The following is a 49,961-nucleotide window of genomic DNA, read 5'->3' as shown; positions in this document are numbered from 1 at the left end:
TTCTCGCGGACGCGGTGGTGGAGAAGTTCGGCGGGGACAGTGTTCCGGAGACCCGCCGCAATGTGCGCTCGTACCTCGACCACCTCCAGATCCGGTGACCGCACCCCTGATCGTCCTGGTCGGACCCATGGGGGTGGGCAAGTCGACCGTCGGCGCGCTGCTCGCGAAGAGGCTGGGCTGCGCCTACCGGGACACGGACGACGCCGTCGTCGCCGCCCAGGGGCGGTCCGTCGCCGACATCTTCGTCGACGAGGGCGAGACGTACTTCCGGGCGCTGGAGAAGGCCGCCGTCGCCACCGCGCTCGTGGAGCACGACGGGGTGCTGGCCCTGGGAGGCGGCGCGGTCCTGGACGCCGGGACCCGTGAACTGCTCTCCGCCCACGCCGCGGTCGTCCACCTGACGATGGGCGTCGAGGAGGCGGTCGGCCGCGCCGGCCTCGACACCGCGCGGCCGCTGCTCGCGGGCGATCCCCGCGGGCGCTGGCAGGAGCTGACGGAGTCACGGCGGCACCTGTACGCCGAGGTCGCCCGGGCGGTCGTGGCCACCGACGGTCGCACGCCCGAAGAGGTCGCGGACGCGGTCCTGGCCGCGCTGGAGTCGAGCCGTTGATGGCTGAGATCGCTCGTGTCCAGGTCGGCGGTTCGGCGCGTACGGATTCCCCACGGGCGGCTACGACGAGGCCGGCCGGGCCGCGACCGGTGGGTGGCCCCGCACCCGTACCGCCCGCGTGGTGGTCCGGCCACACCCCGCCGGAACCAGCTCGCCCCTAGCCATCTGGCATATCCGGAATGGCCGAATCAGCAGTGGTCCGGCACGCACGAGCGGCGGGAGGTGGGTGCCGTGGACACCTCGTCCGCGGCACCCCCGCGAAGCGATCGTTGGAGGGCAACAGAGCAGGCCATCCCCCATGGTTGGAGTGTCGTGAACACAGCTGTCATCAGGCGACGAGACCCGGTCCGACCGCTGACCGTGCCGTGCCGGAGCGGGCGTCCCGCCGACCCGTCCGTGTCCGACGACGCCGTCTCCGAGCTCTGCGCCACGCTGTTCTCGTCGTTCCCCAGGAAGGACCAGCGGCAGCGGGGAGCGCAGTACCTGCGCGGGCTGCTCACCACCGAGGGGCGTAAGACGGCCCGTAACATCGCGGCCCATCTCGGCGCTCCGGCCACGGAACAGACGCTGCACCACTTCATCGCCGACTCCACCTGGAGCTGGCGCCCGCTGCGCGCCGCGCTCGCCGCCCATCTGGAGCGGAAGACGGCCGCCCAGGCCTGGGTGGTGCGCCAGATGTCGATACCGAAGACCGGCGAGCACTCGGTCGGTGTCGACCGGGGGTTCGCCCCGCATCTGCGCCAGTCGTTCCGGGGCCAGCAGGCCTACGGCGTGTGGCTCGCCTCCCAGGAGCTGAGCGCGCCCGTCGACTGGCGTCTGGTCCTGCCCGAGCAGTGGATCCACGACCCCGCGCTGCGCACCCGGGCGGGCGTACCGGAGGAGGCGGGGGCCGAGAGCCAGGAGGAGTGCGCCGTGGCGGTCGCCCTGGAGGCCGCGCGCCGCTGGGGTCCGCGCCGGCCGGTCCTGATCGACCTGCGGGACGGCGACGCGCCCGCGGCGGTCGCCCCGCTCGCCGCGGCGGGCGTCCCCTTCCTCCTCCGGATCGCCGGCTCCCAGCGGCTGTCCGTCGCGGACCGTGCCATGCCGGGCTTCCGGGGCGGTCCGCTGCCCGCCCAGCAGATCCTCCAGCTGGTCAAGGGGGTCCGCCGGCCGGTGCCGTGGCAGGACACGGTCGCCGGGCACGTCCCTCGGACGTCGCTCGCCGCGATGGTGCCGGTGGCCCTGTCGGACCGCTCCGCCGCGCCGCGCGGGCTGTTCCTGCTGGGCGAGTGGACCGACCCGACCCGGCCGCCGTCCGCGCTCTGGCTGACGAGCATGGCGCAGCCGGGCGCCGGCCCCCTGCTGCGGCTGACGAAGCTCACCGACCGCGTGGACGCGGACTTCGCGCGCGTCGGCGAGGAGACCGGGCTGCGGGACTACGTGGGCCGTTCCTTCCGCGGCTGGCACCGGCACATGACGCTCGCCTCCGCCGCCCACGCGGCGGTCGTGCTGTCCGGCGCCGGCTACGCCCCGGGCCGTCCGGCGGAGCTCGCCTCCGCCTGAGGGGCCGTGCCCGGCCGGCGCTGGCGGCGCAGGACCTCGCGGGAGCGGTGCAGCCGGAGCGCGAGCTGCACCTCCAGCGTTCTGCCGGGCTGCTGCCAGGCGTCGCCGAGCAGGTCGGTGACCCGGTCGAGACGGCGTGACACCGTGTTGGGGTGGACGTTCAGCACGTCGGCCGCGCCGGCCTGGCTGCCGCCCGAGGCGAAGTACGACTCCAGGGTGCCGGTCAGGTCGGTGAGGCGGTCGCGGTCGTAGTCGAGGACCGGGCCGATCGCCGACTGGATGTAGCCGTCCACGTCGTGGTCGTCGGAGAGCAGCAGACCGAGGAAGCCGAGGTCCTTCGCCGATGCCGTGCTGCCCGCGCCGTCGAGCGCGGTCAGCGCGTCCAGGCAGCGCATCGCCTCCTTGTGCATCCGGCCGATGGCGGCGGCGCCCCGGCCGGGCCCCGACGCGCCCACCGACACCGGGTGGCCGAGGAGCGGTGACAGCTGGTCGGCCACGGCGCGGGCGGCGGCCGAGGCGTCCGTCCCCGGCAGGAGCAGCACGATGTGGCCGCTGTGGACCGTCTTGAGCCCGGTCATCCGGTGCGCGTAGGAGGAGGCCCACACCACGGCACGACCCTGCTCGCCGCCCTCGGGGTGGGCGACGAGCAGGACGTGGGGCGCTTCCAGGTCGATCCCGAGGCCGCGCGCACGCTGGAGGAGGTAGTGCGTCTGGTGCCCGCTGCGGTCACCGGCCGCGAGGAGTTCGTCGAACAGGTCGTCCCTTACGGGCCCTTCGGCGACGGCCGTGCTGCGTCTGAGGAGGAGCTGGATCGCGAAGGTCTGCGCGGTCAGTTGCAGCAGGCTCTCGTCCTCCCCCACCAGGGCGGTGGTCGGTCGCAGCACCAGGACGCCCAGGTCCTCCGCCCCCGCGGTGACCGGGGCGACCCATGTGCCCCCGGCGGTGACGACGGGCCGCAGATGGGCGTGCGCGTCCAGGGCCGCCTCGGCCACGGCGGATTCGTCCAGGTCACCGAGGTCGCCGCTGGAGGCGAGCGGCCGGCCGGCCGGGTCGCGCAGCTGGAGCGCCGAGTCGAGCGCGTCGCCGGCCGCCTTGGCGACGGTGGTCAGGTCGGCGCCGGCCAGCAGCAGGCCGAGGGTGTGGCTGTGCGCCTCGTTGAGCTGCTGGAGTCTGACCAGGCTCGTACGCGTGCGGAAGCCGTCCAGTTCCAGCCGGCCCACCTCGCCCCGGGCCTGTTCGAACCGGCCCGCCCGCTCGATCGCGACGGCGGCGAGGGCCGCCAGGGAGCAGACGAGGCCTATCTCGTCCGGGCTGAAGTGGCGCACCGAGCGTGCGGCGCCGTAGAGCACGCCGAGGGTCTGGTCGCCGTTGCACATCGGCACGGCCATCATGGCGTGCAGGCCTTCGGCCCGTACGACCTCGTCGGCGCTCTCGTCGTGCGCGATCGTGGCGTCGTCGAGGTAGTCGGCCGTCCACAGCGGCGCCCTGGCCGCCAGGGTCCGGTGGCCCAGGCCGTAGGCGGCCGGAACCGAGTGACCGGTGACGAGCGCGGTGGTCGAGCCGTCGGAGACGTACACCCGCAGGTCGCCCTCCGGTTCGAGGAGGGCGATGGACGTCATGTCGAAGCTGAGGAGCCGCTTGACCCTCCGGGTGACCACCTGGAGCAGGGACTCGACGTCGTGCGGGGAGGTCAGGTCCCTCGCCGTGTCCACCAGGTCGGCCAGGCCGTCCTCGCGCTGCCGGCGCTGCCCCTGCCAGGCCTGTACGCCACGGGCCAGATGCACGGCCCGCTCCAGGCGGGCCAGCTCCCGGTCCGTGGCGCCGTCGCGACGGGCTCGCTGCAGCACCTCGTCGAACCGGCCCGACGGCGCCTGGTCGGCGAGGAGTTCGAGGACGGCCATCAGGCCGGTGTCGTTGGTCTGTGGAACCGTCATGGTGTGCGAGCCCCCAGCCCGTCGAACGCGTTTCGTCCGTTATCGGTCAGAAACTAGTTCGACGGGGATCTTCCGGTCAACCGGCGACAGACATGCGCTGACGTGCCGGGAGCGCGTGCCGCGCGGAGTGCAGAACGGTCCCGATGCGCACCGCCGCGGCCTCCCGGTACGGCCGCACCGCACCCCCGTGGTCCGCGCCGCGTTCCAGCTCGGCGACCATCGCCTCGTACCGCGGCGGCGAGCTGCGGAACCGGGAGAGGAAGACGGACAGGCCGGTGTAGAGCTCGTGCCGTCGGCCGAGTCTGCGCTGCGCCTCGACCCACTGCTCGAGGGCCCGCAGCCGGGACTGTTCGAGGCGGGCGATGTGCGTCCGCAGGTGGGGTCCGGTCACGACGCCGGTGTAGGCGTCGGCGGTCCACAACTCAAGGGCCTCGCCGAGGCGTTCGGCCGCGGTCGCGTAGTCCTCCAGCTCCATGGCCCGGTAGCCGGCGCCGGCCGCGCGCTGGAACACCCGGAGGTCGGAGGTGCCGCCTCCGGTGGCGAGGCGGTAGCCGGAGGTCAGCGAGACGAGGACGTCGCGCGCCGTGCGCGGGCCGTTGGCGGGGGACGAGCCCGCCGCCTCCTCGCGGCCGACGCCCAGCGCCGCGTCGATCAGCTCCCGCAACTGCCGGACGTGCGTCGCGACCATGTCCTGTGCGTACTGCGGCGGCCCTTCGGGCCAGAGCTCCTGGGTCAGGACGGCCGTCGGCACGATGTGGTCGGCATGGGCCGTGAGCAGTGCGAGCAGTTGGCGGGCCGGTGCGGCGGTGGGGACGATCGGCGTCCCGCCCTCCTGCACGTTGAGCAAGCCCAGCACCTTCAGATCCATAGCGCCCCCTCCATGGTTCACGTCCTGCCACCATAAGATAATAATGACCACTTCGTTTTTTGAGGAGGGGATATCTTGACGTCAAGGAAACAATCGGCGGACGGAAGTGGGCCCGGGCGGGCGGACGTTCCCTCCCGGGCCTAGACCCTGTCGGCCTGGCGCGGTACGGATCAGGCCGTGCCGGTCTCCGAAAGATCCTTCCTCGTCAGGGACTTCGGGCTCGCGTGCCCGGACAGCGCCAGGGTGAGGTCGAGTTCGGCGAGCAGGCAGCGGATCACATGGTCCACGCCCGGCCCGCCGTCGAGGGCGAGACCGTAGGCGTACGGGCGCCCGACGAGCACGCCGGACGCGCCGAGCGCCAGGGCCTTGGCGATGTCGGCGCCGGTGCGGACACCGCTGTCGAAGAGGACCGTCAGCCGGTCGGCGACCGCGTCCGCCACGGCCGGCAGGGCGTCGGCGGCGGCGATCGCACCCGCGACCTGACGCCCTCCGTGGTTGGAGACGACGACGCCGTCCATGCCCGCGTCGGCCGCCGCGCGGGCGTCGTCGGGGTGCAGGACCCCCTTCAGGACGACCGGCCCGTCCCAGTTCTCGCGCAGGAACGCCAGGTCCGGCCAGGTCTTCCCGGGGTCGGCGAACATCGACACGAAGTGCATCACGGCCGCGTTCGGATCCTCCTCGACCGGCTTGGCCAGGCCCGCCCGGAACGCCGGGTCGGTGAAGTAGTTGGCGGTCCCGACCCCGTGCAGGAACGGCAGGTACGCCTGGTCGAGGTCGCGGGGCCGCCAGGAGAGCAGCGGGGTGTCGAGGGTGACGACGAGGGCCGTGAAACCGGCCGCCTTCGCCCGGCGCAGGAAGGAGCGGGCGACCTCCTCGTCCTTCGGCCAGTACAGCTGGAACCACCGCTCCCCCTCCCCCATCGCCTCCGCGACCTGCTCCATCGGCGTACTGGAGGCGGAGGAGAGGATGAACGGGATGCCGCGCGCCGCGGCCGCCCGGGCGGCCGCGGGTTCGGCGTCGGGGTGCAGGATCGACAGCACGCCGACGGGCGCCAGCGCGACGGGGGCGGGCAGCGTACGGCCGAACAGCTCCACGGACAGGTCCCGTTCGCGTACGTCGCGGAGCATCCGCGGGACGATCCGCCGGCGTTCGAGAGCCGCCCTGTTGGCGCTCGCGGTGGACCCGTCGCCCGCGCTTCCGGCGACGTAGCCGACCGGGCCCGGGCCCAGCCGGGCGGCGGCCAGCTCCTCCAGGCGGGTCAGGTCCGTGGGGAGCCGCGGGACGGCTCCGGTCAGTCCGTTCAGATAGATCTCGTACTGGAAGTCCGCCCAGCTCATGTACGGGTACCGCCCCTCGGAGGATCGTCGTGGGAGCACCTTGCCACCGGGGCCCGGCGCCTCACCAGGCCCCTGCGGCCACCACTCCCAGCCATACGGCTCCGAGCCCGGCGGCCAGGCTCCCCGCCACGTTCGCCGCCGCGTACCCCTTCGCTCCGCCCTCGTACAGCCTCAACGTCTCGTGGGAGAAGGTGGAGTACGTCGTCAGCGCACCGCACAGCCCCGTGCCGAGCAGCAGATGGAGCCGGCCGGAGGCGACCCCGGTGAGCAGGCCGAGGACGAAGGAGCCGACGACGTTGACCGTGAACGTGCCCCAGGGGAAGCCGGGGCGGCGGCGCGAGCGCATCGCCCGGTCGGTGAGGTACCGCAGGGGCGCGCCGACGGCGGCGCCCGCGACGACGAGCAGCCAGTTCACCGCGCCCCCCTCGCCAGGGCGCCGCGGGTCGCGAGGGTCGCGGCCCCGACCGCCCCCAGCGCGGCGACCACCGTGCCTGCCAGGTACGCCACGCCACGGCCCGCGTCCCCCGCGCCCAACAGCCGCTGCGCTTCGAGGGCGTAGGCGGAGAAGGTGGTGAAGCCGCCGAGGATTCCCGTGCCGAGGAAGGGCCGCAGGAGCGGGTGGGGCGCGGTGGCGGCCTCGGTGAGCAGGACCGTCAGGACGCCGATCGCGGCGCAGCCGGCCGTGTTCACGGCGAGGGTGGTCCAGGGGAACGCGCCCGCGGGCGTGGGCCAGGCGAGCGACGCGCCGTAGCGGGCCGCCGCGCCGAGCGCCCCGCCGGCGGCCACGACGCCGACGACCGGCAGCTCTCCACGGAAGTCCATGACGTCAGGCTATGCGGCCCCCGGGACGGACCGAGCGAGGCGGACAGGCGCGGCCCCTGGCCTGGGGCATTAACCAGGGGCCGGCCCGGCCGCCTCGTCCTTGGATGGTCGGGCCGGGCCCCCCTCCGGACAAAGCCGGGCCCCGGAGTCCGTCAGATCAGTTCAGGGCGGCCGCGATCAGCAGCCCGAACGAGGCGGTGATCAGCACCGTACGGATCAGGTGGAAGCTGTTCCAGCGCTTCTCGAAGGCGCCACGCACGGCGGAGGGGAGCTCGTCCGTCCGCTCCGAGGCGGCCAGCGCGTTGTTGAGGGGGATGTTCCCGCCGAGGGTCACCAGGTGGTTCAGGACCGCGCAGACGAGACCGGCGAGGACCAGCCACTTCTGCGTGTCGGAGCGACCGTCGACGGGCACGAAGAACGCGGCGACCGGGAAGGCCACGACGCCCAGGAACACGAGCACGAACAGCGGCTTGGGAACGTACTCGTTGATCCGCCGCATGGCGTCGACGAACGCGCCGTCGTCGAGCCGCCCCAGGGCAGGCATGATCCCGGTCTGGAAGATCAGCATGAACCCGGCGTAGAGACCGGTGGAAGCGACGGCGAGGGCGAGCAGCAGGGTGGCCATGGGCCCATCATGGCCGGATCCCCCGCCCCCGCGCAGCGCTTGTGGATCAGCCGCTGTACGGATCACCTGATTCCGCGCCGCCGCCCGGTCCGAACAGCCTGTCCGCCTGCCGGATCGCCTCGGTCAGCTCCCGGACCACCTGGGAACCCGACCGCTCGGCGATCGCCCCCGAGCGCTCCGCCAGCTCCGGGAGCCGGGGCGCGCCCGGCAGATCCCCGCCCCGCAGCCGGTCGGCGAAGTAGGCGGTGACGGCCGTCAGTTGCAGACTGTCGTGGCCCGGCGCCCAGAGCGAGGCGGCGAGGGCGCCGGTGGTGACGCTGCCGGATTTCTCGTGCGGTGCGCGGCTCTTCGGGTCGAGCCAGCGGACCGTGGCCGTGGCCAGCTGCCCCGTGGCGCCGGGCCGGGTCTTCACGGCGTACAGCGCGGTGACGGTGTGGCCCGCGCCGACCTCGCCGCCGTCGACCCGGTCGTTGCGGAAGTCCTCGTCGGCGACGTCCCGGTTCTCGTAGCCGATCAGCCGGAACCGCTCGACGGTCTTCGGGTCGAAGGCGACCTGCGCCTTGGCATCGCGGGCGCGCAGCTCGATGTGGGTGGGGAGCTGCTCCACGAACACCTTGCGGGCCTGCTCGGTGGTGGAGACGTACGTGGTGTGTCCGTCGCCCTTGTCGGCGAGCTGCTCCATGAACGCGTCGCCGTACTCGCTGCCGACACCGACTCCGAAGAGGGTGATGCCGTACTCCCGGCGCTCCTCGTCGATCCGGTTCAGGATCGACTGCGCCTGCGTCTCGCCGGTGTTGGCGAGGGCGTCGGAGAGCAGTACGACCCGGTTGGTCGCGCCCTTGCGGTGGCCCTCGACCGCGACGTCGTAGCCGGTGCGCACCCCGGCCTCCACATTGGTCGAGGAGGTGGTCCTCAGCTCGTCGACGATGCCGTGGATGCGCTCGCGCTGCCCCTTGACCCGCGTCATGGGGAGCCGGGTCTCGGCCTCGTCGCTGAAGGTGACCAGGGCGACGGAGTCGTCGTCGCGGAGCTCGTCGGTGAGGATGCCGAGGGACTCCTTGACCAGGTCGAGGCGGCCGGTCTCGGCCATCGAACCGGAGATGTCGACGACGAAGGTGAGCGCGGCGGGCGGGCGTTCGCCCTCCCGGTCCGCCGCCGCGGTGGCGAGCCCGACCCTGACGAGGGACCAGCCCTCGTCGCCGGTCCGGGCGCCGTCGACGGTCACGCTGAACCCCTCGCCCTCCGGCCTCGGATAGTCCGGGCGGAAGCTGTTGACGAACTCCTCGGGCCGTACGGACGCCGGTTCGGGCAGCCGGCCCTCGGCGAGGGTGCGGCGGGCATAGCCGTACGAGGCGGTGTCCACGTCCAGGGCGAAGGTCGAGAGGTAGTCGGCGGGCGGGCGCCTGTACCGCTGCTCGCCCTCGGCCGCGTCCTCCCCGCCCGACTCCGGGCGGGGCGCCTCCGGCCGGGGCGCGTCCGGCGCGTGGTTGCCGCCGCCCCGGCTGTCCGTGGCCCGCTCGGTGTCTCCGCCGCTCCCACACCCCGTCAGGACCAGTCCGGCGGCCAGGATCCCGGCCGCGAGCCGTGCCCGGTTTCGTCGCTCCACGTCATCTCCCCCTTGAGGTCCGTCACTTGTGAATGTGACGTCCGGGGAGGGCGAAAGGAGCAGACGAAGGAGTTGCGGATGGATCTCAATGCGGCAACGGCGGCCGGTGTACGCCGCGCGTGGCATGGACTCGCCACCTTCCTCAACAGGGGTTGTCACCGTGTGCAGTCACATGCGTACATGGAGTGGCACACCGATGGGGGCGGGGGTGGTCAGCGGTGGCAGAGACTGCGGGCTCCGTGATGCTCGCGCGATCGGCGATGAACCGGGCGGCGCCCGAGGCCCAGCGGCCTCCGGGCCGCCCCGTCCGCGGCACGAGGAGGATCAGCGCGGCGCTGGCCGGGCTCGCCGCCTCGACCCGGCACGAGCTGCTGACCTTCGACGACCCGGCCGCCTCCGTGGGCCGTGCGATCCCCGAGCCGTTCCTGGAGTTGGCGGGAGCGTGCATGCGGGCCGCGGTGGAGCGGGCGCCGGAGGTCAGACGGATCGTGCCGCGCCACGCCCTCCCCCATGTGGCGGGCGCGGTCCGGCTGCCCGGCCGCGCCCGGCTCACGGACGCGATCCCGTTCAAGATGATCCTCGTCGACCGCACGGTCGCGGCGGTCCCGCTCGATCTGGAGCTGCTGTACAACGGGCTGCTGCTGATCCGGGACCCGGTCGTCGTACAGGCCCTGGTCCGCGCGCACCAGGCCAGTTGGGACACGGGCGAGGAGCTGACCGCAGCCACGGCCGGGCCGCGCGGGCAGCTGCCTCCCCAGCTCCGCCCCATCCTCGAAGCGCTCCTCGCCGGACTCACCGACGAGACGGCCGCCGCCCGCCTCGGCATGTCGGGCCGCACCTACAGCCGCCGGGTCGGCGAGCTGCTGCACGCCCTGGGCACGACGAGCCGCTTCCGCGCGGGTGCGGAAGCGGCCCGAAGGGGGTGGCTGTGACAGGACGGTGGTGGAGGCCTCCGCGCTGCCGTTCGGTGGCTCCCGGGCCTACGAGACGATGTCCTTGCGGGCGAAGCCCCGGAAGGCGAGGGCGAAGAGGATCACCGCGTACGTCACCGAGATCGCCGTGCCCTTCAGCATCCCGCCCCACTCCAGCTGGGGCTGGAGCGCGTCCACCCAGGCGTACTGCCAGTGCGCGGGCACGAAGTCGCGCCAGGAGCCGAGCGCCGTGACCGCGTCGAGGACGTTGCCGATGATCGTCAGACCGACGGCGCCTCCGACCGCGCCCAGCGGTGCGTCGGTCTTGGTGGAGAGCCAGAAGGCGAGCCCGGCCGTCACCAGTTGGGAGACGAGGATGAAGGCGACGGCGAGGCCCAGACGGGGCAGGGTCTCGGCGGCGGGCAGAGCGCCGCCGGTCGGGAGCTTCAGCGGCCCCCAGCCGTAGGCGACCGTGCCCGCGGCGAGCGCGACCAGCGGCAGCAGCACCATCGCCGCCGCGCTGAAGCCGAGCGCCACGGCCAGCTTCGACCACAGCAGCCGGCCCCGGGGCACGGGCGCGGCCAGCAGATAGCGCAGCGAGGACCAGCTCGCCTCGGAGGCGACGGTGTCCCCACAGAACAGGGCCACCGCCACCACGAGGAGGAAGCCGGCCGAGACGAAGAGACAGGTCGCGGCGAAGTTCGCCGCCGACGCCGTCGCCGTGTCCATCAGCGTGATCCGGCCGTTGCCGCCGCCGTCCTGGTCCCCGCCGATGGCGAAGGCGATGATCAGGACGAACGGCAGGGCGGCGAGGACGGCGCCCATGACCAGGGTGCGGCGCCGCTTCAGCTGCCGTACGGCCTCGACGCGCAGCGGCAGGGTGCGCCGCGCCCGGTAGCCGGGGGCGGTCTCCACGAGCTCCGCCGGTTCCGCGGTGGTCGTGCTCATGCGGATCCTCCTCCGATCAGGGTCAGGAACGCGTCCTCGAGGCGCCGGTGCGGTCCCACACCGGTCACGGGCACGTCCAGGCGGACGAGTTCGCCGATCAGGGCGGTGGCGTCGGCCCCGTCGAGACGGACCAGGAGTCCGCCCTCGGTCCGTGCCGCCGAGCCGATCCCGGGCAGCGCGCCGATCTTGTCGACGAGCGGGTCGGGGACGGTGTCCCCCAGTGTCACGAGCAGGGTGTCGCCCGCGCCGGTGATCTCGCCGACCGGTCCGGCCTGGACGAGCTGCCCGCGGTCCATCACCACGAGATGGGTGCAGGACTGTTCGACCTCGGAGAGGAGGTGGCTGGAGACGATGACGGTCCGGCCGCCGGCCGCGTAACGGATCATCACGTCCCGCATCTCGCGGATCTGTGGCGGGTCGAGGCCGTTGGTCGGTTCGTCGAGGATCAGCAGGTCCGGCAGGCCGAGCATGGCCTGGGCGATCGCGAGCCGCTGCCGCATGCCCTGCGAGTACGTCCGTACGGCGCGGGCGAGCGCGTCGCCGAGGCCCGCGATCTCCAGGGCCTCCCCCAGGTGCGCGTCCTCCGCGGGACGGCCGGTGGCCTTCCAGTACAGCTCCAGGTTGTCCCGCCCGGAGAGGTGCGGCAGGAAGCCCGCGCCCTCAACGAAGGCACCGACCCGGGAGAGGACGGGCGCGCCCGGGCGGATGGCCTGGCCGAAGACCCGGATCTCCCCGTCGTCGGGGGTGATCAGGCCCATGAGCATGCGCAGGGTGGTGGTCTTTCCGGCGCCGTTGGGCCCGAGCAGTCCGAGGACCTGCCCCTGCTCCACACGGAAGGAGAGGTCCCGTACGGCATACCGGTCGGAGGACTTGGCGTACTTCTTCGACAGGCCCGTGATCTGCAGCGGTACGACGGCGAGTTCGGGATCGGGGGCGGGGGCCGCGGTCCGGCGCCGGGAGGTCAGCAGCAGCGCGGCGGCGATCAGCGCACCGGCGAGCGGCAGGCCCCACACCCACCAGGGCATCGCGGCCGCCTGGGTGTTCACCGCGGGCGCCGTGGGCACGGTCAGCGGGGACTCGACGGCCACGGTGTACGTGGCCGGCGCGGCCGGCGAGGCGTAGCCGAGGTCGGTGGCCGCGAGCACCAGCCGCAGCCGGTGGCCTGCCTCCACCTCGTGGTCGATCGCGGGCAGCGTCAGCTCGACGCTCCGGCCCTTGGCGGCGCTCTCGACGCGGACGGGGGCGACGAGCTGGGCGGGCAGCACCTGCTGGCGTCCGTCCGGCCCGACGTCGTAGACCTTGCCGAAGAGGACGGCCGAGCCGTCCGGGCTGTCCGAGGTGACCTTGACGCGGACGGTCGGCGAGCCGGTGATCCGTACCGGTTCGGCCTGTGGCCTCGCGTCGAACCGGGCGTACTGGCCGGGGAAGTCGAGGGAGAGGCCGACGCCCAGGGAGGAGAACCGGGAGAGTCCGCCGCCGATGCCGGGGACGGCCGAGATGGCGGGCGGACTGGCCCCCGCGGGGTTGGCGAAGGACTGCGGCCGGCCGGCGTCGAGCGGGACGGAGAGCGGGGTGCCCGAGAGGCCCGGGTAACGGTCGGAGGTCGCGCCGCGCAGCTGTGCCTGGCCGTCGGTGGAGTCGACTCCACCGGTGCGGCTGACACGGAACGCGGGGCCGGTGTCGGCGCCCTTGTCCTGCTTGAGGTGACGGTCGAACCAGGCGCCGATCCGGGCCTCGACCCGTTCGGTCTCGCGGTCGCCGCCGTCGTGGCCGCCCGCGACCCAGTCGACGGAGACGGGCGCGCCGTTGGCGGCGATCGTCTTCGCCATGGCATCGGCGTGCGTGAGCGGGAAGAGGGAGTCGCTCTGCCCCTGGACGATCAGGGCGGGGACCTTGATGCGGTCGCCGACGGCGGAGGGGCTGCGGGCTTCGAGGAGCGCACGGGCGGCGGCGTCGGGCTTCCCGGCGACGGCGACGCTCTCGTACATCGCGCACAGCTCGGCGGTGAAACGCCCGCAGCCGGCGGAGCCCGGAGCGGGGGCTGGGGCGGTGCCGCTCTCGGCACCGGACTGGGCACCGGACTCGGCACCAGCACCGGCACCCGACCTGGCCCCGGCACCGGCACCGGCACCGGGGCCCGTCTCGGAGCCCGTACCGCCATCCGTCTCGGAGCCCGTACCGTCACGCGGCTCGGTGCCGCGGTCGGCTCCGGCCGGTGCGCCCGCCTCGGCGCCGGTCGAGAAGAAGATCCCGGCCCAGAGCTTCTTGAAGACGCCGTCCGGGAAGAGGGCGTCGGCGAGGTTCCAGTACGTGATCTGCGGGGCGATCGCGTCGACGCGGGTGTCGTGGCCGGCGGCGAGGAGCGAGACCGTCCCGCCGTAGGAGGCGCCGGTGACACCGACGCGCGGGTCGCCGGCCTTGTCGAGCTGGACCTCGGACCGCTGGGCGAGCCAGTCGACGAGCCGCTGGACGTCCTTGACCTCGTGCGCGGGGTCGTTGAGTCCGATCTGCCCCGTGGACGCGCCGAAGCCGCGCGCCGACCAGGTCAGGACGGCGTAACCGTCACGGGCGAGCTTCTCGGCCTGGGCGCGGACGTCGTCCTTGGAGCCGCCGAAGCCGTGGCCGAGCAGCACGGCGGGCCTGCGGTCGGCGGCGGGCCCCGAGGTGAAGTACGAGGTGTCGATCCGCGCCCCGGGCATGTCGAGCACCTGGTCCGCGCGGTGCACGGGCGGCGGTTCGTCGGAGGCGACGGCGGTCCAGGTGCCGGCGCCCGCGAGCACGGCGAGGGCGGCGGTGACCGCGGCCCACCGGGGAAGTCGGAATGGCATGGTGCCGAGCCTAGGCGTGCCGCCTGTGCGACTCGGCTGTCCCCGGGCGGAAATCGGCGGCCTCCTGGAGTCGTACGCCGTACCGTCCCGTACACCAGGCGCGGTATGCGCGGTGCGGGGCGAAGGGGTGGCGGATGGAGATCAGGCGGGCGACGACGGTGGCCGAGCTGCTCGCGGCGGGGCACCTCTACGACGGCCCGCCGCGGAAGCGGTGGGCGGAGGCGTTCCTGGCCGCACCGGGCCATCTGATGCTGATCGCGTACGCGGAGGACGGGTTCCCGGCCGGGCTGGTGTCCGGGATCGAGATGCTCCACCCGGACAAGGGCGTGGAGATGTGCCTGTACGAGCTGTCGGTGGACGAGGCGTACCGGCGGCGGGGCGTGGGCCGGGCGCTGACGGAGGCGCTGGCGGCCGAGGCGCGGGAGCGGGGCTGTTACGACATGTGGGTGGGCGTGGAGCCGGACAACGAGGCCGCGCTGCGGACGTACCGGTCGGCGGGGGCAGGGGACGACGGCGGCTTCGCGATGCTGACCTGGGAGTTCGAGGTGAAGGACCGGTGAGGGGACCAGCCGCACCCTTGTACGACGCATGACAACAGGAGACTCTGTGGCGCACCACACAAGCCCGTACTTGCCGGTAACCCGGTCAACGAAAGGTTCAGGTGCCCCACCACATGACCCGTATACCCCGCCGCGCCGTGGCGATCGTCCCCGTCCTCGCGCTCGCCGCCGGCCTGCAGTTCGCCGTCTCCCCGACCGCCCAGAGCGCCACCCTCGGAGACCTCCGCCTCGCCCCGGCCTCGCTCGCCGTCGAGAACAGCTGGATCGTCGTCCTCAAGGACGGCTCGACCCGGGCCGCCGATCTGGGCGTGACGCCCCAGCACGAGTACCGCTCGGTCCTGAAGGGCTTCTCGACCACGATGTCCCGGGCCAGGGCCGCGTCCCTGGCCTCCGACCCGCGCGTGGCGTACGTCGAGCAGAACGCCACCGTGCGGATGGCCGACACCCAGCCCGGCGCGACCTGGGGCCTCGACCGGATCGACCAGCGTGATCTGCCGCTGTCGACCACGTACACGTACAACCGGACCGCGTCGAACGTCACCGCCTACATCATCGACACCGGGATCCGTACCTCGCACAGCGAGTTCGGCGGCCGGGCGACCGTGGGCACGGACACCGTCGGCGGCGGCCAGAACGGCCAGGACTGCCAGGGCCACGGCACGCATGTCGCGGGCACGGTCGGCGGCGCGAAGTACGGCGTCGCCAAGGGCGCGAAGCTGGTGGCGGTACGCGTCCTGGACTGCAACGGCTCCGGTACGACGGCCGGGGTGATCGCCGGCGTCGACTGGGTCACGGCCAACGCGGTCAAGCCCGCGGTCGCCAACATGAGCCTGGGCGGGGGCGCGAACACCTCGCTGGACGACGCGGTGAAGCGCTCGATCGCCTCGGGCGTCACGTACGCGGTCGCCGCCGGCAACGGCAACTTCCTCGGCCTGCCGGCCCGGGCCTGCAACTACTCCCCGGCGCGCGTCCCCGAGGCGATCACGGTCGGCGCGACGGACTCCGCCGACAAGCGGGCGTCTTTCTCCAACTACGGCACGTGCGTGGACCTCTTCGCCCCGGGCGTCTCCATCACCTCGGCGTGGAAGGACGGCGACACCGCGACGAACACCATCTCGGGCACGTCGATGGCGGCCCCGCACACCGCGGGCGTGGCCGCCCTCTACCTGTCGGCGAACCCGACGGCGAGCCCGGCGCAGGTGAGCACCGCACTGGTGAACAACGCCACCAGCGGCAAGGTCCAGAACCCGCTGTCGGGCTCCCCGAACAGGCTGCTGCACTCGGTCTTCTAGAGCCGCTCACCCGACCAGATGCCCGAGGAGCCCGGCCCCCACCGAATACACCCGCTCCTCGGGCATCCGCATGCGCGCCGACTTGCTCTCGTCGGAAAGCGTAGAAGACTTGTGTGTGACAACCAGGACCACCAGAGGTCGACATGTCCTCTCGTTCTGAGCGGCACTCCCCGATCGATTCGTCATCGTTGCCCATGCCTCACGTGGTGCGGGCAGGGGCGTTGGCGATACTTTCCGGCACTCTCTTCATCGCGGCTGTCTGCGGTGTGGGCTGGGTATCACCGGCATGGCAGGCCTCGGGGAACTGGCCCGTCTGGTTCCAGGCCGTCTCCGAGTGGTTCATGCGGTTCTTCGAAGGCGCCGCACGGGTCGTCACGGGCGGCAAGGACGGAGCCGGTCTGAGCCTCCGTCTGTTGTGCCTGATCCTCCTGATTCTCTCCTTCATGGCGTTGCGCCGTTGGATGCTCCAGCGAAACGCTTACCGGCCCGGGCCGGTGGACGTGCAGCAACTTGTCTCCTCGACCGCGGACGGCGAAGCATGCCTCGACGGTCTCACCGCCCAGTTGCGTAAGCAGCTGTCAGAAACGAACCTCTATCCCCCGTCTGCGCTCCCCGCCGAATCTCCGGCGGAGAACTTCCTTGATCTGCTGGGCGACATAGACCTCGAGCCGAAGAAGCTGGGGACGAGCATCCTGCGCTTGTTCAGTCGCCTTCGGCCAAAGGTCGCCTACACGGTGCGCGGAGTGCTGCGCATGCGGGAGGAGGAGCCCATGTTCGGCGTCACCGTCACCGTCACCTCCTATGCGATGAGGGGCAGCCGCACGGAGACCCGGTGGCAACCCACGTGGGAGGAAGCGGTGCGGGCCGGCGGGTACTGGGTGATGGCAGCGCTGGTGCCGGTCACGCAGGCGAGCCGAAGGGCGCCCTGGCAGGAATGGCGCGGACGGAACCTACCCCCTGAGCTGTTCGCCGCCTATCAGGAGGCGAGGGAACTCAGTCAGGAACGGAAATTCGACGATGCCCTCGACCGCTATTACGCGGCGCTACGGCTCGATCCCACCAACATTCACCTGCGCACCCAGATCGCGGGGACACAGGAGAAGCTGTGGTTGCATCTCGACGCGCTGGAGACCTATCACGGAGCCATCCTCCTGGACGGGCAGAGCAGGGAAGAGCGGAACGCCCGGCTGAGAAGAGGAGCCTGGAACCCACGTCGATCGTTCTGCAAGCGCTACCGATGGTGGCGCAACGGCCTGCTCGAAGCGCGTTTCCGCTATGCCGTCGTCCTCGGTATCGCCGAACGCACCGCCCATCAGTGGTGCAAGCCGACGGTGGATCCCGCCGATTACCGCACGTGCCCGCGCCGCGCGCATACCCGACGGGAGATTCGCAGGTCACTGACCCCGGCACTTGTCGAAAGATACTGGCGGACGGTCACCCATCTCACACCGCCTGGGGAGGAGATGCCCATTTGCGACGAGAAGAGAGCAAGAACATGGCTCGAGCGCGAGCTCGGAGAAGAGGGTCTCGACCACAAGAACGTCAGCCTGATATTCCAGCTTGCTTGCGCCGAGGAGATGTATCAGCTTGCCAGCGACTACCCCGTCCTCCGTTTCTTCAGGCATCCCAGCAGTCGGCGGAGCCGAGGGCTCACATGGACGTCGCTCCGACTCAACCGCGACGTGTGGGCGCCTCTGCGTCTGGCATGGGCCGTGAGCCGGACCGAATCAGGGAAGGTCAAGGGGTTGCGAAATGACCTCTCGTGGCCCATGAGGGCGGAGGACCTCAGGAAGCGAGTGGAGCAGGCGAGAGGCTGGTGGATCTGGCGGCGGATGACGGAGCGGCTCAGGAGCGGACAGCTGTGGCCGCCTCGGCCTTGGCAGGACAGGTACAACACGGCATGCATATACGCGGTGGCGATGAGCGGCCACAAGGACGAACAGGAACTGGGCAGCCTCGCCGCGAGGGCCGTGGAGGAACTCGAGGCTGCTGCGAGATCGGACCTGACCAGTTTTCACCCCCTCATGCGCTCCTGGCTGCTCACCGAAGACCCGGATCTCGAATCGCTGCGCCAGAACGACCAGTTCATACGCTTCGAACGCGAGGTCTATCCCCATGACGCCCCCGACCGCGACCGGCCCAAGCGTCCGGTGCGGGCCGAAATGAAGGCGTACGACCAGCAACTGCTGGGAGGCACCGCACAGGTCATGGAGCACACGTGGCGACTCCGCGGGAAACTCCTCCCCGCCGAGGCGCACCTGATGGCTCAGTGGTTCATCACCGAGAAACTGGTCTGGCAGGGCGTTCATCGTGTGGCCGCGAATCAAGGCCGGGACTGGCGTGACCGGCAGAAGCTCCTGCAGACCGTCCGGGCGATCGCCGACTCGACGCTGCTGTCGAAGTACGGCCTTCCCTCCAAGCTGCCCGAACTGGACGACCTCTTGGACGAGGCGACATGGATCGAGATCGGGGCGGCGAAGGAGAGCCTGACAGGGTTCGAGCAGTCCATCGAGGAGCGGCTGAGAATCCTGAGCCGAGCGATCGGCGCAACGTCCACGGTGTCACCCATCCACCGAAGTGGTCAGTGGATCGAAGCAGTCAAGCACAGCGGACCACTGCCCAACGTCGTGATGCAGGCCGCTGTCCAGCAAGCGTGTGCGGACTATGAGACCGCCTGGCGGTCGCTGCGTGACCAGCTCGATCCCGAGGACGATGAATGGGTCTTCCCCAACGCCCTGCACGAGCTCCATGAACCCGATGGGGTGTGGCGGCTCCTCGCCGCGCTCAGGACGAGGGTGCCGGCCGGCTTCCGTCACACCGGTTGACAGCCCTCGGGGGGCGGAGACCCCCGTCGGCCGGAGCCGACAGGGGTCGACAGCGCGCGGGACGCGTCAGTGGTTGCGCGGGAAGCCCAGGTCCACGCCGGCGGGGGCCTCGGAGGGGTCCGGCCAGCGGGTGGTGACGACCTTGCCGCGGGTGTAGAAGTGGACGCCGTCGTTGCCGTAGATGTGGTGGTCGCCGAAGAGCGAATCCTTCCAGCCACCGAAGGAGTGGTAGCCCACCGGCACCGGGATCGGCACGTTCACGCCGACCATGCCGGCCTGGATCTCCAGCTGGAAGCGGCGGGCCGCGCCGCCGTCGCGGGTGAAGATCGCGGTGCCGTTGCCGAACGGCGACGCGTTGATGAGGGCGACGCCCTCCTCGTATGTCTCGGCGCGCAGCACGCACAGCACCGGGCCGAAGATCTCGTCCTGGTACGCCTTCGCGGTCGTCGGCACGTGGTCCAGGAGCGACAGGCCGATCCAGTGGCCGTTCTCGAACCCGTCCACCGTGTAGCCGGTGCCGTCGAGGACGACCTCGCAGCCCTCGTCCGCCGCGCCCTTCACGTACGAGGCGACCTTGTCGCGGTGGACCGCCGTGATCAGCGGGCCCATCTCGGAGGTGGGGTCGTTGCCGGGGCCGATCTTGATCTTCTCGGCGCGCTCGCGGATCTTCTCCACCAGCTCGTCGCCGATCGCGCCGACCGCGACGACCGCCGAAATCGCCATGCAGCGCTCACCGGCCGATCCGTACGCCGCCGAGACAGCGGCGTCGGCCGCCGCGTCCAGGTCCGCGTCCGGCAGCACCAGCATGTGGTTCTTCGCGCCGCCGAGCGCCTGGACGCGCTTGCCCGAGGCGGAGGCGGTCGTGTGGATGTGACGCGCGATCGGGGTCGAGCCGACGAAGGAGACCGCCGTGACGTCCGGGTGCTCCAGGAGCCGGTCCACGGCCACCTTGTCACCGTGCAGGACGTTGAAGACGCCGTCCGGCAGGCCCGCCTCGGCGAGCAGCTCGGCGATCTTCAGCGAGGGCGAGGGGTCCTTCTCGCTCGGCTTGAGGATGAAGGTGTTGCCGCACGCGATGGCGATCGGGAACATCCACATCGGGACCATCGCCGGGAAGTTGAACGGCGTGATGCCGGCCACCACACCCACCGGCTGGCGGATCGACGCCACGTCCACCCGGTTCGACACCTGGGTGGAGAGCTCGCCCTTGAGCTGCGTGGTGATCCCGCAGGCCAGGTCGACGATCTCCAGACCTCGGGCGACCTCGCCCAGCGCGTCCGAGTGCACCTTGCCGTGCTCGGCGGTGATCAGCTCGGCGATCGCGTCCCGGTTGGCGTCGAGCAGCGCGCGGAACTTGAAGAGGATCGTGGTGCGCTGCGCCAGCGACGCCGTGCCCCAGGTCTCGAACGCGGTCTTCGCGGCGGCCACGGCCGCGTCGACCTCGTCGACCGAGGCGAGCGCCACCCGCGTGGTCACGGCGCCGGTGGCCGGGTCGGTGACCGGCCCCCAGTTGCCCGACGTGCCCTCGACGCTCTTGCCACCGATCCAGTGGTTGACAGTCTTCTCGGTGTTCGTCATGCCGGAATGCTCCTTCAGAGATGGCGGCGTCGGGCGGTGACGTGCCGGTCGTACTCCTCCCGGGCCTTGACCGCCGACGCGCGGGTCGAGGTCTCGGCCACGGGCACATCCCACCACGCCTGGGCGGGGGGCGCGCCCGACACTGTGTCTGCCGTTTCGGTCTCGGCATAGACACATGTGGGAACGGTCGACGTCCGCGCTTCGGCGAGGGCTTCTCGCAGGTCACGTACGGTACGGGCGGTCAGCACCCGCATTCCGAGGGAGGCCGCGTTGGCGGCCAGGTCGACGGGGAGCGGGTCCCCGGTGAAGGTGCCGTCGGGGGCCCGGAAGCGGTACGCGGTGCCGTACCGCTCACCGCCCACGGACTCGGACAGCCCTCCGATGGAGGCGTACCCGTGGTTCTGCAGGATGACCACCTTGATGGGCAGTCCTTCCTGCACGGCGGTGACGATTTCGGTGGGATTCATCAGATACGTACCGTCGCCGACGAGCGCCCAGACCGGCCTCCCGGGCGCGGCGAGGGCGACCCCGATCGCCGCCGGGATCTCGTAACCCATGCACGAGTAGCCGTATTCGACGTGGTACTGGTCGGAGGAGCGCGCCCGCCAGAGCTTGTGGAGATCGCCGGGGAGCGAGCCGGCGGCGTTGATCAGGATGTCGTCCTCGGTGACCAGAGTGTCGAGGAGGCCGAGGAGCTGCGGCTGGGTCGGGCGGGCGTCCTCGTCGGGGACGGCGTAGGCGGCGTCGACCCGCCCCTGCCAGTCGCGTTTCGAGGAGCTCCATCGAACCGTGTCCTGCCGGTGGTCGCCGAGCGCCTCGGTGAGGGCGGTCAGGCCTTCGCGGGCGTCGGCGACGAGCGGCAGCGCCGCCTGTTTGTGGGCGTCGAAGGCCGCGACGTTGAGGTTGAGGAAGCGGACACCGTCGGGGAAGAGGGTGGCGGAGGCGGTGGTGAAGTCGGTGTAGCGGGTGCCCACGCCGATGACGAGGTCGCTGGTCCTGGCGAGCTCGTTCGCGGTGGCGCTGCCCGTGTGGCCGATGCCGCCGGTCTCGCAGGCGTGGTCGTACGGCAGGACGCCCTTGCCGGCCTGGGTGGTGGCGACGGGGATGCGGGTCCGCTCGGCGAGGGTGCGCAGGGCGCCCTCGGCCCCGCTGTACCGGACTCCGCCGCCGGCGATGATCAGGGGACGCCGCGCGACTCTGATCGCTTCGACGGCGGCTTCGAGTTCGGCCGTGTCGGGGCGGGGCCTGCGGACCGTCCACGTCCGCTCGGCGAAGAACTCCTCCGGCCAGTCGTACGCCTCGGCCTGGACGTCCTGCGGCAGGGCGAGCGTCACCGCCCCGGTCTGGACGGGGTCGGTGAGGACCCGCACCGCGGCGAGCGCGGCGGGGATCAGCGCCTCGGGGCGGGTGACCCGGTCGAAGTACGCGGAGACCGGCCGCAGGCAGTCGTTGACCGACACGTCGCCCGCGTAAGGCACTTCGAGCTGCTGGAGGACGGGGTCGGCGGGGCGGGTGGCGAACGTGTCGCCGGGCAGGAGCAGCACCGGCAGGTGGTTGATCGTGGCGAGCGCGGCGCCGGTGACGAGGTTGGTGGCGCCGGGTCCGATGGAGGTGGTGACGGCGTGCGCGGAGAGCCGGTTCGACTGGCGCGCGTAGCCGACGGCCGCGTGCACCATGGCCTGTTCGTTACGCCCCTGGTGGTACGGCATCTCCTCGGCGTACTCGACCAGTGCCTGGCCGATCCCGGCGACGTTCCCGTGGCCGAAGATGCCCCAGGTCGCGGCGATCAACCGCTGGCGTACACCGTCGCGTTCGGTGTACTGCGCGGCCAGGAACCGCACCAGCGCCTGGGCGACGGTCAGAGCAGCCACTATCTGTACCCCTCCGTGTGGTCGGGGTGGAAGCAGATCTTCCACTCCCGGTCCGGTCCTGGTCCCGCCATCACGTTCAGGTAGTACATGTCGTGCTCCGGCTGGGCGATCGACGGGCCGTGCCAGCCGTCGGGCACGAGGACGGCGTCGCCGGTCGCGACCTCGGCGAGGAGGTCGGAGCCTCCGGGCCGGGAGGGGGAGATCCGCTGGTAGCCGACTCCGCCGCCGTCGATCTCGAAGTAGTAGATCTCCTCCAGCTCGGACTCGGTGCCCGGGCGGTGCTCGTCGTGTTTGTGGGGCGGGTAGGAGGACCAGTTCCCGCCGGGGGTGACGACCTCGACGGCGATCAGGCGGTCCGCCTCGAAGACGTCCGCGGCGGCGAAGTTCCGTACCTGCCGGGCCTGGTTGCCGCTGCCGCGGGCCTCGACGGGTACCTCCGGCGCGGGGCCGTAGCGAGCGGGGAGTCGTCGCTCGCACTTCGCTCCTGCCAAAGCGAAGCGGCCTCCCGCACCGGAGGCGATCTGGACTCGGGCGTCGCGGGGCACGTACGCGAAGTCGGACACTCCGCCGAACACGCTCTCGCGGCCCAGGAGTTGAAGCGTCTGGCCGTCGATGTGCACCGTACAGCCGCCACTGAGCGGAAGCACGATCCACTCGCTGTCCCCGGTGTCCAGGAGATGGGTGTCTCCGGGGCCGAGTTCGAGGACGCGCAGTGCGCAATGGCTCCAGCCGGCCCGGTCGGGGTCGACGTGGAGCGCGTACGACCCGTGGGAGGCGGTCCCGGCGGGCAGATGGAGATCGTTCGGGGGCGGGGCGTTCGGGGGCGGCGGGTTCGGGGGCGGCGCGTTCATGGGCGGTGCGTACTCCTTCCTACCGTCTCCGCGAGCAGTCGCGCAGCGGTATCGACGGCTCCGGCCACATCGCCGTCCGTGGGGTAGGGCAGGGCGGGATGGTCGGCGGCGACGATCAGCAGCCGCTCGCGCTCCCCGGACAACGGCCGCCTCCGCCGCCGCGCGGCGGCCTCGGCGACGGCCCCGGGCCGCCGGGCACGCCGCCCGACGAGCCGCGCTACTTCGACAGGTTCGCCCCCACCCACCACCGCCACGGCCGGCCCGCCCCGCCTGGACGGCGCGGGGTGAGCCCCCTGACGGAGGGGGTCGGCGGCTCCCTCGACGGGAGACTCGGCGTCGGCCACGAGGGCCGGGGGGTCGATGTGGGCCCGTCCGGCGGGGGGCTCGGTTGAGGCCCGCGCGGCCGACGGCTCGGTGGAGGCCCGCCCGGCCGCAGGCCCCGTGTCGGCCCGCCCGGCCGCAGGCCCCGTGTCGGCCCGCCCGGCCGAGGGCCCCGTGGAGGCCCGTCCGGCCACGGGCTCCGTCAGGGCTGCCCCCGCCGCGGGTCCCAACGTGGACGCGCCGCCCTTGGGGCCGCTCGCGCTGCGGTGGGCTGTGCGAGTGCGCCAGGTGTCGGTGGGGCGGGCCGTCATGGCGTGCGCTCCGGGAGCGTGCCGCTGCCGGCGGCCAGCGCGAGGTCGATCTCGTCGGCGTAGGGCATCGCCGGGGAACAGGCGAGGCGGCCGGCCACGATGGCGCCGGCCGCGTTGGCCCGGCGGAGGGTGCGGTCCAGGTCCCAGCCGGCGAGCAGCCCGTCGCACAGCGCCCCGCCGAACGCGTCGCCCGCGCCCAGCCCGTTGACCACGTCGACCGGCAGCGGCGGGACCTCCGCGCTCTCCCCGTCGGCGGTCATCGCGAGGACCCCCTTGGGGCCCTGCTTGACGACCGCGAGCCGGACCCCGGCGGCGAGCAGCGCGCGGGCCGCGGCGTACGGTTCGCGCTCACCGGTCGCGACCTCGCACTCGTCGAGGTTGCCGACGGCGACGGTGGCCGAGCCCAGGGCCTCCCGGTAGAGGGGGCCCGCCTCTGCGGGGTCGGGCCAGAGCGTCGGACGCCAGTCCAGGTCGAGGACGGTCAGCTCCGCGCCGTCCCGCTCCCGCAGCGCGCCCAGCGTCGCCGCCCTGCTGGGCTCGACGCTCAGCCCCGTCCCCGTCACCCAGAACGCCCGCGCCGCGCGGACCGCCGCGAGGTCCAGCTCCGCCGGGTGGATCTCCAGGTCCGGCGCCCGGGGCTGCCGGTAGAAGTGGATCGGGAAGTCGTCGGGCGGGAAGATCTCGCAGAACGTGACCGGCGTCGGATACTCCCCGACGGCCGTCACCCACCGGTCGTCGACCCCGAAGGCGGCCAGCTCCTCGTGCAGATACGCCCCGAAGGGGTCGGCTCCCGTCCGGCTCACCAGCGCCGTCCGCCGGCCGAGCCGGGCCGCCGCGACGGCCACGTTGGCGGGCGAGCCGCCCAGGAACTTCCCGAAGGTCTCCACCCGGGCGAGCGGCACGCCGACCTGGAGGGGGTAGAGGTCCACGCCGAGACGCCCCATCGTGATCAGCTCGTACGGCTCCGCATCCACGCGCGCCACCTCTCGCCTCGGCCCCGCACCCAGGTCTAGCCGTCCGCCCCGAACCCTGTCAACGCTATGTCCTTACATTCGGACGAGCGTCTTGACGCGTCGTTCCGGGCGCGGTCAAGGTGGCTGTCATGACGAAGCCGTCGCCGCTGTCCCGTATCCGTATCGGCTCCGCCCCCGACTCCTGGGGCGTCTGGTTCCCCGACGATCCACGGCAGGTCCCCTGGCAGCGCTTCCTCGACGAGGTCGTCGACGCCGGCTACGCGTGGATCGAGCTCGGCCCGTACGGCTATCTGCCCACCGATCCCGCGGTCCTGGCCGAGGAGACGGGCCGCAGAGGCCTGCGGGTCTCCGCCGGGACCGTCTTCACCGGGCTGCACCACGGGCCCGCCGTCTGGGAGAAGACCTGGGCCCATGTCGCCGACAACGCGGCGCTGGCCCAGGCGATGGGGGCGGAGCACCTGGTCGTCATCCCGTCCTTCTGGCGCGACGACAAGACGGGCGAGGTGCTGGAGGACCGCACCCTCTCCGCCGAACAGTGGCGCGATCTCACCGGTCTGACCGAGCGGCTGGGCCGCGAGGTCCGGGAGCGCTACGGGCTGCGGATCGTCGTCCATCCCCACGCGGACACCCATGTCGACAGCGAGGAGAACGTGGCACGGTTCCTGGACGCGACCGATCCGGAGCTGGTCTCCCTCTGCCTGGACACCGGGCACTACGCGTACTGCGGCGGCGACAGCGTCAAGCTGATCGAGACGTACGGCGAGCGCATCGGCTACCTCCATCTCAAGCAGGTCGACCCGGAGATCCTGGCCGGGGTCGTCGCCGACGGGGTGCCGTTCGGTCCGGCCGTGGCGCGCGGCGTGATGTGCGAGCCGCCCGCCGGGGTGCCGGCTCTGGAGCCGGTCCTCGCGGCGGCGCAGGCGCTGGACGTGGAGCTCTTCGCCATCGTCGAGCAGGACATGTACCCGTGCGAGCCCGACAGGCCGTATCCGATCGCGGTCCGCACCCGCCGCTTCCTGCGCTCCTGCGGAGCATAGGAACGTCCGGAACTCCTTCCGACACGCCGATGTGACCATGCTCCACTTACGTCACGTCCGTCCCCTTGTCGTCACACATGTCTCCATGACGCGGGCTTTCCGTCACAGCCGCTCGACAGCCGACCCCTTCCCGTTGGAAGGGGTCGTTGCACCGGGCACAGGCTCAGTGATCGCCAGCGTTCGCCCCGCAGCTCCCCCGAACGGCACCCCCGCCGCCGCTGCGAGGCGCGCAGGGAGGTGCCACACGCATGACGGACAGAAGGCTCTGGTCGTACAGGGACATCGCCGCGCACATCAACGTGCAGCCGGACACCGTCCGGTCCTACCGGAAGCACGGCCTCCTGCCCACGCCCGACCATGTCGAGTCGGGCAAGCCCTACTGGTACGCGGACACGATCCACGCCTGGGTCGCCAATCGTCCGGGGAACCGGAGCCGCCGGGACTGACCTCCCTTCCCGCACGGGCTCGTGGCACTCCGCGTGGCACGGGCTCCGGCCCCCGGGGCCGCAGCACGAGGGCCCCGGCCCCGGGGGCCGTACGAGGCCCCGCACCCCGCACCGGGTGCGGGGCCTCGGTACGTCAGGGCACCATGGCCGGGGCCTGCGTCGTGTCCGGTGCCGGGGCCGGCGCCTTCGCCGAGCCGCCCTCGCTGACGCCGAACCGGTCGTGGAAGCGGCGCAGCGGGCCCGGCGCCCACCAGGTCAGGCGGCCGGTCAGCTTCATCACCGCGGGCACGAGCAGGCTGCGGACCACCATCGCGTCCATCAGCACGGCGAGCGCGACGCCGAGGCCCAGCATCTTGGTGTTGGTCACCCGGGAGGTGCCGATGGCCACCATGACGACGGCGAGGATCACGGCGGCGGCGGTGATCAGGCCGCCCGTACGGCGCAGGCCGAACCGGACCGCGTGGTCGTGGTCACCCGTCGCGTCGTACTCCTCCTTGATCCGGGATATCAGGAACACCCCGTAGTCCATGGAGAGTCCGAAGGCGACGCAGAACATCAGCACCGGCAGCGTCGTCTCGATGTCGCCGGTCGGGGTGAAGCCGAGCAGCCCGGAGAGATGGCCCTCCTGGAAGACCCACACGACGGCGCCGAACATCGCGGTCAGGCTGAGCCCGTTGAGGACGACGGCCTGGACCGGGATCAGGACACTGCCGGTCAGCAGGAAGACCAGGAGCAGGGTGACGACGACGATGATCGCCCCCGCCCAGGGCAGCCGCTCGCCGATGGCGGCCTTGGAGTCGACCAGGACGGCGGCGGCTCCGGTGACCGAGGTGTCGAACGGGGCGTTCGTGGCGCGCAGTTCGTCCACCACCTGCTGGGCGGTGGCGCCGACCCCCTCGCCCTCCGGGACCACGGTGAAGTACGCCTGGGCAGCGGCGCCGGTGCCCGAGGTCACCGGTCCGTCCACCCGCTCGACCCCGTCGAGAGCGCCGATCCGCTCGCGGTACCCGGCGTACTCGGCCGGGGTGGCGCCGCCCTCGGCGAGGACGGTGAGCCCGCCGCCCGGGCTGCCGGGGAATCCGTCGCGCAGTGCGTCCTGGACGACCCGGGACTCGGCGGTGGCCGGAAGCTGCCGGTCGTCGACGGTGCCGAACTGCGCCCCGAGGAAGGGCAGTCCGAGCAGGACGAGCCCCGCCGTGGTGACGACGGCGAAGACCGGCGCGCGCCGCATCACCAGAGCCGCCGTGCGCGCCCAGCCGGCCCCCGGCTCCTTGGCCCCCTGCTCCCGGGCCTTCGGCCCCGCACCCGCCGTGGAGCGGCGGCGCCTGAAGAGGAGCCGCAGGTCGAGCGCGTTGACGCGCTCCCCGAGCAGCATCAGCGCGGCGGGCAGCAGGATCAGCGCTGCCGCCGCGGCGAGCAGCACCACCGCTATGCCCGCGTAGGCGAAGGAGCGCAGGAAGTACTGCGGGAAGACCAGCATGGCGGAGAGCGAGGCCGCGACGGTCAGGGCGGAGAAGAGCACCGTCCGTCCGGCCGTGCGCAGGGTGGTCCCGACGGCGGTCCGGGTGTCGGCCCCGCCGGCGAGCTCCTCGCGGAACCTGCGGACGACGAACAGGGCGTAGTCGATGGCGAGTCCGAGCCCGAGGGCCGTGGTCAGGTTCTGTGCGAAGACGGAGACGTCGGTGAGTTCGGTGAGGCCGCGCAGCACCACGTTCGTCCCCAGGATGGCCACGATGCCGATCCCCAGGGGCAGCAGCGCGGCGACCGCGCTGCCGAAGACCATGACGAGCAGGACGAGCGTCAACGGCAGGGCGATCAGCTCGGCGCGGAGCAGGTCCTCCTCGACGACCGTCTGCATCTCGTGCTGCACGGCCAGCCGGCCGCCGACGGAGACCTCGACCGGCCCGTGCGTGCCCCGGTAGTGGGGGGCGATCCGCTCCAGGATCTCGCCGGCCTCCTTCTCCTCGCCGCCGACGCGGGCGACGATCACCGCCTGCCGACCGTCCTCGGAGCGCAGGGCAGGGGAGCCGGTCCCCCAGTAGGAGCCGATGCCGCCGACTCCCCGCTCGGCGTCGAGCCGCTCGGCGAGCCGCCGGGCCTCGGCGGCCACGGCGGGATCGTCGACCCCGCCCTCCCGCGCGCTCACGAGCAGGAGCAGATTGGGCTGGGAGGCGGGGAACTCCCGCTCCAGGACCTGTGTCGCGTACGTGGATTCGGCGTCCGGGTCCTCGAAGCCGCCGCTTCCCATCCGCTCGGCGACACCGCCGCCCGCGAGGACGGAGAGCGCGGCGATCACGAGCGCGACCAGCAGGGACAGGCGCGGCCTGGCCGTCACGAACCGAGTCCACCCCCCGCCTCGGGCGGTCCCTGAATTCTTGACTTCGGCCATGCCGCGGTGTCCCCTTCACCATGACCCATGCGCTCGCTTCCCGGCAGGTCGCGTGGGTCGCCCGTTGCCATAGACTGACAAACACGAGTCATCGCTCGCGTTTCACAAGAATGCGAGCGACCTCTCGTGTTTGTCAAACGTGTTGAGGAAAGCTGGGGACAGTCATGTCCGAGGAGACGCCGGAGAGTTCGGCGGAACAGAAGCCCCGCCGTCGCCAGGCCCGCGGCGAGCGCCGCATCGCGCAGCTGCTCCAGGCGGCCGCGAACGTCTTCTGCACCAACGGCTACACGGCCGCCAGCACCAACGCGATCGCCCGCGAGGCCAGCGTCTCCCCCGGCACGCTCTACCAGTACTTCCCCAACAAGGAGGCGATCGCCGTCGAGCTCGGCGGCCGCCTGCTGCACCAGATGCGCCAGATGCACGGACAGGCGTTCACCCCCGCCAACCTCGCGCTGCCGCTGCCCGAGCTGGTGGACGCGGTGCTCGACCCGATGATCGAGTTCAACTGCCGGAACCCGGTCTTCCTCGCCCTGATGCACGGCTCCGAGATCCCCGGCCGGATCGCCGAGGAGCACGACGCCCTGCACGCCTCGCTGCTGACGTCGGTCCAGAGCCTGTTCGACCATCATCTGCCGGACCACACCCCCGAGGACCGCACCCTCAAGGCCGAGATGACCTTCGCCGTCGTCAAGGGCGGCCTCACCCTGATCCTCGCCGCCCCCGAAGGACCCGAGCGGGACGCGGCGGTCACGGAGCTGAAGACGCTCGTCCTGCGCTACCTCGGCCCGCTCATCGGGAACGCCCCGACCGCCGTCGCAGGCACCCTCACCACGACTCCGACTCCGTGACCGACTCCCGCCGCCGCGCCGCCTCTCCCGCACCCGCGCGGATCCGCAGCGCGAGGAGGGGGAAGACGAGGACGGAGAGCATTCCGGCCCCCACGAGCGCCGCCGCCTCCCCGGGCGTCAGCGCCTTGTCGTCGAGCCCGATGGTGGTGATCGCGACGACGAGCGGCAGGGCCGTGGACTCGTAGAGCACCAGCGCGACACGCTCCTTGCGCACCAGGTCGCCGGGGGCGAGGAACCAGACCGGGCCACCCCGCACCACCAGGAACAACAGCAGGAAGAGCGGCAGCAGGAGCAGGGTGCGGCCGCCGTCGAGGAGCGAGTCCAGGTCGAACTCGATCCCGGTGACGACGAAGAAGACCGGCACGAGGAAGCCGAAGCCGACCCCCTCGACCTTCGCCAGGATCTCCGGTCCCGCCTCGGGCGCGGCACCGGTCAGGACGAGCCGGGTGATCAGTCCGGCGGCGAACGCGCCCAGCAGCACGTCGAGTCCGAGAGCCTGCGAGGCGCCGAGCATCACCGCGAGCAGCAGGAAGACGAAGCGGACCGCGAACTGGGCGCTGGTGTGCAGGGTCTTGGCGATGACGCGGGAGAACCACGGCGGCGTGGGCCGCAACGCCCAGAGCACGGCCCCGGCGGTCAGGGCGGCGAAGACCGCGAGCACCGCCGTCGCCTCGCCCGGCCTGCGCCCGCTCAGGAGCAGCGAGATCGCGATGATGGGGCCGAACTCCCCCACCGCCCCGAAGGCCATCACCACCGTGCCGAACCGGCCCTTCAGCTCCCCCGCGTCCCGCAGCACGGGCAGTACGGTGCCGAGCGCCGTACTGGTCAACGCCACGCCGATGAAGACACCCTTGTGGAACCCGTCGCCCAGCAGCGCCCCGGCACCGAGTCCGAGCGCCAGCGCGACCAGCCATGCCCACACCGAGCGCGTGAGGGTGTCGCCCCGCACCTTGCCGAACTCGAGCTCGTACCCCGCGAGGAAGATCAGCATCGCGAGGCCGAGCTCCGAGAGGCCGTCGATCAGGGCGTCCGTGTGCGCCCAGCCGAGCACATCGGGGCCGATCAGGATGCCGAGCAGGATCTCGAAGATGACGAGCGGTACGGAGAGCCGGCGCCCGACCGCGTAGGCCAGCAGAGGCGCCAGGACGGCGATCGACATGATCAGGATCAGCGTGGTCCCGGATTGCGACATGTCCGGTATCTACCATGGGTGACATCCGCCCGCGGGGCACGACCGCCGCGCGCCCCGGCGCCGGATCGCCCCCGAACCGCACCGGACTGGAATTCATACCCCCTAGGGGTATAAGCTGGCTGTAGAACGACCCTGAACCAGTACGCCCCTCGAAGAGGAGACCGTCATGACCGCCGAGACGACGACCGAACTCACCACCGTGTACCAGGTCAAGGGAATGACCTGCGGACACTGCGAGGGCGCGGTCTCCAGCGAGATCTCCGAGATCGCCGGGGTCTCCTCCGTCAAGGCCGCGGCCTCCACCGGCCAGGTCACCGTCGTCTCCCAGGCCCCGCTCGACGAGGAGGCCGTCCGCGCCGCCGTCGACGAGGCCGGTTACGAGCTCGTCGGCCAGGCGTAAGGCCCGGGGGCGCACTCCCGGCACACACCGGCAGGGTCGTACCGTACGCGGTACGGCCCTGCTCTCGTTTGGAACCGCACATGACATCGAGCCCCGCGCCCACCCTCACGACCGAGCTCGTCATCGGCGGGATGACCTGCGCCTCCTGCGCGGCCCGCGTCGAGAAGAAGCTCAACCGGATGGACGGCGTCACGGCGACCGTCAACTACGCGACGGAGAAGGCGAAGATCGCGCATCCGGCGGGGACGGCGGTCGCCGACCTGATCGCGACGGTCGTCAGGACCGGCTACACCGCCGAGGAGCCCGCACCCCCGGCCCCGGAGCCGTCGGAGGCGGCGGACGGGGCGGACCCTGAGCTCGCCGCACTCAGGAACCGGCTGACCGTCTCCGCCGTGCTCTCCGCGCCGGTCGTCCTGCTCGCCATGGTCCCGGCCCTCCAGTTCGACAACTGGCAGTGGCTGTCCCTCACCCTCGCCGCACCGGTCGTCGTCTGGGGCGGACTGCCTTTCCACCGCGCCGCCTGGACCAATCTCCGGCACGGCGCGGCGACCATGGACACCCTCGTCTCGATCGGCACCCTGGCCGCCTTCGGCTGGTCGCTCTGGGCCCTGTTCCTCGGCGACGCGGGCATGCCGGACATGCGACACGGCTTCGACCTCACCACCGGCCGCGCCGACGGCGCCTCGACCGTCTACCTGGAGGTCGCGGCCGGTGTCGTCACCTTCATCCTCCTCGGCCGCTATCTGGAGGCCCGCGCCAAACGGAAGGCCGGCTCGGCGCTGCGCGCCCTGATGGAGCTCGGCGCGAAGGACGTGGCGGTCCTGAGGGACGGTACGGAGGTACGGGTCCCGGTCGCCGCGCTCCGGGCCGGCGAGCTCTTCGTGGCCCGCCCCGGCGAGAAGATCGCCACCGACGGAACGGTCGCCGAGGGCGCCTCGGCCGTCGACGCGTCCCTGCTCACCGGCGAGTCCGTCCCCGTCGACGTGGCGCCCGGCGACCCGGTCACCGGCGGCTGCGTCAACACCTCCGGCCGGCTGGTCGTCCGGGCGACGCGGGTCGGCGCGGACACCCAGCTGGCCCGGATGGCCGCGCTGGTCGAGGACGCCCAGAACGGCAAGGCCGAGGTGCAGCGCCTCGCCGACCGGATCTCCGCCGTCTTCGTCCCCGTCGTGCTCTACATCGCGCTCGCCACGCTGCTGACCTGGCTGTTCGTGGTCGAGGACACCACGGGCGCCTTCACCGCAGCCGTCGCCGTACTGATCATCGCCTGCCCCTGCGCCCTGGGCCTCGCGACCCCGACCGCGCTCCTGGTCGGCACCGGTCGCGGCGCGCAGCTCGGCATCCTGATCAAGGGGCCCGAGGTCCTGGAGTCCACCCGCCGCGTCGACACCGTCGTCCTCGACAAGACCGGGACGATCACCACCGGCCGGATGCGGCTGCAGAAGGTGTACGCGTACGAGGGTGTGGACGAGGCCGAGCTGCTGCGCCTCGCGGGCGCCCTGGAGCACGCCTCCGAGCACCCGGTCGCCCGGGCGGTCGCGGCGGGCGCCGCCGAGCGGCTCGGCCTGCCCCTGGGCGGGCTCCCCGTGCCGACGTCCTTCGAGAACGTCCCGGGCCTCGGGGTGCGCGGCTCGGTCGACGGCCACGCCCTCCTGGTCGGCCGCGAGGCCCTCCTCGACGCGGAGGGCGTCGAGATCCCCGGGGTGCCGGAGCCGGGCGCCGTGCAGGTCGCCTGGGACGGCCGGGCGCGCGGGGCGCTCACCGTCGCCGACGCCGTGAAGGAGACCAGCGCCGAGGCGGTCGCACGGCTGCGCGCCCTGGGCCTGGCGCCGGTCCTGCTGACCGGGGACGGGCACGCGGTCGCCGAGACGGTGGCGGCGGAGGTGGGCATCGACGCGGACCAGGTCTTCGCCGAGGTGCTCCCACAGGAGAAGGCCGACGTGATCCGGCGTCTCCAGGCGGAGGGCCGGACGGTCGCCATGGTCGGCGACGGCGTGAACGACGCGGCCGCGCTGGCCACCGCGGACCTGGGCCTGGCCATGGGCACCGGCACGGACGCGGCGATCGAGGCGAGCGATCTGACGCTGGTCCGCGGCGACCTCCGGGTGGCGGCGGACGCCATCCGGCTGGCACGCCGCACCCTCGCGACGATCAAGGGAAACCTGGGCTGGGCCTTCGGTTACAACGTCGCCGCACTGCCTCTGGCCGCTTTCGGATTGCTGAACCCGATGATCGCCGGTCTGGCCATGGCATTTTCGTCCGTATTTGTCGTGACAAACAGCCTGCGACTTCGGAGGTTCACGTGAATTGACCTACACGTGACTCACAGGACCTTCACAAAGAGACCTAGATCACAGATATTTGGGGGTAACCATTCGGGCCGTTCGCGAGTCTAAGTGGGCGATGCCAAGAACGTCTTGGGGGACGTTCATGGGATGTCTTGGGGGACGTCCCAGGCAAGCGTGGGCCGGGGCACGTGCACCGGGGAGCTTTGAGCGGCCCTCCCGTACGTACCCCGGCAGACCGCGCGGCCTGCTTAGCTTCTGCTGAACCCGGCAGACGCCCGGCCCGGATCCCGTGGGGGGAATCCGCACCGGGGATATGGAAAGCGCCCCGCTCGCCGACCCGTGGGGGGATCGGCAGCGGGGCGCTTTTCGTTGCGCGTCTCGTACAGCGTCTCGCGCGGCACCGCGTCCGGGACCTCGCGCGGCACCCGGCGCGGTGCGTCAGCGGCCCTCGACCGGGACGAAGTCGCGCAGGACCTCGCCGGTGTAGATCTGGCGCGGGCGGCCGATGCGGGAACCCGGCTCCTTGATCATCTCGTGCCACTGGGCGATCCAGCCCGGAAGGCGGCCGAGCGCGAAGAGCACGGTGAACATCTCGGTCGGGAAGCCCATCGCGCGGTAGATGAGGCCCGTGTAGAAGTCCACGTTGGGGTAGAGGTTGCGCGAGACGAAGTAGTCGTCGGAGAGCGCGTGCTCCTCCAGCTTGAGCGCGATGTCCAGCAGCTCGTCGGACTTGCCGAGCGCGGAGAGCACGTCGTGCGCCGCGGCCTTGATGATCTTGGCGCGCGGGTCGAAGGACTTGTACACCCGGTGGCCGAAGCCCATCAGGCGGACGCCGTCCTCCTTGTTCTTCACCTTGTTGATGAAGGAGTCGACATTGCCACCGTTGGCCTGGATGCCCTCGAGCATCTCCAGGACCGACTGGTTGGCGCCACCGTGCAGAGGGCCCCACAGGGCCGAGATGCCGGCGGAGATCGACGCGAACATGTTCGCCTGGCTCGAACCCACCAGACGGACGGTGGACGTCGAACAGTTCTGCTCGTGGTCCGCGTGCAGGATCAGCAGCTTGTCGAGCGCCGAGACCACGACCGGGTCGAGCTCGTACTCCTGCGCCGGGACCGAGAAGGTCATGCGCAGGAAGTTCTCGACGTACCCGAGGTCGTTGCGCGGGTAGACGAAGGGGTGGCCGATCGACTTCTTGTAGGCGTACGCCGCGATCGTCGGCAGCTTGGCGAGCAGCCGGATCGTGGACAGGTGACGCTGCTTCTCGTCGAACGGGTTGTGGCTGTCCTGGTAGAAGGTGGACAGCGCGGAGACCACCGAGGAGAGCATCGCCATCGGGTGGGCGTCCCGGGGGAAGCCGTCGAAGAAGCGCTTGACGTCCTCGTGCAGCAGCGTGTGCTGGGTGACCTCGTTCTTGAAGGTCGCGAGCTCGTCGACCTTGGGGAGCTCACCGTTGATCAGCAGGTAGGCCACCTCAAGGAAGGTGGAGCGCTCCGCCAGCTGCTCGATGGGGTAGCCGCGGTACCGCAGAATGCCCTGCTCACCGTCCAGGTAGGTGATGGCGGATTTATAGGCGGCGGTGTTGCCGTATCCGCTGTCCAGGGTGACCAGACCGGTCTGGGCTCGGAGCTTCCCGATGTCGAAGCCCTTGTCGCCGACGGTGCTCTCGACCACCGGGTAGGTGTATTCACCGTCCGCGTACCGCAGTACTACAGAGTTGTCGCTCACGTCATCCCTCACCGACGTAGTGCCTCTTCTTCGAGGTGCCCTGACTGTCTCTACCATCCCCCATTTGGCTCAGGAGAGTGCACTCGGGGTCGACCATTGGGCCATTTGGCGGCACTCAGTGCCGCCAACCTGCTCATCTTGCCCCCTTCGCCCCGTTCGGGGAAGTCCGGGGTGGTCTTTCACACGGCTGCCGACAGCCGGTGGGCCAGGGCGGTGAAGCGTCTGCCTGCGGAAACCGTACGGACGGCCTGGGCGATCGCCTTGCGCGAACCGACCAGGACGACGAGCTTCCGGGCCCGGGTGACGGCCGTGTAGAGCAGGTTCCGCTGGAGCATCATCCAGGCGCTGTTGGTGACGGGGATCACCACCGCCGGGTACTCGCTGCCCTGCGAGCGGTGGATCGTGACGGCGTAGGCGTGGGCCAGCTCGTCCAGCTCGTCGAAGTCGTACCCCACCTCCTCGTCCTCGTCGGTGCGCACGGTCAGCCGCTGCTCGACGGTGTCGAGCGAGGTCACGACGCCGACGGTGCCGTTGAAGACGCCGTTGGCGCCCTTCTCGTAGTTGTTGCGGATCTGGGTGACCTTGTCGCCGACGCGGAAGACCCGGCCGCCGAACCGCTTCTCGGGGAGGTCGGGACGGGCCGGGGTGACGGCCTGCTGCAGCAGCCCGTTGAGCGCGCCCGCCCCCGCGGGGCCGCGGTGCATGGGGGCCAGGACCTGGACGTCCCGGCGCGGATCGAGCCCGAACTTGGCGGGAACCCGCCGGGCCGCGACCTCGACGGCGACCCGTGCGGCGTCCTCGGTCTCGTCCTCCACGAAGAGGAAGAAGTCCGGCAGGCCGGTGGTGACGGGCGGCAGACCGGCGTTGATGCGGTGGGCGTTGGTCACCACGCCCGACTGCTGCGCCTGCCGGAAGATCCGGGTCAGCCGGACGGCCGGAACCGGGCTGCCGGCGGCCAGCAGGTCGCCGAGCACCTCCCCCGCGCCGACCGAGGGCAGTTGGTCCACGTCGCCGACGAGGAGGAGGTGGGCACCGGGTGCCACGGCCTTCACGAGCTTGTTGGCGAGGAGCAGGTCGAGCATGGACGCCTCGTCCACGACGACGAGATCGGCGTCGAGCGGGCGGTCCCGGTCGTAGGCCGCGTCGCCGCCCGGCTTGAGCTCCAGGAGCCGGTGCACGGTCGACGCCTCGGTCCCGGTCAGTTCGGCGAGGCGCTTGGCGGCCCGGCCGGTGGGCGCGGCGAGGACGACCTTGGCGCGCTTGGCCCGGGCCAGCTCCACGATCGAGCGGACGGTGAACGACTTGCCGCACCCGGGGCCGCCGGTGAGCACGGCGACCTTACGGGTCAGGGCGAGCCGTACCGCCTCCTCCTGCTCGGGCGCGAGCGAGGCCCCGGTCCGGTCGGCGAGCCAGGCCAGGGCCTTGTCCCACGCGACGTCCTGGAAGGCCGGCATCCGGTCGTCGGGGCCCCGCAGGAGGCGTCCGACCTGCCCGGCGAGGGAGAGCTCGGCGCGATGGAAGGGGACCAGGTAGACGGCCGTGACGGGCAGCCCTTCGGGCCCCGGCACGGTCTCCCGCACGACCCCTTCGGGGTCGCACGCCAGCTCGGCGAGGCACTCGATGACGAGGCCCGTGTCGACCTGGAGCAGCTTCACGGCGTCGCGGATCAACTGCTCCTCGGGCAGGAAGCAGTGCCCCTGGTCGGTGGACTGGGACAGGGCGTACTGGAGCCCCGCCCTCACCCGGTCGGGGCTGTCGTGCGGGATGCCGACGGCCTGGGCGATCCGGTCGGCGGTGAGGAAGCCGATGCCCCAGACGTCGGAGGCCAGCCGGTAGGGCTGGTTCCGGACGACGGAGATCGAGGCGTCCCCGTACTTCTTGTAGATCCGCACGGCGATGGAGGTGGAGACGCCGACGCTCTGGAGGAAGACCATCACCTCCTTGATGGCCTTCTGCTCCTCCCAGGCGGCGGTGATGTTCCCGGTGCGCTTGGGGCCGAGACCCGGGACCTCGATCAGACGCCCGGGTGACTCTTCGAGGATGTCGAGGGTCTCCAGGCCGAAGTGCTGCGTGATGCGGTCGGCGAAGACGGGGCCGATGCCCTTGACGAGACCGGAGCCGAGATACCGGCGGATGCCCTGGATGGTGGCGGGCAGCACGGTCGTGTAGTTCTCGACCGTGAACTGCTTGCCGTACTGCGGGTGGGAGCCCCAACGCCCCTGCATCCGCAGCGACTCACCCGGCTGGGCGCCGAGCAGCGCCCCGACGACCGTGAGGAGATCACCGCCACCGCGCCCGGTGTCGACGCGGGCGACGGTGTACCCGCTCTCCTCGTTGGCATAGGTGATCCGCTCCAGCACCCCTTCGACGACCGCCTGGCCCTGACCCTGGTTGGACATGCCCCGACGGTAGCGAACGGCTCGGACACCCGGTGGGTGTCTGTGGACGGCGACCCGGCACACGACGCGGGCCGGGCCGGCGCGCCTTACCCCACGTGGCGCACGTACCTTCCCAGCGTCTCCTCCAGGACCTCCACACCGTCCCTGGCCCACAGCGCGTCGTTGAAGAGCTCCACCTCGATCGGGCCCTCGTACCCCGAGCCCTCCACCAGGTCGCACCACGCCCTCAGGTCGATCGCGCCGTCGCCCAGTTGACCCCGCCCGTTGAGGACGCCGGCCGGCAAGGGGGTCGTCCAGTCGGCGAGTTGGAAGGCGTGGATACGGCCCGACGCGCCCGCGCGGGCGACCGCCGCCGGGGCGCGGTCGTCCCACCAGATGTGGTACGTGTCGACGACCACGCCCACCTGTGTGGACGGGAAGTGCTCGGCGATCGCCAGCGCCTGGTCCAGGGTGGAGACCGCGCAGCGGTCCGACGCGTACATCGGGTGCAGCGGCTCGATCGCCAGCCGGACGCCCCGCTCCCCCGCGTACGGGGCGAGTTCGGCGATCGACTCCGTGATCCGGGCGCGGGCCGCCGACAGGTCGCGGCTGCCCGGGGCGAGTCCGCCCGAGACCAGGACCAGGGTGTCCGTGCCCAGGGCCGCCGCCTCGTCGATCGCGGCGCGGTTGTCGTCCAGGGACTCGGCCGTCGTGAAGAAGCCGCCCCGGCACAGTGACGTGACCGTCAGGCCCGCGTCGCGGACCAGCTTGGCCGCGGCTTCGAGGCCGTACTCCGCGACCGGTTCCCGCCACAGGCCCACGCCCGGGACCGAGAGCCGTACGCACTGCTCCACCAGCTCCGGCAACGACAGCTGCTTCACCGTCATCTGGTTGATGCTGAAGCGCGAAAGGGGTTCGACCGTCACCGGCTCACTCCGTAGACCGTCAGCAGGGACCTCATCCGGGATTCCGCCAGCTCCGGATCGGGGAACAGGCCCAGTCCGTCGGCCAGTTCGTAGGCCCGCGCAAGGTGCGGCAGCGAGCGGGCGGACTGCAGACCGCCGACCATCGTGAAGTGCTCCTGATGGCCGGCCAGCCAGGCCAGGAACACGACCCCCGTCTTGTAGAAGCGGGTCGGCGCCTGGAAGAGGTGCCGGGACAGCTCCACCGTCGGGTCCATGACCGCGCGGAACCCCTTCACGTCGCCCGTGTCCAGGACCCGTACCGCCTCCGCCGCCAGCGGCCCCAGCGGGTCGAAGATGCCGAGGAGGGCGTGGCTGAAGCCCTGTTCGTCCCCCGCGATCAGCTCCGGGTAGTGGAAGTCGTCGCCCGTGTAGCAGCGGACGCCCTCAGGAAGACGGCGGCGCAGGTCGACCTCGCGCTGCGCGTCGAGGAGCGAGACCTTGATGCCGTCCACCTTGTCCGGGTGGGCCGCGATGACCTCCAGGAAGGTGTCGGTCGCGGTGTCCAGGTCGGCCGAGCCCCAGTACCCGTCCAGCGCCGGGTCGAACATCGGCCCGAGCCAGTGCAGGATCACCGGCTCGCCCGCCTGGCGGAGCAGATGGGTGTACGTGTCGAGGTAGTCGTCCGGGCTCTCGGCGGCGGCCGCGAGGGCCCGCGAGGCCATCAGGATGGGCTGGGCGCCGGACTCCTCGACGAGGGCGAGCTGCTCCTCGTACGCCTTGCGGACCACCATGAGATCCGCCGGGCCCGCCAGCTGGTCGGTGCCGACACCGCACGCGATGCGGCCTCCCACCGCCTTGGCCTCGGCAGCCGAGCGGCGGATCAGTTCGGCCGCGCCCGCCCAGTCCAGCCCCATGCCGCGCTGCGCGGTGTCCATGGCCTCCGCGACGCCGAGGCCCTGCGCCCAGAGGTGGTGGCGGAAGGCGAGCGTGGCGTCCCAGTCGACGGCGGCCGGACCGTCGGGGGTGGTGTCGGCGTACGGGTCGGCGACGACATGGGCGGCGGAGAAGACCGTACGGGAGGTCAGGGCGCCGCCCACGGGGACGAGCGCGCGCGCCGGGCGCGGGAGGTACTCCCGTACCCCTCCGGCACCGTCGGGAAGGCGGATCACAGCGAGACCTCCGGGACCTCCAGGCGGCGGCCCTCGGCCGAGGACCGCAGCCCCAGCTCGGCGAGCTGGACGCCGCGCGCGCCCGCGAGCAGGTCCCACTGGTACGGCTCGTCGAGGACGACGTGCCTGAGGAAGAGCTCCCACTGGGCCTTGAAGCCGTTGTCGAACGCGGCGTTGTCCGGCACCTCCTGCCACTGCTCGCGGAAGGGCTCGGTGGCCGGGATGTCCGGGTTCCAGACCGGCTTGGGGGTGGCCGAGCGGTGCTGGACGCGGCAGTTCCGCAGGCCGGCGACGGCGGAGCCGTGGGTGCCGTCGACCTGGAACTCGACGAGTTCGTCGCGGTTGACGCGGACCGTCCAGGAGGAGTTGATCTGGGCGACCGCCCCGCCCTCCAGCTGGAATATCCCGTACGCGGCGTCGTCGGCGGTCGCGGCGTACGGCTTGCCCTGCTCGTCCCAGCGCTGCGGGACGTGCGTGGCGACGTGCGCGGTGACGCTCGTGACCCGGCCGAAGAGCTCGTGGAGCACGTACTCCCAGTGCGGGAACATGTCGACGACGATGCCGCCGCCGTCCTCGGCGCGGTAGTTCCAGCTGGGGCGCTGGGCGTCCTGCCAGTCACCCTCGAAGACCCAGTAGCCGAACTCCCCGCGCACGGAGAGGATCTCGCCGAAGAAGCCGCCGTCGATCAGGCGCTTCAGCTTGAGCAGGCCCGGCAGGAAGAGCTTGTCCTGGACGACGCCGTGCTTGACGCCCTTCTCGGTGGCCAGCCTGGCGAGTTCCAGGGCGCCCGCCAGGTCTCCCGCCGTCGGCTTCTCGGTGTAGACGTGCTTCCCGGCGGCGACGGCCCTGCGGATCGCGTCCACCCGGGCGGAGGTGACCTGCGCGTCGAAGTAGATCTCCACCGACTCGTCGGCGAGGACGGCGTCGAGGTCGGTGGACCACTCGGTGAGACCGTGCTGCTCGGCGAGTGCGCGCAGGGCGTGCTCGCGGCGGCCGACGAGAACGGGCTCGGGCCAGAGGGTCTCGCCGTTGCCGAGGTCGAGACCGCCCTGCTCGCGCAGGGCGAGGATCGAACGGACGAGGTGCTGGCGATAGCCCATGCGTCCGGTGACGCCGTTCATGGCGATACGGACTGTCCTGCGTGTCACGAAGGTGCCTCCATCATGTGCGTACTCAAAACAGAAAGCGCTTTCTACGAACGGAGACGCTAGCCTGCCGACAACACACCGGACAAGGGGTCCGCCATCTTCAGCCCGGCGCCACCCCGCTCCCGACTCCCCCGGAGGTACGCGATGACCGTGACGCTGGCGGATGTGGCCGCGCGTGCCCAGGTCTCCCCCGCCACCGTCTCCCGCGTCCTGAACGGCAATTACCCGGTCGCCGCGTCGACCAGGGAGCGGGTGCTGCGGGCGGTGGACGAGCTGGACTACGTCCTGAACGGGCCCGCGAGCTCACTCGCCGCCGCCACGTCCGACCTGATCGGCGTCCTCGTCAACGACATCGCCGACCCCTTCTTCGGGATCATGGCGGGCGCCGCGCAGAACGCGATCGGGGAAGGGGCGTCGGGGCGGGCGGGCGGCGAGAAGCTGGCCGTGGTCTGCAACACGGGCGGTTCGCCCGAGCGCGAACTCACCTACCTCACCCTGCTCCAGCGGCAGCGCGCCGCGGCCGTGATCCTGACCGGGGGGTCCCTGGAGGACCCGGAGCACATGGCGGCGGTGTCGGCGAAGCTCACCAAGCTGACGGACGCGGGGACCCGGGTCGTGCTGTGCGGCCGGCCCCTGGTGGAGGGGGACGCGAGCGTCGCGGCGCTCACCTTCGACAACCGGGCGGGGGCGCGGCGGCTCGCCGAGCACCTGCTCTCGCTCGGGCACCGGCGGATCGGTTACGTGGCGGGGCCGGCGGACCGGACGACGACGCGGCACCGGCTGGAGGGCCACCGGGAGGCGCTGGCGGCGGCAGGGGTGGCCGAGGGACCGACGGTCCACGGCCCGTACGACCGGCGGTCCGGCTACGACGCGACGCTCGAACTCCTGCGCCGGGAGCCGTCGTTGACGGCGGTCGTGGCGGCGAACGACACGGTGGCACTGGGCGCGTGCGCGGCGCTGCGGGACCGGGGCCTGCGGATTCCGGAGGACGTCTCGGTGGCGGGCTTCGACGACCTGCCGTTCTCGATCGACGCGGTCCCGGCGCTGACGACCGTACGGCTGCCGCTCCACGAGGCGGGCGCGCGGGCGGGCCGCCTCGCGGTGGGCACGGAGCAGCCCCCGCCGGGCGGCGTGACGACGATCCCGGCGGAACTGCTGGTACGGGACTCCACGGCGCGCCCCCGGAGCTGACCGCGCTCCTCTCGGGCGCCCCCGCGCCCCTACGACCTGGGCATCTGCGGGCAGGCGGCCCCCCAGGCATCGCCCGGCCCGGGGCTACGGCCGCGTCGGCGCCCGGGGGGCTACGGCCGCGTCGGCGCCCCGCCGGGGTGGGCCTCCCCGAGCCGCTCCTCGCGTACGCCGCTCTCCCCCGGGCCGACCGGGCCTGGGGTCGCCACCCCTGGGGCTGCCAGCCCCGCAGAGCCCACCCCCGCGGCCACCACCCCCGGGCCCCCCACCCCCGCGGCCACCGCTCCCGCAGGGCCCGCCGTCGTGCGGCGGCCGGGTGAGAGCGACGTCAGCGCCACTCCGCCGACCAGCAGCGCCGCCGCGCACCAGCGCAGCGGGCTGATGCCCTCGTCCAGGAAGAGCGCCGCCGAGGACATCCCGAAGACCGGGACCAGCAGCGAGAAGGGGGCCACCGAGGAGGCCGGGTAGCGGCGCAGGAGCCAGCCCCAGGCGCCGAAGCCGAAGACGGTGACGATCCAGGCGACGTAGACGACGACTCCGACGCCGGTCCAGTCGAGCCCCCGCACCGCTTCGAGACCCCGCTCCGGCCCTTCCAGGAGGAGGGAGAGGGCGAGCAGCGGAAGGACAGGCACGGTGCTGACCCAGACCATGAAGTTGAGGGCGTCGGGCGGGGAGGCCTTGCGGGTCAGGACGTTGGAGACGCCCCAGCAGGCCGCCGCCGCGACGCACAGCGCGAAGCCCGCCAGCGGGCCGGTGGCGCCCTCGTCGACCGCCGCGACACCGATGCCCGCGAGCGCGACCGCCATGCCCGCGGTCTTGACCTTCCCGGGGCGTTCGCCGAGCGCGACGAAGGCGAACAGGGCCGTGAACACCGCCTGGATCTGGAGGATCAGCGAGGAGAGCCCGGCGGGGGCGCCGATGTCCATGCCCGTGAAGAGCAGGCCGAACTTGGCCACGCCCAGGGCCAGTCCCACGCCCACGATCCACTTCCAGGCGACCGTGGGGCGCCCGACGAGGAAGACCGCGGGCAGGGCGGCGACGAGGAAGCGGAGGGCGGAGAAGAGCAGGGGCGGGAAGTGGTCGAGACCGATCTCGATGACGACGAAGTTGACTCCCCAGACGGCGGCGACGAGCGCGGCCAGGGCGATGTGGGCAGGGCGCATGTGAGAGAGGGTCACCCATCTCGACCGTGTAGCACCAGCACTGATTTCTTCATGGTTGGATGAAGCAACGCTTCACCCGCAGGGCCACCGCCGACCCGAGGACCAACCCCGAGGAGCCCGCCCATGCTCGACCTCGGACGCCTGCGCGCCCTCCACGCCGTCGCCGTCCACGGTTCGGTGGCCGCCGCGGCCGCCGCCCTCGGCTTCAGCCCGTCGGCCGTCTCCCAGCAGATCGCCAAGCTGGAACGGGAGACCCGCACGATCCTTCTCGAACGCCGGGGCCGCGGGGTCCGGCTCACCGACGAGGCGCACCGACTGGCCGCCACGGCCGAGCAGTTGCTCGCGCTCGTCGAGCAGGCGGAGGTGCGCCTCGAAGAGCGGCGCGGGCTGCCGTCGGGCCGGCTGTCGATCGGCTGCTTCGCGAGCGCCTCGCGCGGTCTGATGCCCCGGGTCCTCGCCGAACTGGCGACCCGGCACCCGGAGCTCGACGCCCGCCTCACGGAGGTCGACCCGCACATCTCGGTCGAGCTCGTCGGGCGCGGCGTGATCGACCTCGCCGTGGCCCACGACTGGGACATCGCCCCGATGCCGACCCCGCCCGGGGTGGAGCAGGCCGTGATCGGCGACGACCTGTGCGACCTGCTCGTGCCGCGCGACCATCCGATGGCCGGGCGGGCGTCGGTACGGCGGGAGGAGCTGGCCGGCGAGCGGTGGATCACCCAGCCGCCCGGGACGGTCTGCCACGACTGGCTGATGCAGACCTTGCGGGCCACCGGCTACGAGCCGCACATCGTCCACCAGGCGGAGGAGAACCACACCCAGGTCGCCCTGGTCGCGGCGGGCCTCGGGATCGCGCTGGTGCCGCGTCTGGGCCGCGGCCCACTCCCGCCCGAGGTGACCCCGGTCCGGCTGGATCCGATGCCGACGCGCCGCCTGCACGCGCTGTGGCGCACGGGCGCGGCACGGCGTCCCGCGATCACCGAGACCGTCCGTACGCTCCAGGAACTCTGGCCCGCGGTCTCCGCCGCCACCTGACCCCCCGAGCAGAACCTCGGGCGGACATCCGCCGCCACCTGACCCCTTGGGCACAGAACCTCGGGCGGATCCTTGCGCGGATCCTTGACCTGGCAGTTACTTTCGGGCTATCCGTTGCACCTTGGAAGTTTCCTTCACCCACTTCCGTCAACCCCGCACGGCCGGAAGGAGCATCAGTGCACCACCGCGCCCCCTCCCGACGCACCCTCCTCACCGTCACCGCCGCCGCCGCGGCCGCCGCCGTCACCGGCGTCACCGTCCCCGTCGCCCACGCCGAGCCGGACACGAGCCTCAGGAGCCTCGAACGGCTCATCTCCCGCATGTCGCTGGAGGAGAAGGTCGGCCAGCTCTTCGTGATGCGGGTGTACGGCCACTCCGCCACCGATCCCGACCAGGCCGACATCGATGCCAACCTCGCGGAGATCGGCGTCCGCACGGCCGCCGATCTCGTCGAGAAGTACCACGTCGGCGGCGTCATCTACTTCACGTGGGCGCACAACACCCGCGACCCCCACCAGATCGCCGAGCTGTCCAACGGCATCCAGCGCGCGGGCCTGGCCCAGCCGACGCCCCTCCCCCTGCTCATCTCCACCGACCAGGAGCACGGCATCGTCTGCCGGGTCGGCGAGCCGGCCACCCTGCTCCCGGGGGCGATGGCGCTCGGCGCGGGGGGCTCCCGCGCCGACGCCCGTGACGCCGCGCGGATCGCGGGCGCCGAGCTGGCCGCCGTCGGCATCCGGCAGAACTACGCGCCCGTCGCCGACGTCAACGTCAACCCCGCCAACCCCGTGATCGGCGTCCGCTCCTTCGGATCCGACCCCGAGGCCGTGGCCGACCTGGTGTCCGCCCAGGTCAGGGGGTACCAGCAGGCCGGAGTCGCGGCGACCTCCAAGCACTTCCCCGGGCACGGCGACACGGCCACCGACAGCCACTACGGCCTGCCGACCATCACGCACACCCGCGAGCAGTGGGCCGAGCTGGACGCCCCGCCGTTCCGGTCCGCGATCGCCGCCGGCATCGACTCGATCATGACGGCGCACATCGTCGTCCCCGCACTCGACCCGAGCGAGGACCCGGCGACCCTCTCCCGCCCGATCCTGACCGGCATCCTGCGCGAGGAACTCGGCTACGACGGCGTGGTGGTGACGGACTCCCTCGGCATGGAGGGCGTACGGACGAAGTACGGCGACGACCGCGTGCCCGTGCTCGCGCTCAAGGCCGGTGTCGACCAGCTGCTCAACCCGCCGAAGCTGGACATCGCCTGGAACGCGGTCCTCCAGGCCGTCAAGGACGGCGAACTGACCGAGGCCCGGCTCGACGAATCGATCCTGCGGATCCTGCGCCTCAAGGCCCGGCTGGGGCTGTTCCGCCGGCCGTACGTCACCGCCGCCGGAGTGGACCGTACGGTCGGCACCCGCGCCCACCTCGCCCGGGCCGACCGGATCGCCGAGGGCACCACCACCCTGCTGGTCAACGAGGGCCGGTTCCTGCCGGTCAGCCGGCGCAGCCACGGCGACGTGCTGGTCGTCGGCGCCGACCCGGCCTCGCCGTCCGGCACCACCGGGCCCCCGACCACCACCCTCGCCACCGCGTTCACCGAACTCGGCTTCACCGCCACGGCGCTGTCCACCGGAATCACCCCGACGGCGGCGAAGATCGAGGAGGCCGTGGCGGCAGCCGCCGGCAAGGACGTGGTCGTCGTCGGCACGTACAACGTCTCGGCGACCAGCCCTCAGCGCACCCTCGTCGCACGGCTCGTCGCGACCGGGGTGCCGGTCGTCACGATCGCGATCCGCAACCCGTACGACGTCGCCTGGACCACCGGACAGCGGGCCACCCTCGCCGCCTACTCCTGGACCGATGTCGAACTCCGGGCCGCCGTAAGGGTCCTCGCGGGCAGGGCCGAGCCGCGCGGCCGTCTGCCCGTCCCCGTGCAGCGGGCGGACGATCCGACGCGGGTGCTGTACCCCGTCGGCCACGGGCTGTCCTACGCGTGACGTAACGCGCGGCCCGGACCCCCCGTTCTCCCTGGCGTGCGCCCGCTCCGGCGGGCCACGCCGGACTCGGAGACCGGGGGGTCTTTCATGCACGCTCCCAGGAGCGGGGCGGGGCGGTCCGTGGCGTGCGCGGTTCTGCTGGTGACGGCGACCGGGTGCCTGCGGGCGGCGGTGGGTGCGAGGGCGGTGCCGGCGGCTGCGAGACCCGCGAGCTGCGCGCCCGGCGGTCGTGGGGCCGCCGGGCGCGTCACGCGTCGTTACGGGCGTACGCCGCGCTCGCGGTTCAGCTCGTCGTCCGCCGGCTTGTCGAGGCGGGCGTCGAAGCGGGCCAGCGGCTGCCCGGCCGCGGCGGCCGGCGCGTCGACCCCGGCCCAGTCGAGGATGCGCGCCGTGGCCTTGGCGCGCTCGGCCTCGACGAGGCCCTCGACCTGGGCACCGTGGTTGGCACCCGGGGCCGTGAAGACGTAGCTGTCACGGGCGCCCTTGCCGAGACGGAACGGCTCCGCTCCCCACGGGTCGTTGCCGCCGTACACGAACAGCATCCGGTTCGCGTTCCCGCGGACCCAGCGGTCCACGTCCCGCATCGCCGACGGCTTGAACGTCGTCGGGATCTCGCGCGGCACGAAGTTCCGCGCCGGCTGGTAGCCGTAGCGGGTCAGGCCCTCGAGGTGGGGCAGCTTGATGCTGGGCGAGCCGAGTTCGGTGGCCGCCTGGTAGTAGTACGGGGTGTACGGATCCAGGCCCTGGTCGGTGTAGAACGACCAGCCGGAGTAGGCGTCGATGGTCTCGTAGACCTCGTCGTCGCTCGCCGTCCTCGCGTCCGGGACCGAACCGCAGACGTCCTCGCCGTAGTACTGCCAGAAGCCCCAGACGAAGTCGAGGACGACCGCCTCGTACGCCTTGTCCAGGGAGCCGACGGTGTTGAAGGTGGCGCCCTCGGCGGCGGCCCACTCCTTGTACTTCTTCTGCAGCGGGGCGCGGCGGACGAGCGCCTCGCGCTGCAGCGCGTTGAGGCGGTCGCGGCACTCCTTGGTCCCGACGTTCTCGAAGAACCGGTCGTACGCCGAGTCCTCCTTGTTGTTCACGTCGTTCGGCGCCACGTAGGCGACGACGCCGTCCATGTCGCGGGGGTAGAAGCGCTCGTAGTACGTGGCCGTCATACCGCCCTTGGAGGCGCCGGTGGAGAGCCACTTCTGCCCGTAGATCTTCTTCAGGGCGGTGAAGATGCGGTGCTGGTCGCTCGCGGCCTGCCAGATGTCGAGCTTCGACCAGTCGGCGGGCTGCGGCCGGGACGGCGTGAAAAAGCGGTACTCCATCGAGACCTGGTTGCCGTCGATGATCCGCGTGGGCTCGCGGCGGCTGGGGGTGGTGCTCAGCCCGTAGCCGCTGGTGTGGAAGACGGTCGGCCGGTCCGTGTCCTTGTGGAGGAGGGAGAGGCGCTGCTTGAACGTCCCCTTCCACGGACGGCGGTGGTCGACCGGCTGGGTGTACTCGAGGACGAAGTAGCGGTAGCCGGCGTACGGCTTCTCCTCGATCAGGCTCATCCCGGGGATCGCCAGGATGCGGTCCTTGATGTCCGTACCGACGGCGCTCTCGGCGACGGTCGGGCTGCCGGTGGCCGACTCGGCGGCGGTAGCCGCACCGCTCGCCCCGACGGTGCCTATGAGCACTGTGAGCGACGTCAGCCAGATCAGCGACTTGCGCATTCACCCTCCCCTTGATTCACAACGGTGTCGCGAACCTAGCGGGGGCAACGTGCGTGCCGCCAGACCCAGTTGACCCTTACCTCCGAATCGCCACAGGTTGCGGCCCGGGATTCGGTACGGAACCGGGCACGGAGTTCACCGCGCGGGTCTCAGCAGAGGACCCAGCCCGTCGATCCGCTCCGTCCGGCGACGGAACCGGTCGCGCGGACACAGCGGTTGAGGGCGTGGACGGTGACGGGGCCGGCCTGGCGGGTGAAGTTCCCGCTGTCGACGACGGGGCGACCGCCGCGCGGCTGGAGGGAGACGGACATCGCGCGGCGCGCGCCGGGGCGCTTGGCGACGGTGACGGCGCAGACGTACTGGCGGCTCCGGTAGAGCCTCAGCTCTCCGGTGGCGAAGGAGACGGTCTTGGTGGCCCGGCCGGTGCAGAGCGAGGCGGCGTCGGCGCGCGCGACCCCGGGCCCGGCGAGGGAGAGGGCGCCGACGGTGAGCAGCACCGCCGTCAGATACCCGAGCAGCCGTGTGCCGCGCCCTTTCCCACTGGTTCCTTCGAACACTGGATCCCCTCCCGACTCTGTGCCGTACATGCGTACGACGCAGGGGAGCGCCGAGCGGTTGCCTCCGGCCGCAGGAGGCGGCGGCGCGGACGGCGGGAGCGCGGTGCTCCGCATCCCGCCGTGGCCGCCCGTCCCGGCCTGCGGCCGGGCCGCTCAGACCGCCGTCGCCGGCTCCTCCTCGCCGATGAACGCGCGCCAGAGCTCCGCGTACCGGCCGTCCCGTGCGAGGAGCTCGTCGTGGGTGCCGTCCTCCGCGACACGGCCGTGGGCCATGAGGATCACCCGGTCCGCGCGGGCGGCCGTGGTGAGGCGGTGGGCGACGACCAGCGTCGTACGACGGCCGGCCAGGCGGTCGGTGGCCTGGTTGACCTGGGCCTCGGTGGCCAGGTCGAGCGCGGCGGTGGCCTCGTCGAGGAGCAGGACGTCCGGGTCGACGAGCTCGGCGCGGGCGAGGGCGATCAGCTGGCGCTGGCCGGCGGAGAGGTTGCGTCCGCGCTCGGCGACCTCGTGCAGGTAGCCGCCGTCCAGGGTCGCGATCATGTCGTGGGCTCCGACCGCGCGGGCCGCCGCCTCGACCTCGGCATCGGTCGCGTCGGGGCGGCCGTAGGCGATGGCGTCACGGACCGTCCCGGCGAAGAGGTACGCCTCCTGGGGGACGACGCCGAGCCGGTGGCGGTACGCGGTGAGGTCCAGGTCCCTGAGATCGGCGCCGTCGGCGGTGACCCGGCCCGAGGTGGGGTCGTAGAACCGGGCGACGAGCTTGACCAGCGTGGACTTCCCGGCGCCGGTCTCGCCGACGAAGGCGACGGTCTGCCCGGCGGGGATCCGCAGGTCGACGCCGGTGAGGGCCTCCTCCTCGGAGCCGTACGCGAACGACACGTCCTCGAAGGCGATCTCGCCGCGCAGCGACAGGACGTCGAGCGGGGCGTCGGCTTCGGCGGTGGACGTCGGCTCCTGGAGCAGCTCCTGCATGCGCTTCAGCGAGACGGCGGCCTGCTGGTAGCCGTCGAACACCTGGGAGAGCTGTTGCACGGGCGCGAAGAAGAGGTCGATGTAGAGGAGGTAGGCGACCAGGGCGCCGGTCGTCAGCGAGCCCGCCTCGATCCGGTTCGCGCCGACGATCATCACGCCCGCGGCGGCCACGGAGGACAGCAGCGTGACGAAGGGGAAGTAGATGGAGATCAGCCACTGTCCGCGGACGCGGGCCTGACGGTACTCGTCGCTGCGGGCCGCGAACCGGGCGGCGCCCGAGTGCTCGCGGCGGAAGGCCTGGACGATGCGGAGCCCGGCGACCGACTCCTGGAGGTCGGCGTTGACGACGCTGATCCGCTCCCGCGCCAGCTCGTACGCCTTCACGCTGGAGCGGCGGAAGAAGTACGTGGCGACGGCGAGGACCGGGAGCGTCGCGAAGACCACCAGGGCGAGCTGGAGGTCGAGCACGAGCAGCGCGACCATGATCCCGAAGAAGGTCACGACGGAGACGAACGCGGTGACGAGACCGGTCTGCAGGAACGTGGACAGGGCGTCCACGTCCGTCGTCATCCGGGTCATGATGCGGCCGGTCAGCTCGCGCTCGTAGTAGTCGAGCCCGAGCCGCTGGAGCTGGGCGAAGATCTTCAGGCGCAGGGCGTAGAGGACCCGTTCGCCGGTCCGGCCGGTCATCCGGGTCTCGGCGGTCTGGGCGACCCACTGCACGAGGACGGCCACCAGGGCGAGCGCGGAGGCGGCCCAGACGGCGCCCATGGCGAGCTTGTTGACGCCGTCGTCGATGCC

General features: G+C 72.1%; 39 protein-coding genes (1 of these 39 cut by a window edge). 15 read left to right on the top strand and 24 right to left on the bottom strand.

All coding sequences use genetic code 11. The annotated features are described in order from the left end of the window. Positions 1-94 precede the first annotated feature (94 nt). Together M5362_RS23975 and M5362_RS23970 are read left to right on the top strand one after the other, a co-directional pair. On the top strand, positions 95-610 hold the full coding sequence (locus M5362_RS23975) for a shikimate kinase (RefSeq protein ID WP_260229770.1): 516 nt from the start codon (positions 95-97) through the stop codon (positions 608-610). A 396-nt stretch (positions 611-1,006) separates the two neighbouring features. Next, positions 1,007-2,152, top strand: coding sequence for a transposase (locus tag M5362_RS23970; RefSeq protein ID WP_308354902.1), 1,146 nt, complete (start codon positions 1,007-1,009; stop codon positions 2,150-2,152). Here the strand turns inward: M5362_RS23970 and M5362_RS23965 are convergent. From M5362_RS23965 to M5362_RS23935, 7 genes are all read right to left on the bottom strand, one after another. Beyond that, complete coding sequence (locus M5362_RS23965; RefSeq protein WP_260229769.1) at positions 2,113-4,086, bottom strand: GAF domain-containing protein; 1,974 nt, start codon at positions 4,084-4,086, stop codon at positions 2,113-2,115. The two genes, M5362_RS23970 and M5362_RS23965, sit on opposite strands and share 40 nt — an antisense overlap. Before the next feature lie 76 nt (positions 4,087-4,162). Next, positions 4,163-4,954: a BTAD domain-containing putative transcriptional regulator gene (locus M5362_RS23960; RefSeq protein WP_260229768.1), complete on the bottom strand. Its 792-nt coding sequence runs from the start codon at positions 4,952-4,954 to the stop codon at positions 4,163-4,165. Positions 4,955-5,124: 170 nt separating this feature from the next. Beyond that, positions 5,125-6,291, bottom strand: coding sequence for a lactate 2-monooxygenase (locus tag M5362_RS23955; protein ID WP_260229767.1), 1,167 nt, complete (start codon positions 6,289-6,291; stop codon positions 5,125-5,127). A gap of 61 nt (positions 6,292-6,352) precedes the next feature. Beyond that, positions 6,353-6,706: a fluoride efflux transporter CrcB gene (gene crcB, locus M5362_RS23950; RefSeq protein WP_260229766.1), complete on the bottom strand. Its 354-nt coding sequence runs from the start codon at positions 6,704-6,706 to the stop codon at positions 6,353-6,355. Continuing rightward, entirely contained in the window at positions 6,703-7,113 is a 411-nt protein-coding gene (locus tag M5362_RS23945; protein ID WP_260229765.1) for a CrcB family protein, read from the bottom strand. Before M5362_RS23945 ends, crcB begins: the two co-directional genes overlap by 4 nt. Positions 7,114-7,270: 157 nt before the next feature. Beyond that, positions 7,271-7,738 (bottom strand): DUF1772 domain-containing protein, encoded by a 468-nt coding sequence (locus M5362_RS23940; RefSeq protein WP_260229764.1) that lies wholly within the window; start codon positions 7,736-7,738, stop codon positions 7,271-7,273. A gap of 46 nt (positions 7,739-7,784) precedes the next feature. Continuing rightward, the gene (locus M5362_RS23935; RefSeq protein WP_260229763.1) at positions 7,785-9,344 is read right to left on the bottom strand and encodes a von Willebrand factor type A domain-containing protein; all 1,560 of its coding nucleotides are present in this window, start codon (positions 9,342-9,344) and stop codon (positions 7,785-7,787) included. A 218-nt stretch (positions 9,345-9,562) separates the two neighbouring features. Between M5362_RS23935 and M5362_RS23930 the strand changes: the two genes are divergently transcribed. After that, positions 9,563-10,276 (top strand): DNA-binding response regulator, encoded by a 714-nt coding sequence (locus M5362_RS23930; RefSeq protein ID WP_260229762.1) that lies wholly within the window; start codon positions 9,563-9,565, stop codon positions 10,274-10,276. A gap of 48 nt (positions 10,277-10,324) precedes the next feature. Here the strand turns inward: M5362_RS23930 and M5362_RS23925 are convergent, their stop codons facing one another. Both M5362_RS23925 and M5362_RS23920 read right to left on the bottom strand, forming a co-directional pair. Then, on the bottom strand, positions 10,325-11,203 hold the full coding sequence (locus M5362_RS23925; protein WP_260229761.1) for an ABC transporter permease: 879 nt from the start codon (positions 11,201-11,203) through the stop codon (positions 10,325-10,327). Further along, positions 11,200-14,031, bottom strand: a complete 2,832-nt coding sequence (locus tag M5362_RS23920) for an alpha/beta fold hydrolase (protein WP_260229760.1) — start codon at positions 14,029-14,031, stop codon at positions 11,200-11,202. Before M5362_RS23920 ends, M5362_RS23925 begins: the two co-directional genes overlap by 4 nt. 134 nt (positions 14,032-14,165) lie before the next feature. On the opposite strand from M5362_RS23920, the gene M5362_RS23915 reads away from it, so the two are divergent. From M5362_RS23915 to M5362_RS23900, 3 genes are all read left to right on the top strand, one after another. Then, positions 14,166-14,591, top strand: coding sequence for a GNAT family N-acetyltransferase (locus tag M5362_RS23915; RefSeq protein ID WP_260229759.1), 426 nt, complete (start codon positions 14,166-14,168; stop codon positions 14,589-14,591). A gap of 113 nt (positions 14,592-14,704) precedes the next feature. Beyond that, the gene (locus M5362_RS23905) at positions 14,705-15,883 is read left to right on the top strand and encodes a S8 family serine peptidase (protein ID WP_308354901.1); all 1,179 of its coding nucleotides are present in this window, start codon (positions 14,705-14,707) and stop codon (positions 15,881-15,883) included. Positions 15,884-16,077: 194 nt separating this feature from the next. Further along, on the top strand, positions 16,078-18,708 hold the full coding sequence (locus M5362_RS23900) for a hypothetical protein (protein ID WP_260229758.1): 2,631 nt from the start codon (positions 16,078-16,080) through the stop codon (positions 18,706-18,708). Between the two features lie 66 nt (positions 18,709-18,774). Here M5362_RS23900 and mmsA read toward each other — a convergent pair whose 3' ends face one another. The 3 genes from mmsA to iolB are packed head-to-tail and all read right to left on the bottom strand — an operon-like array spanning position 18,775 to position 23,008. Continuing rightward, the gene (gene mmsA / locus M5362_RS23895) at positions 18,775-20,286 is read right to left on the bottom strand and encodes a CoA-acylating methylmalonate-semialdehyde dehydrogenase (RefSeq protein WP_260229757.1); all 1,512 of its coding nucleotides are present in this window, start codon (positions 20,284-20,286) and stop codon (positions 18,775-18,777) included. A gap of 14 nt (positions 20,287-20,300) precedes the next feature. Beyond that, positions 20,301-22,160 carry a 3D-(3,5/4)-trihydroxycyclohexane-1,2-dione acylhydrolase (decyclizing) gene (gene iolD, locus M5362_RS23890; RefSeq protein WP_260229792.1) on the bottom strand — a complete coding sequence of 620 codons (1,860 nt, stop codon included), beginning with the start codon at positions 22,158-22,160 and terminating at the stop codon, positions 20,301-20,303. Beyond that, entirely contained in the window at positions 22,157-23,008 is an 852-nt protein-coding gene (gene iolB / locus M5362_RS23885) for a 5-deoxy-glucuronate isomerase (RefSeq protein ID WP_260229756.1), read from the bottom strand. The genes iolD and iolB overlap by 4 nt, the downstream gene beginning before the upstream one ends. A 5-nt stretch (positions 23,009-23,013) precedes the next feature. Between iolB and M5362_RS33340 the strand changes: the two genes are divergently transcribed. Beyond that, the gene (locus tag M5362_RS33340; RefSeq protein ID WP_374214516.1) at positions 23,014-23,400 is read left to right on the top strand and encodes a hypothetical protein; all 387 of its coding nucleotides are present in this window, start codon (positions 23,014-23,016) and stop codon (positions 23,398-23,400) included. Between the two features lie 236 nt (positions 23,401-23,636). On the opposite strand, the gene iolC is transcribed toward M5362_RS33340, so the two are convergent. Then, on the bottom strand, positions 23,637-24,584 hold the full coding sequence (gene iolC / locus M5362_RS23875) for a 5-dehydro-2-deoxygluconokinase (RefSeq protein WP_374214519.1): 948 nt from the start codon (positions 24,582-24,584) through the stop codon (positions 23,637-23,639). 158 nt (positions 24,585-24,742) lie between these two features. On the opposite strand from iolC, the gene M5362_RS23870 reads away from it, so the two are divergent. Further along, positions 24,743-25,651, top strand: a complete 909-nt coding sequence (locus tag M5362_RS23870) for a sugar phosphate isomerase/epimerase (protein WP_260229754.1) — start codon at positions 24,743-24,745, stop codon at positions 25,649-25,651. Positions 25,652-25,899: 248 nt separating this feature from the next. Next, positions 25,900-26,097 carry an AlpA family transcriptional regulator gene (locus M5362_RS23865; protein WP_260229753.1) on the top strand — a complete coding sequence of 66 codons (198 nt, stop codon included), beginning with the start codon at positions 25,900-25,902 and terminating at the stop codon, positions 26,095-26,097. A gap of 133 nt (positions 26,098-26,230) precedes the next feature. On the opposite strand, the gene M5362_RS23860 is transcribed toward M5362_RS23865, so the two are convergent. Next, a complete protein-coding gene (locus M5362_RS23860) occupies positions 26,231-28,486 on the bottom strand; it encodes an MMPL family transporter (RefSeq protein WP_260229752.1) in 2,256 nt (751 codons plus the stop codon). A gap of 164 nt (positions 28,487-28,650) precedes the next feature. Here M5362_RS23860 and M5362_RS23855 point away from each other — a divergent pair, with 164 nt between their 5' ends. Continuing rightward, on the top strand, positions 28,651-29,334 hold the full coding sequence (locus M5362_RS23855) for a TetR/AcrR family transcriptional regulator (protein ID WP_260229751.1): 684 nt from the start codon (positions 28,651-28,653) through the stop codon (positions 29,332-29,334). On the opposite strand, the gene M5362_RS23850 is transcribed toward M5362_RS23855, so the two are convergent. Further along, a complete protein-coding gene (locus M5362_RS23850) occupies positions 29,312-30,526 on the bottom strand; it encodes a cation:proton antiporter (protein WP_260229750.1) in 1,215 nt (404 codons plus the stop codon). The genes M5362_RS23855 and M5362_RS23850 overlap by 23 nt on opposite strands. 166 nt (positions 30,527-30,692) lie before the next feature. Here M5362_RS23850 and M5362_RS23845 point away from each other — a divergent pair, with 166 nt between their 5' ends. Then, positions 30,693-30,926: a heavy-metal-associated domain-containing protein gene (locus M5362_RS23845; RefSeq protein WP_260229749.1), complete on the top strand. Its 234-nt coding sequence runs from the start codon at positions 30,693-30,695 to the stop codon at positions 30,924-30,926. An 80-nt stretch (positions 30,927-31,006) separates the two neighbouring features. Continuing rightward, positions 31,007-33,232, top strand: a complete 2,226-nt coding sequence (locus M5362_RS23840) for a cation-translocating P-type ATPase (RefSeq protein ID WP_260229748.1) — start codon at positions 31,007-31,009, stop codon at positions 33,230-33,232. A 420-nt stretch (positions 33,233-33,652) separates the two neighbouring features. Here M5362_RS23840 and M5362_RS23835 read toward each other — a convergent pair whose 3' ends face one another. From M5362_RS23835 to M5362_RS23815, 5 genes are all read right to left on the bottom strand, one after another. Beyond that, positions 33,653-34,942, bottom strand: coding sequence for a citrate synthase (locus M5362_RS23835; protein ID WP_260229747.1), 1,290 nt, complete (start codon positions 34,940-34,942; stop codon positions 33,653-33,655). A gap of 179 nt (positions 34,943-35,121) precedes the next feature. Further along, complete coding sequence (locus tag M5362_RS23830; protein ID WP_260229746.1) at positions 35,122-37,341, bottom strand: ATP-dependent RecD-like DNA helicase; 2,220 nt, start codon at positions 37,339-37,341, stop codon at positions 35,122-35,124. Positions 37,342-37,427: 86 nt separating this feature from the next. Beyond that, positions 37,428-38,207 carry a sugar phosphate isomerase/epimerase gene (locus M5362_RS23825; RefSeq protein ID WP_260229791.1) on the bottom strand — a complete coding sequence of 260 codons (780 nt, stop codon included), beginning with the start codon at positions 38,205-38,207 and terminating at the stop codon, positions 37,428-37,430. Positions 38,208-38,242: 35 nt separating this feature from the next. Beyond that, a complete protein-coding gene (locus M5362_RS23820) occupies positions 38,243-39,394 on the bottom strand; it encodes a dihydrodipicolinate synthase family protein (RefSeq protein WP_260229745.1) in 1,152 nt (383 codons plus the stop codon). Continuing rightward, on the bottom strand, positions 39,391-40,542 hold the full coding sequence (locus M5362_RS23815; protein ID WP_260229744.1) for a Gfo/Idh/MocA family protein: 1,152 nt from the start codon (positions 40,540-40,542) through the stop codon (positions 39,391-39,393). Before M5362_RS23815 ends, M5362_RS23820 begins: the two co-directional genes overlap by 4 nt. 144 nt (positions 40,543-40,686) lie before the next feature. Here M5362_RS23815 and M5362_RS23810 point away from each other — a divergent pair, with 144 nt between their 5' ends. Further along, on the top strand, positions 40,687-41,733 hold the full coding sequence (locus M5362_RS23810; RefSeq protein ID WP_260229743.1) for a LacI family DNA-binding transcriptional regulator: 1,047 nt from the start codon (positions 40,687-40,689) through the stop codon (positions 41,731-41,733). A gap of 110 nt (positions 41,734-41,843) precedes the next feature. Here the strand turns inward: M5362_RS23810 and M5362_RS23805 are convergent, their stop codons facing one another. Continuing rightward, positions 41,844-42,893 carry an EamA family transporter gene (locus M5362_RS23805; protein ID WP_260229742.1) on the bottom strand — a complete coding sequence of 350 codons (1,050 nt, stop codon included), beginning with the start codon at positions 42,891-42,893 and terminating at the stop codon, positions 41,844-41,846. Positions 42,894-43,016: 123 nt separating this feature from the next. Between M5362_RS23805 and M5362_RS23800 the strand changes: the two genes are divergently transcribed. Together M5362_RS23800 and M5362_RS23795 are read left to right on the top strand one after the other, a co-directional pair. Next, entirely contained in the window at positions 43,017-43,928 is a 912-nt protein-coding gene (locus tag M5362_RS23800; protein WP_260229741.1) for a LysR family transcriptional regulator, read from the top strand. A gap of 176 nt (positions 43,929-44,104) precedes the next feature. Further along, positions 44,105-45,925 carry a glycoside hydrolase family 3 protein gene (locus M5362_RS23795; protein WP_260229740.1) on the top strand — a complete coding sequence of 607 codons (1,821 nt, stop codon included), beginning with the start codon at positions 44,105-44,107 and terminating at the stop codon, positions 45,923-45,925. A gap of 257 nt (positions 45,926-46,182) precedes the next feature. Here the strand turns inward: M5362_RS23795 and M5362_RS23790 are convergent, their stop codons facing one another. From M5362_RS23790 to M5362_RS23780, 3 genes are all read right to left on the bottom strand, one after another. Beyond that, positions 46,183-47,631 (bottom strand): S28 family serine protease, encoded by a 1,449-nt coding sequence (locus M5362_RS23790; protein ID WP_260229739.1) that lies wholly within the window; start codon positions 47,629-47,631, stop codon positions 46,183-46,185. Between the two features lie 149 nt (positions 47,632-47,780). After that, positions 47,781-48,188, bottom strand: coding sequence for a hypothetical protein (locus tag M5362_RS23785; protein ID WP_374214515.1), 408 nt, complete (start codon positions 48,186-48,188; stop codon positions 47,781-47,783). Positions 48,189-48,341: 153 nt separating this feature from the next. Continuing rightward, positions 48,342-49,961 carry the 3' portion of an ABC transporter ATP-binding protein gene (locus M5362_RS23780; RefSeq protein ID WP_374214518.1) on the bottom strand. Its footprint extends 2,097 nt past the window's final position, so the window shows 1,620 of its 3,717 coding nt (coding positions 2,098-3,717); its start codon lies beyond the right edge, outside the window — the gene reads right to left on this strand; it ends in the stop codon at positions 48,342-48,344.

It is taken from the genome of Streptomyces sp. Je 1-79 (assembly GCF_025195125.1).
Taxonomy (GTDB): domain Bacteria; phylum Actinomycetota; class Actinomycetes; order Streptomycetales; family Streptomycetaceae; genus Streptomyces.
Note: the sequence above shows the minus strand (reverse complement) of the source record. Positions and strands in the feature narration are given on the sequence as shown.

Excerpts from the sequence above, each read along its gene's own strand:
- M5362_RS23965 (WP_260229769.1), bottom strand. The coding sequence starts at position 4,086 with ATGACGGTTCCACAGACCAACGACACCGGCCTGATGGCCGTCCTCGAA.
- M5362_RS23960 (WP_260229768.1), bottom strand. The coding sequence starts at position 4,954 with ATGGATCTGAAGGTGCTGGGCTTGCTCAACGTGCAGGAGGGCGGGACG.
- M5362_RS23955 (WP_260229767.1), bottom strand. The coding sequence starts at position 6,291 with ATGAGCTGGGCGGACTTCCAGTACGAGATCTATCTGAACGGACTGACC.
- M5362_RS23945 (WP_260229765.1), bottom strand. The coding sequence starts at position 7,113 with ATGGACTTCCGTGGAGAGCTGCCGGTCGTCGGCGTCGTGGCCGCCGGC.
- M5362_RS23940 (WP_260229764.1), bottom strand. The coding sequence starts at position 7,738 with ATGGCCACCCTGCTGCTCGCCCTCGCCGTCGCTTCCACCGGTCTCTAC.
- M5362_RS23925 (WP_260229761.1), bottom strand. The coding sequence starts at position 11,203 with ATGAGCACGACCACCGCGGAACCGGCGGAGCTCGTGGAGACCGCCCCC.
- M5362_RS23920 (WP_260229760.1), bottom strand. The coding sequence starts at position 14,031 with ATGCCATTCCGACTTCCCCGGTGGGCCGCGGTCACCGCCGCCCTCGCC.
- M5362_RS23915 (WP_260229759.1), top strand. The coding sequence starts at position 14,166 with ATGGAGATCAGGCGGGCGACGACGGTGGCCGAGCTGCTCGCGGCGGGG.
- M5362_RS23905 (WP_308354901.1), top strand. The coding sequence starts at position 14,705 with ATGACCCGTATACCCCGCCGCGCCGTGGCGATCGTCCCCGTCCTCGCG.
- M5362_RS23900 (WP_260229758.1), top strand. The coding sequence starts at position 16,078 with ATGCCTCACGTGGTGCGGGCAGGGGCGTTGGCGATACTTTCCGGCACT.
- mmsA (WP_260229757.1), bottom strand. The coding sequence starts at position 20,286 with ATGACGAACACCGAGAAGACTGTCAACCACTGGATCGGTGGCAAGAGC.
- iolB (WP_260229756.1), bottom strand. The coding sequence starts at position 23,008 with ATGAACGCGCCGCCCCCGAACCCGCCGCCCCCGAACGCCCCGCCCCCG.
- iolC (WP_374214519.1), bottom strand. The coding sequence starts at position 24,584 with ATGGGGCGTCTCGGCGTGGACCTCTACCCCCTCCAGGTCGGCGTGCCG.
- M5362_RS23870 (WP_260229754.1), top strand. The coding sequence starts at position 24,743 with ATGACGAAGCCGTCGCCGCTGTCCCGTATCCGTATCGGCTCCGCCCCC.
- M5362_RS23865 (WP_260229753.1), top strand. The coding sequence starts at position 25,900 with ATGACGGACAGAAGGCTCTGGTCGTACAGGGACATCGCCGCGCACATC.
- M5362_RS23860 (WP_260229752.1), bottom strand. The coding sequence starts at position 28,486 with ATGGCCGAAGTCAAGAATTCAGGGACCGCCCGAGGCGGGGGGTGGACT.
- M5362_RS23855 (WP_260229751.1), top strand. The coding sequence starts at position 28,651 with ATGTCCGAGGAGACGCCGGAGAGTTCGGCGGAACAGAAGCCCCGCCGT.
- M5362_RS23850 (WP_260229750.1), bottom strand. The coding sequence starts at position 30,526 with ATGTCGCAATCCGGGACCACGCTGATCCTGATCATGTCGATCGCCGTC.
- M5362_RS23845 (WP_260229749.1), top strand. The coding sequence starts at position 30,693 with ATGACCGCCGAGACGACGACCGAACTCACCACCGTGTACCAGGTCAAG.
- M5362_RS23840 (WP_260229748.1), top strand. The coding sequence starts at position 31,007 with ATGACATCGAGCCCCGCGCCCACCCTCACGACCGAGCTCGTCATCGGC.
- M5362_RS23830 (WP_260229746.1), bottom strand. The coding sequence starts at position 37,341 with ATGTCCAACCAGGGTCAGGGCCAGGCGGTCGTCGAAGGGGTGCTGGAG.
- M5362_RS23825 (WP_260229791.1), bottom strand. The coding sequence starts at position 38,207 with ATGACGGTGAAGCAGCTGTCGTTGCCGGAGCTGGTGGAGCAGTGCGTA.
- M5362_RS23810 (WP_260229743.1), top strand. The coding sequence starts at position 40,687 with ATGACCGTGACGCTGGCGGATGTGGCCGCGCGTGCCCAGGTCTCCCCC.
- M5362_RS23805 (WP_260229742.1), bottom strand. The coding sequence starts at position 42,893 with ATGCGCCCTGCCCACATCGCCCTGGCCGCGCTCGTCGCCGCCGTCTGG.
- M5362_RS23800 (WP_260229741.1), top strand. The coding sequence starts at position 43,017 with ATGCTCGACCTCGGACGCCTGCGCGCCCTCCACGCCGTCGCCGTCCAC.
- M5362_RS23790 (WP_260229739.1), bottom strand. The coding sequence starts at position 47,631 with ATGCGCAAGTCGCTGATCTGGCTGACGTCGCTCACAGTGCTCATAGGC.